General features: G+C 50.1%; 44 protein-coding genes and 1 riboswitch (1 of these 45 only partly in view). Of the genes, 19 read left to right on the top strand and 25 right to left on the bottom strand.

Annotated features, from left to right (window positions below; all coding sequences use genetic code 11):
* The first annotated feature begins 673 nt into the window (after positions 1-673).
* Positions 674-943, top strand: a complete 270-nt coding sequence (locus H6F76_RS30015) for a hypothetical protein (protein ID WP_206754391.1) — start codon at positions 674-676, stop codon at positions 941-943.
* Positions 944-1112: 169 nt separating this feature from the next.
* Here H6F76_RS30015 and petH read toward each other — a convergent pair whose 3' ends face one another.
* A complete protein-coding gene (gene petH, locus H6F76_RS17085; protein ID WP_190449602.1) occupies positions 1113-2351 on the bottom strand; it encodes a ferredoxin--NADP reductase in 1239 nt (412 codons plus the stop codon).
* Positions 2352-2897: 546 nt separating this feature from the next.
* Here petH and H6F76_RS17080 point away from each other — a divergent pair.
* Positions 2898-3908, top strand: coding sequence for a phosphoribulokinase (locus H6F76_RS17080; protein WP_190449600.1), 1011 nt, complete (start codon positions 2898-2900; stop codon positions 3906-3908).
* A 139-nt stretch (positions 3909-4047) separates the two neighbouring features.
* Here the strand turns inward: H6F76_RS17080 and H6F76_RS17075 are convergent, their stop codons facing one another.
* From H6F76_RS17075 to crtA, 3 genes are all read right to left on the bottom strand, one after another.
* Entirely contained in the window at positions 4048-4716 is a 669-nt protein-coding gene (locus H6F76_RS17075; protein ID WP_190510051.1) for an HpsJ family protein, read from the bottom strand.
* 234 nt (positions 4717-4950) lie between these two features.
* On the bottom strand, positions 4951-5616 hold the full coding sequence (locus tag H6F76_RS17070) for a cyanoexosortase A system-associated protein (protein ID WP_190510049.1): 666 nt from the start codon (positions 5614-5616) through the stop codon (positions 4951-4953).
* A complete protein-coding gene (gene crtA / locus H6F76_RS17065) occupies positions 5609-6484 on the bottom strand; it encodes a cyanoexosortase A (protein ID WP_199322159.1) in 876 nt (291 codons plus the stop codon). Before crtA ends, H6F76_RS17070 begins: the two co-directional genes overlap by 8 nt.
* A 637-nt stretch (positions 6485-7121) precedes the next feature.
* On the opposite strand from crtA, the gene H6F76_RS17060 reads away from it, so the two are divergent.
* Complete coding sequence (locus H6F76_RS17060) at positions 7122-9086, top strand: hypothetical protein (protein WP_190510047.1); 1965 nt, start codon at positions 7122-7124, stop codon at positions 9084-9086.
* A gap of 178 nt (positions 9087-9264) precedes the next feature.
* Here the strand turns inward: H6F76_RS17060 and H6F76_RS17055 are convergent, their stop codons facing one another.
* Positions 9265-11427 (bottom strand): flavin-dependent dehydrogenase, encoded by a 2163-nt coding sequence (locus H6F76_RS17055; protein ID WP_190510045.1) that lies wholly within the window; start codon positions 11425-11427, stop codon positions 9265-9267.
* A 156-nt stretch (positions 11428-11583) separates the two neighbouring features.
* Here H6F76_RS17055 and H6F76_RS17050 point away from each other — a divergent pair, with 156 nt between their 5' ends.
* The 7 genes from H6F76_RS17050 (at position 11584) to H6F76_RS17020 (ending at position 17526) form a co-directional block, all read left to right on the top strand.
* Entirely contained in the window at positions 11584-11817 is a 234-nt protein-coding gene (locus H6F76_RS17050) for a hypothetical protein (protein ID WP_190449590.1), read from the top strand.
* A gap of 280 nt (positions 11818-12097) precedes the next feature.
* Entirely contained in the window at positions 12098-12787 is a 690-nt protein-coding gene (locus H6F76_RS17045; protein WP_199322158.1) for a phosphatase PAP2 family protein, read from the top strand.
* An 86-nt stretch (positions 12788-12873) separates the two neighbouring features.
* Positions 12874-13725 (top strand): heme ABC exporter ATP-binding protein CcmA, encoded by an 852-nt coding sequence (gene ccmA / locus H6F76_RS17040; RefSeq protein ID WP_190510041.1) that lies wholly within the window; start codon positions 12874-12876, stop codon positions 13723-13725.
* Between the two features lie 187 nt (positions 13726-13912).
* The gene (gene scpB / locus H6F76_RS17035) at positions 13913-14410 is read left to right on the top strand and encodes an SMC-Scp complex subunit ScpB (RefSeq protein ID WP_190510039.1); all 498 of its coding nucleotides are present in this window, start codon (positions 13913-13915) and stop codon (positions 14408-14410) included.
* Positions 14411-14561: 151 nt separating this feature from the next.
* A complete protein-coding gene (locus tag H6F76_RS17030) occupies positions 14562-14918 on the top strand; it encodes a DUF760 domain-containing protein (RefSeq protein ID WP_190449583.1) in 357 nt (118 codons plus the stop codon).
* Positions 14918-16129, top strand: coding sequence for a tocopherol cyclase family protein (locus tag H6F76_RS17025; protein ID WP_190510037.1), 1212 nt, complete (start codon positions 14918-14920; stop codon positions 16127-16129). Before H6F76_RS17030 ends, H6F76_RS17025 begins: the two co-directional genes overlap by 1 nt.
* A 554-nt stretch (positions 16130-16683) precedes the next feature.
* On the top strand, positions 16684-17526 hold the full coding sequence (locus H6F76_RS17020; RefSeq protein ID WP_190510035.1) for a hypothetical protein: 843 nt from the start codon (positions 16684-16686) through the stop codon (positions 17524-17526).
* A gap of 62 nt (positions 17527-17588) precedes the next feature.
* On the opposite strand, the gene H6F76_RS17015 is transcribed toward H6F76_RS17020, so the two are convergent.
* On the bottom strand, positions 17589-18560 hold the full coding sequence (locus H6F76_RS17015; protein WP_199322156.1) for an RluA family pseudouridine synthase: 972 nt from the start codon (positions 18558-18560) through the stop codon (positions 17589-17591).
* 153 nt (positions 18561-18713) lie between these two features.
* On the opposite strand from H6F76_RS17015, the gene H6F76_RS17010 reads away from it, so the two are divergent.
* Positions 18714-19205: a DUF29 domain-containing protein gene (locus H6F76_RS17010; protein ID WP_242036701.1), complete on the top strand. Its 492-nt coding sequence runs from the start codon at positions 18714-18716 to the stop codon at positions 19203-19205.
* Here the strand turns inward: H6F76_RS17010 and cobA are convergent.
* The 3 genes from cobA to H6F76_RS16995 form a co-directional block, all read right to left on the bottom strand.
* Complete coding sequence (cobA, locus tag H6F76_RS17005) at positions 19190-19975, bottom strand: uroporphyrinogen-III C-methyltransferase (protein WP_190510082.1); 786 nt, start codon at positions 19973-19975, stop codon at positions 19190-19192. The two genes, H6F76_RS17010 and cobA, sit on opposite strands and share 16 nt — an antisense overlap.
* 126 nt (positions 19976-20101) lie before the next feature.
* Positions 20102-20899, bottom strand: coding sequence for a sirohydrochlorin chelatase (locus H6F76_RS17000; protein WP_190510080.1), 798 nt, complete (start codon positions 20897-20899; stop codon positions 20102-20104).
* A 153-nt stretch (positions 20900-21052) separates the two neighbouring features.
* Positions 21053-21304 carry a hypothetical protein gene (locus tag H6F76_RS16995; protein ID WP_190510034.1) on the bottom strand — a complete coding sequence of 84 codons (252 nt, stop codon included), beginning with the start codon at positions 21302-21304 and terminating at the stop codon, positions 21053-21055.
* Positions 21305-21523: 219 nt separating this feature from the next.
* Between H6F76_RS16995 and H6F76_RS16990 the strand changes: the two genes are divergently transcribed.
* Complete coding sequence (locus H6F76_RS16990) at positions 21524-21727, top strand: hypothetical protein (protein WP_190449577.1); 204 nt, start codon at positions 21524-21526, stop codon at positions 21725-21727.
* Here the strand turns inward: H6F76_RS16990 and ald are convergent.
* From ald to H6F76_RS16975, 3 genes are all read right to left on the bottom strand, one after another.
* Entirely contained in the window at positions 21724-22824 is a 1101-nt protein-coding gene (ald, locus tag H6F76_RS16985) for an alanine dehydrogenase (RefSeq protein WP_190510032.1), read from the bottom strand. The genes H6F76_RS16990 and ald overlap by 4 nt on opposite strands.
* 112 nt (positions 22825-22936) lie before the next feature.
* Positions 22937-23149 (bottom strand): sulfur carrier protein ThiS, encoded by a 213-nt coding sequence (gene thiS / locus H6F76_RS16980; protein WP_190510030.1) that lies wholly within the window; start codon positions 23147-23149, stop codon positions 22937-22939.
* Positions 23150-23313: 164 nt separating this feature from the next.
* Positions 23314-23775, bottom strand: a complete 462-nt coding sequence (locus H6F76_RS16975) for a GNAT family N-acetyltransferase (protein WP_190510028.1) — start codon at positions 23773-23775, stop codon at positions 23314-23316.
* Positions 23776-24061: 286 nt separating this feature from the next.
* On the opposite strand from H6F76_RS16975, the gene H6F76_RS16970 reads away from it, so the two are divergent.
* Positions 24062-25324, top strand: a complete 1263-nt coding sequence (locus H6F76_RS16970) for a GNAT family N-acetyltransferase (protein ID WP_190510026.1) — start codon at positions 24062-24064, stop codon at positions 25322-25324.
* A gap of 61 nt (positions 25325-25385) precedes the next feature.
* Here the strand turns inward: H6F76_RS16970 and H6F76_RS16965 are convergent, their stop codons facing one another.
* The gene (locus tag H6F76_RS16965; RefSeq protein ID WP_190510024.1) at positions 25386-25793 is read right to left on the bottom strand and encodes a DUF1257 domain-containing protein; all 408 of its coding nucleotides are present in this window, start codon (positions 25791-25793) and stop codon (positions 25386-25388) included.
* A gap of 107 nt (positions 25794-25900) precedes the next feature.
* Positions 25901-27526, bottom strand: coding sequence for an AAA family ATPase (locus H6F76_RS16960; RefSeq protein WP_199322155.1), 1626 nt, complete (start codon positions 27524-27526; stop codon positions 25901-25903).
* A gap of 203 nt (positions 27527-27729) precedes the next feature.
* A riboswitch (cyclic di-AMP (ydaO/yuaA leader) is annotated at positions 27730-27891 on the top strand.
* Between the two features lie 123 nt (positions 27892-28014).
* Between H6F76_RS16960 and ntrB the strand changes: the two genes are divergently transcribed.
* The 4 genes from ntrB to trpB all read left to right on the top strand — a co-directional run bounded on the left by ntrB (position 28015) and on the right by trpB (position 33066).
* Positions 28015-28854 (top strand): nitrate ABC transporter permease, encoded by an 840-nt coding sequence (gene ntrB, locus H6F76_RS16955; protein WP_190510022.1) that lies wholly within the window; start codon positions 28015-28017, stop codon positions 28852-28854.
* 304 nt (positions 28855-29158) lie between these two features.
* The gene (locus tag H6F76_RS16950) at positions 29159-30580 is read left to right on the top strand and encodes a CmpA/NrtA family ABC transporter substrate-binding protein (protein WP_190449565.1); all 1422 of its coding nucleotides are present in this window, start codon (positions 29159-29161) and stop codon (positions 30578-30580) included.
* A 59-nt stretch (positions 30581-30639) separates the two neighbouring features.
* On the top strand, positions 30640-31479 hold the full coding sequence (locus H6F76_RS16945) for an ABC transporter ATP-binding protein (protein ID WP_190510020.1): 840 nt from the start codon (positions 30640-30642) through the stop codon (positions 31477-31479).
* 333 nt (positions 31480-31812) lie between these two features.
* A complete protein-coding gene (gene trpB, locus H6F76_RS16940; RefSeq protein WP_190510018.1) occupies positions 31813-33066 on the top strand; it encodes a tryptophan synthase subunit beta in 1254 nt (417 codons plus the stop codon).
* Positions 33067-33156: 90 nt separating this feature from the next.
* Here trpB and H6F76_RS30560 read toward each other — a convergent pair whose 3' ends face one another.
* The 3 genes from H6F76_RS30560 to H6F76_RS16925 all read right to left on the bottom strand — a co-directional run bounded on the left by H6F76_RS30560 (position 33157) and on the right by H6F76_RS16925 (position 35704).
* Positions 33157-33465, bottom strand: a complete 309-nt coding sequence (locus H6F76_RS30560) for a hypothetical protein (protein WP_242036700.1) — start codon at positions 33463-33465, stop codon at positions 33157-33159.
* Between the two features lie 139 nt (positions 33466-33604).
* Positions 33605-34228, bottom strand: coding sequence for a 50S ribosomal protein L25/general stress protein Ctc (locus H6F76_RS16930; RefSeq protein WP_190449561.1), 624 nt, complete (start codon positions 34226-34228; stop codon positions 33605-33607).
* Positions 34229-34351: 123 nt separating this feature from the next.
* A complete protein-coding gene (locus tag H6F76_RS16925; RefSeq protein ID WP_190449560.1) occupies positions 34352-35704 on the bottom strand; it encodes an adenylosuccinate synthase in 1353 nt (450 codons plus the stop codon).
* Between the two features lie 280 nt (positions 35705-35984).
* Here H6F76_RS16925 and H6F76_RS16920 point away from each other — a divergent pair, with 280 nt between their 5' ends.
* Positions 35985-37043, top strand: coding sequence for an adenosine deaminase (locus H6F76_RS16920; RefSeq protein ID WP_190510009.1), 1059 nt, complete (start codon positions 35985-35987; stop codon positions 37041-37043).
* A gap of 86 nt (positions 37044-37129) precedes the next feature.
* On the opposite strand, the gene psb27 is transcribed toward H6F76_RS16920, so the two are convergent.
* From psb27 to H6F76_RS16885, 7 genes are all read right to left on the bottom strand, one after another.
* Complete coding sequence (gene psb27 / locus H6F76_RS16915) at positions 37130-37531, bottom strand: photosystem II protein Psb27 (protein WP_190510007.1); 402 nt, start codon at positions 37529-37531, stop codon at positions 37130-37132.
* 130 nt (positions 37532-37661) lie between these two features.
* Positions 37662-38468, bottom strand: coding sequence for a phosphate ABC transporter ATP-binding protein PstB (gene pstB / locus H6F76_RS16910; protein WP_190449556.1), 807 nt, complete (start codon positions 38466-38468; stop codon positions 37662-37664).
* A 121-nt stretch (positions 38469-38589) separates the two neighbouring features.
* Positions 38590-39474, bottom strand: a complete 885-nt coding sequence (pstA, locus tag H6F76_RS16905) for a phosphate ABC transporter permease PstA (RefSeq protein WP_190449555.1) — start codon at positions 39472-39474, stop codon at positions 38590-38592.
* 95 nt (positions 39475-39569) lie between these two features.
* Positions 39570-40526 carry a phosphate ABC transporter permease subunit PstC gene (gene pstC, locus H6F76_RS16900; RefSeq protein ID WP_190510005.1) on the bottom strand — a complete coding sequence of 319 codons (957 nt, stop codon included), beginning with the start codon at positions 40524-40526 and terminating at the stop codon, positions 39570-39572.
* A gap of 164 nt (positions 40527-40690) precedes the next feature.
* Complete coding sequence (gene pstS / locus H6F76_RS16895; RefSeq protein ID WP_190510003.1) at positions 40691-41809, bottom strand: phosphate ABC transporter substrate-binding protein PstS; 1119 nt, start codon at positions 41807-41809, stop codon at positions 40691-40693.
* 181 nt (positions 41810-41990) lie between these two features.
* Positions 41991-42605, bottom strand: a complete 615-nt coding sequence (locus H6F76_RS16890; protein ID WP_190510001.1) for an SRPBCC family protein — start codon at positions 42603-42605, stop codon at positions 41991-41993.
* 290 nt (positions 42606-42895) lie between these two features.
* A complete protein-coding gene (locus tag H6F76_RS16885; protein ID WP_190449551.1) occupies positions 42896-43747 on the bottom strand; it encodes a universal stress protein in 852 nt (283 codons plus the stop codon).
* A 625-nt stretch (positions 43748-44372) separates the two neighbouring features.
* Here H6F76_RS16885 and H6F76_RS16880 point away from each other — a divergent pair.
* Positions 44373-44864: a thioesterase family protein gene (locus H6F76_RS16880; protein ID WP_190449550.1), complete on the top strand. Its 492-nt coding sequence runs from the start codon at positions 44373-44375 to the stop codon at positions 44862-44864.
* Between the two features lie 42 nt (positions 44865-44906).
* Here the strand turns inward: H6F76_RS16880 and dxr are convergent, their stop codons facing one another.
* A protein-coding gene (gene dxr / locus H6F76_RS16875) for a 1-deoxy-D-xylulose-5-phosphate reductoisomerase (RefSeq protein ID WP_190509999.1) crosses the window boundary here: on the bottom strand, positions 44907-45866 show its 3' portion. It continues 228 nt past the right edge of the window; the window shows 960 of its 1188 coding nt (coding positions 229-1188); the start codon falls outside the window, past its right edge; the stop codon is at positions 44907-44909.

The raw sequence follows: 45866 nt of genomic DNA, 5'->3' as shown, positions 1-45866 counted from the left end.
GCAAAAAAGTGCTTCTAGACTAAGCATGAGGGCAAACCAGGCATGAGATTTTGCATTTTCAGCCTATCGGGTTTGCCCCTTTCTTGTCCCAGTTCTTATCCCGAACTCAGGTTAAAGCAGCGTGCATAGCAGGCGCAGTGCCTAGCCACAAAAGTAAGCCGCTAAAACCAAAGCCCCAGGTTTCAAGCGAGGTTAAACTGCGAGGCAGTGAGGCAGGAGCTGATGACTGATTCATTTGTATTTAGAGAAGTAAAGATAAAAATATCGTTTCTATCAATGTTCCCTAACCCCAAAAATGATCCTCATCTGAGACATCTTGCTACAATCACCAGCCTCAGCCCTGCCGCTATTGACTGCTAATGACTCAACGTCACTTGCGATTAATTGCAAGCATTTGGTTTTATCATCCAGTGTCAATAGCTACTTTGCAACAGGTAAAAGATTAACGTGCAAAATCGTGAGCGATTGACTCGAAAGGCTTGTTCAGCAACGTGCAGCAGCATTAGAACTCTGACAATAATTACCCAGCACAGCGGATGTGATGTAGCGATCACTCCAGCAACCTTCTGCGTTGAGGAGAGGTACGATTATGGCTCCGTTGCACTCCATTTAGGCAGCAATGATCACGTTTAAGACATTTCTTAAAACGGCAGCTAAGGTTCTGCTCGTGTTCATGCTCTTAGCAATCTATCTTGTTGCTGGTTTAGCACTACTTGCCGATTTGTTCTCGCCGCTAGGAGTGCTATTTTTAATCACACTCCACGTACTCTATAGCTGGGGCGTCGTTTGGTTCTACGCCTTTTTGAAAGTGCGCGATCGACCCTTGTGGGCATTGTTGCTCATGCCAGTGCTTACCACCATATCAACAATGGGCATTGTCCTCTGGATGATCTTTCAACCAGAAGCAAAAATCAGAAAGCGACTCCAGAAAGCGAAAGCCTGACTAACCGCTTCTCATTTATGAATGCTGCACTGCCTGAGGATCGCTCGTTAGAGATCGGTTATCAGCGTGGAGGGTTAAAGCATGATCACTTCAACAAAAAACCAGACAGCCCTTACGAGTTGTCTGGTTGCTAGAAAGCAATCGTTTCGATCGTGTAAAACGAGGCTGCTTAGTACGTTTCTACGTGCCAACGACCCGCTTTTTTCAGTTCCCGCTGATACTCCTTCCATTCTCTGCCTGCTTTCGTAGCTTCGACTGAGAGAGCAGCGTCAATACCATCTTCCATGCCTTTCAGGCCGCAGATATAGACATGAGTCTTGTCTTCTTGCAGTAGCTTGTAAATTTCTTCAGCGTGTTCTGCCACACGATGCTGGATGTACATTCTGCCGCCTTCAGGGTTTTTCTGCTCGCGGCTGATGGCATAGGTAACACGGAAGTTATCAGGGTATTTTGCCTGAATTTCTTCCAGTTCTTCCCGATACAGCACATTGGGCGTTGTCGCCACACCAAAGACTAACCACGCTAACCCCTTGAACTGGTAATCAGGATTAGCTTCCCGCTCCTTGTCTTTGAACATACGCCACAGGTAAGCACGGAAGGGTGCAATGCCCGTACCAGTCGCCATCATGATGATTTTGGCTTCAGGGTCATCGGGTAACAGCATTTCCTTACCTGTTGGTCCAGTGATTTTGATTTCGTCACCGGGCTTCAGGTTGCAAATATGCGTGGAGCAAACGCCATAAACCATCTCTTTGGTCTCAGGGTTCTGATATTCAAGCTGCCGCACGCAGAGAGACACAGTTTTGTCATCCACGTCGTCACCATGCCGGGTAGACGCGATCGAGTACAGCCGCAGTTTTTCAGGCTTCCCGTTTTTGTCTGTACCAGGAGGAATAATCCCAATACTTTGACCTTCCAGATAACGTAAATCTCCTGCGGAGATATCAAACTTAACGTGCTGGCAAATCCCAATGCCACCTTCTTTAACAAGGGGTTCGTTTGAAACCACCCGTCCGACAAAGGGGCTGTTGGGACGATAGATATTCACGGGAATATCTGTCTTAGCCTTAGCTTGAGTCATAGGCTTCTTGGCTCCTGGTTGGTTACCCTCTCCAGCTTCTACTTTTATCGCAGTTTCTTTCTGTTCTGGGGTAACGTTTCCATTGATTTTAGAATCAGCAGACAAAGGCTGAATACTGACAATCTTGCCACCTAGCCGAGTGATTTGCTGCATCACTTCGTTCATCCGGCTGTAAGGCACATTAATAAATGTGCTGCCGCTTTGACGAATGGAGTAATTGGTGCGATCGGTTTCACTATTCTGCCGCAGCCCTACTACCTCGTATCGATACATACGGCTACCAAAGGCTGTCTTGGCAGTGCCGCCCACCGCGCTCAAATTGTACATTTTGCTTGCTCTCTCAGAACCAAATCTACTTGCCAAATCTAACTTTTTATTGTGCCCCATCTTGGTCGCAGGCGGGGGCGCTTCTGTGAAGTAGCGTTAATCAATGCAACAATCGACGAGGCGATCAGGGCGACCATGTTGCTTCAGTAAACTAGCAGCACTATGATAGCGAACGACCAGCGACCAACCAAGCTTAAGCGAGAGTACTCTGCGATCGTCATCAACGCACCCGCCTTGAGCGAAAAATCAATTCAGACGAAGCCTTGTAGTGATGATCCCGTTTTTGGTAGGATGATAATAGCGGTAGTATTAAATACTTACCCGACTAGCTCAGAGTCTGCTAAGGCTAGATGTAATCTTATTGCTTTTTTGATTACTCTGCATCTGAGTCACGTTGTGTGAGAATTTTATAGTAGGCGATCGACAGCATCCTGCATGAATTATTGCTTTTCAAAAGTAATTTCAAAGGGTGCGATCGTCAGTTTACCGCCAATGCAGCTTAACTCAAGACACAGTTAGTAGAATCTTTTCGCTTAGAGGAAACCTATGACCAGTAAGCCAGACCGCGTGGTTCTGATCGGCGTTGCCGGAGACTCCGGGTGCGGTAAATCCACCTTTCTGCGCCGATTAACCGATCTGTTCGGGGAAGATTTTGTGACAGTAATCTGCCTGGACGACTACCACAGTCTGGACCGGAAGCAGCGCAAAGAAACTGGAATCACCGCACTCGATCCACGAGCCAATAATTTTGACCTGATGTACGAGCAGATCAAAGCGCTCAAGCATGGCGAAACGATTGATAAGCCTATCTACAACCATGAGACAGGCTTGATTGACCCACCCGAAAAGGTGGAACCTAACCACATCATTGTCGTTGAAGGGTTACATCCGCTGTACGACGAGCGCGTACGTGGCTTGCTGGACTTTAGCGTTTACCTTGACATCAGTGACGAAGTTAAGATTGCCTGGAAGATTCAGCGCGATATGTCGGAGCGGGGTCACACCTACGAAGACGTGCTGGCAGCAATCAACTCCCGTCGTCCTGACTTCAAAGCCTATATCGATCCACAAAAAGAGTTTGCGGATGTGGTGATTCAGGTCTTGCCCACTCAACTTATCAAGGACGATACAGAACGCAAGGTATTGCGAGTGCAGATGATCCAGCGCGATGGCGTGGAAGGATTTGAGCCAGCTTATTTGTTCGACGAAGGTTCAACGATCGATTGGGTTCCTTGTGGACGCAAGCTGACCTGCTCCTATCCTGGGATTCGGATGCACTACGGACCAGACGTTTACTACGGGCACAGTGTTTCGGTACTCGAGGTCGATGGGCAGTTCGACAAGCTTGAGGAAGTGGTCTACATTGAGCAACACCTCAGCAAAACCTCTGCCAAGTACGAAGGGGAGCTAACCGAACTGTTGCTGCACCACCGCGAGTATCCTGGCTCTGCCAATGGCACAGGCTTGTTCCAGGTCTTGACAGGTCTTAAAATGCGGGCAACTTATGAGCGTTTGACCGCAACAGAGGCTAAAACCAAGGTTGCAGCGAGAGTCTAGTACTGGCGCGATCATAAAGCGAAAGAAGGGACGTTAAGCCGTCCCTTTTTTGTTGGCTTGATTGGGTGCGATCGTCAAGAGATGGCGATTCAAAGGACAACCCCGTCATTTCCCTTCCCTATCTCATTGCCTGGTCGTCTCACCGTGCCCAATCGGTGCTTCTCCAAAGAATGAAAAAGAGGCAACTGGCGAGTAAGGCACCAAGATTCCATTTGATTGCGTTCTTGAAGAGAGTTTGCTTTTGGGCAGCGCGATTTTCATTGATCTGAGACTGCACTCTAGATCGCGCAGCCGTTAACCGTGACAAGATATCTGCTTTAAGCGCCTGAGGATCTTTAGTTGGATCGATCGGAATGCCTGCTTTGGTGGCTAGTGCTCGAATGTCGCTCGCGCTGCTTTGGCTCAGTTGCCCTTCAACTTTCTTGAACTGGAAGAGTTGCTGTTCTGTTTGTCGGCTCACCTGCTGATCATTCTGAAAGTCCAGACGGGCTGTGCCAAGAACACCCAGCGGGATAACTAGTAGACAGACGATCGCCAGCACTAGACAAAGCCACGACAGCACCTTCAGCAGAATTTTTTCGAGCTGAGTGCGATCATAGTATTCACCAAAAAATACGAGCGTCATGCCCAGCAGCGGTACAATCACGCGCTCAATCAGCGTACCGAGCGTTTGCACCTCCCAAGCAGGATTTGTAAACTTTGGGGGATACAGCACCTGGATGAGATCCATCAGCGCGTAGCCAAGCAGCCCGTAACCAATCCAACGAAAGCGATAGATGGAGCGATTGTCAGTCGTCGATTCAGTCATGAAGCTGCTTTCTCAAATAACACAACGCAGATAGTTTGGCAGTAAATCAGCCTTCGTCATCGTCCTGTAAAAAACACTGAATGTCGATGCTTTGATACTGCCATTAGCGATTGTAGAAACGGCTTTTTAATACATAACGATCTTATTTGGATTGTGAGAAAGGATTCCACTGAAGTCCTCTCTCACAAAGACTTTCAATCTCACAAGTGTTTTAGGACTGCTATATATAGGGTTTTAAAGGGATGGAAAGTTGGGTTGCCACCAACGGTACCAGCCAAACCAGGCATTTTCTAACGTTTTGTAAGCGGTGTCTAACTCAGCAGAGCCAGCGTTTGCAGTTAGCGGTACAGACATCAGCGTCCAGAGACAGCGGCGATCGAGCAGCGGTTGCTGCCCCAAAAGCCAGGGCAAGAGGCGATCGAACGTAAGGTCATGGGTGCGGTGATTTTGCACAAACTGTTGGGCTGTGACTGTACTTTCGCCACGGGGACTAATGCAAGCACTCAGGTAGGCGCGTCCCTGATGCGGTAACACACCATAGAACCCAATACCCGGCTGATATTTCATGACTAGCCGAGCATTATCCTGCCGAATCGGAGTAAAAACGAAGAGAAAACGATTCACATCACCATCGCTCGTCATGTAGCGTAGCGCCATGGTGAGAGACTGTGCATTGCGACGATACGGATACTCACGACTGGCGATCGACCCTGAAATCGGCTCAAGGGGCTTGCTGGGTAACGATTGCCATTGGGTCAACGGAACACTGACAGGCAGGCTGTAAGACGGCTGTGTATTGGTTGCCTTGGGTGTGAGAGCCGCCTTGCCCATGATGTACAAAGCACCGCTGCAAGTTAACACCAGTATTGACAGGCGAAGCGGTTGCCAGAGATTAGCCATTGGAAGAATTGCCTGTATCGGTCACGGATGGCGTTGTACGCAGGAAGGCAAACCAGCAAAAGCTACCAAACAGCCCTACGGCGATCGCCGCGAAAATGAGTGAACCGTCGCCCGTATGCCAGTAATCAAAAGCGTCTTTTTGTGAGAATGCTACCAGCACTGCCATCAAACCCACTCGTGCAGCATTTACTAGAAAACCAATTAAGATCGCCAAGCCGACTGTGAGGCATTGCTGCACACGCGATCGTGGTGCAAAGAGCAAGACAAACAGCACTGAGATATATAGCATCTGCAACATACTCTGAATGCCAGAGCACGCGCCATAGACATCTACCCGACCCGTTGGCAGCAGTAATGATAGCCCCTCGCGACGCACATCAAACCCTGTATACCAGAGCATAAACGTGGCTGCCTGAGCCGTTAACTTGGGCAGATTCAGCAGTTCTAGACCCAGTTCAAGCAGTGGATTGAGCGTTAGCAAGGCAAAAAGGAACAGTTCTTTCCAGTACTGGTAAAGCCCGTGTATGCCAGAGGCAAGTAGCCCTAGCCCCAAGACGGTCATTAGGGGAAACGCTCGCATAAAGGAGCCTGATTCAGGCAAGGTTGAACTGAGCAGCAGCAGCCCTAACAACACGCTACCTCCGATCGCCCCCCCGATCGCGCCACTCTGTAAAACTAGCGCGTGTCGCCGTTCCCATAGCAAAAGACCAACCACCCCCCATAACAGCAGACAGGTCGAAAATAGCTCCTGTGATAAGGCTGGATTACTATTGCGACCCAACAAAGTTAAATGGAGTGCCACCATAGCAGCCCCCGTGCTAACCAGCCAAAAAGCGGTTGTTTGGAGACGATTCAATCGATCCATCATAAGTACCAAACTTGGCTAACTTCTTGGACTAACTTTTTGAGCAAGCAAAAAGAGCTGGACTAACAAACGCTTTAGCCTACAGCAGACTGTAAAGCGGTAAAAGGGTGAATAGGCATAGCTTCAGATGGAACCGAGTGTAAGAAAGAAAGTCTGACGATCGCCGCTCGGTCGACAATTACTGTCAAACAATACCTTCAACGTTAATAAACTGCTCTTAGTGGCTGCTAATTCTAATTAGTGTCTGCTAACGCAGGTATCAAAAGCACTCATTTACAGAAGTTTCATACTCAATCGTCATGTAGTTTTGAAGCATTAGCTGAGTTAAGAATAATCAACGGGACTGAACTAAAGATGCCAGCACAATCTGTTCACTAGCAACTTTAAAGCCTTAATCTCACTTTTTTAGTCTAGTCGTGTCACCAAACACCTAAAAATAAACGGTTCAGAGTTTTATTGTGAGGGAAATTAACGTTGCGAACTTGTTGCCGTCGCGCTTTAAATTCGACCACTAAAATTACCAAAGTAAGCTAAATCCATCGTTCAACTTTAAAGGACTAGCTATATGATAAATAGCGTCGCAACTGTGTCACGTTAGGGATTCCTACCCTTAGGATTAGCCACCTTCAGGATCAGAGCCATGAATGAAGCTGATAGCCCAGATCAACAAATTGAGTCTATGTCAATTGAGCCAACTGAGAGCACTGTGGTAAGCGAGCCGATCCCATCAGTGGTGACACCAGCACCAATTGAAGGATCAGAAGGTTCGACTCAAGACTGGCAAACTGTTGATTTTCCTGGGGCAATGAGCGTCGACGCCCTTCCACATGAAGCAGTAGAAGGATGGCATTTAGAAGGAGAAAGCCCTATAGAACGTCGGGGCAATGCGGTTGCGTCAGGAGTCATCCACTACAGCAGTGCTGAAATTAATCCTGCGGCTACCTACATTGGCACGAGTCCTCTGGAAAGCACTAAAGGTATGGCAACGCTGCCGCTACAGCAGCAAGCCACCCTACGCGATCGACTGACACAAGCAGAGACAGCGTTGGAGCACCTGTCCGACGAAGAACTGGCAGCACGCCATCGATCACAAGCAGTAGGCAACCTCCTAGAGAGCACAGTCAGCAGCAGTCAGGAGCAACCCTTAGACTCAGCACAGGAGAGGCTTCAGCAGCTTTTGCAAGAACTAGAACGATCGCACCAGACCGCTCAGCGGCAGCAAATTTTGGTAGAAACACTCACGGAGCAACTAAGCAGCAGTCAGGAACGGATTGCCCAGCTAGAGCGTGATTGCGCCCTGACTCAGCAGCGCCACAACGAGCAAGTTCAACAAGTGCTGCAAGCGGAGAACACCTGTCGCGACCTACGGCTGCGGCTGCATCGCCAACAGCAACAAACCCTTCAATTTAAAGCGGCGTTAGAAAAAAGCCTTGAAATGCCTGCTGTTTACGGGCATCCAGCCATAACGGACATTGCCCCGGCTGGTCATGCAACTGTACCAGATGCCTCTGCACTATTGCCTAAAAATTCACCAGTCAAGCCCTGGTCACTGGCAAAGACTTTACAGGACACAACAGACGCTGCTGATCGACCCGATCGGCTATTCAAACTCTTGAATACTGACGCTTCGGCACCAGGACAGGATGGTGCAGAGGCAAAACTGACAACACCGTTCAGCGGACAGTCTGAGCATGAGTCAATAGCTGCGTCTTCTGATTTGCGATCGCCGCTAGACTCTGAAGATCCGCAGTTCGTCAACCATTTGATGCAGCTAATCTTTCCCATTGCTAAGACGCAGCCATTAGACCTACCAACTGCTTTGCTTCAGCCAGCACCACATTTTGACCTTGATCCCTTCTCAGAGGCAAGTCTAGAGGCAGCAGAATGTATTGATGCTGACTCGTTGCCCCCGTTGGAAGCCCCTGGTTCAATGCTATTTGGTTTACCCGATCGCCCTTTAGAGCAACAGCAACCTGACGTTAGCTCATTCAGCCTAAGCACGATCGCCAACACCTCACTATCCCCCTTGCCCGATAGCAGTGCCACTGATCCCCTCTGGGATAACCTGGCAACACTTATCGATCTACCACTGCAAACCGATCTACCACTGCGAACCGAAGATTCCGATCCGGTTACTACAAACGTCGATCGTCCGCTCGAATCAGTTGATTCCGCTCAAATGAGCCTTGCTTCGGGTAGCACAAATCTGGTGCCGATAGACAAGCAGCCATCACCAAGCGTACCGACCAGCACAACAGCTATTCCACCCATCTTTGCTACAGATGCATCACCGTTGGAAGATGCAGCCGATACAGCAGCCTCGCAGACGGCTTGGACATGGCGCGATCGACTGGTCAATGCTGGGAAGATAGCGCGATCGAGTGATACCGAAACAGTGGCTCAGGCTGATACCAACGTAACGCTAGATGTTGCTGATCAAGCTGACCAAGTGGTGATGCCACAGCCAGCACAGACTGTTAGCCGTTCCACAGTGGCATCCCCATCGTTTGCAGTACTACCCTCGCCGATCGTGTATCCCCTCCGCCCAGCCAAGAAGCTAGCGTCGCTGGCGGCTGTGGATTTGCCCATGTTTCCTAAACGGTAAAAAGATGACAGGAGTTAGTGAAAAAGCATAATTGGGGAGCGGTCATGGCAGCATCACGCTCCAGTTGAGCCAATAGGTATAGCTGAAGGCTGAAGGATTAAGTAGCACCTTTACTAGAAGCCGAACTGGGAACTCCAACGGCCCTAACTCTGTCTTCAATTGCCATAGCAGATAAACGTCACCCGATCGGCGCATGAGCTTGTTCTTCTGAGGCTTCTGTGGCTCTCGACTGCACCATCTGGGGTCGCCCAACACCATCTGTCCACGTATAGCTTTGAGCTAACAGCCACAGCCACAAGCCTGGAAACTTCGGTTCCAACCAGGGCTGTACTTGGCGTAGAAGTGCTGGAAACCAGCTACGCACCAAACTGCTGATAAAAGCGGTAATGGTGAAGTCGAGGTAGCTGCCTAGCCAGCGACCAAAGTCTAACGCTCCTGCCATGCCCCAGATCCATAGCAACAGCTTCGGATTCTTCCAAGCAGCCGTGAGCGCCATGCGGTTAAATGTGAACCAGTCAACCCGATCTTTAATAAATGCTTCGGCGATCGCAGGGGGCTGCTCTCCCAAAATGCCAAAGAACGTGTTGAGCATGGCGTTTACCCTCTCAGGCGGCAGGTTGCGCCCTGTGGGCACCATCATGCCTCTAGAAAAAAGCCAGGTGACAGCCACATTACTCTGATAGGCACGGATTTGATTAAGGTGTTTGGCATTTAGTAAATCGTGCTTCAGAGCAGTGTCAAGCAAAAGCGTCAACCGGGGTAAGTTTCGCACCAGTGACCCAAAACCGGTAAAGATAAGCGGTGATTGCAAAGATGCCGCATCGCCTAAGGCGATCAGGCGATCGACCGCTACCGCACGATCGCTCCGTCCCGTTGTAAAGTGCCCTGGAATATAGCCAAAGGTAGGTTTCTTCCAAACCAGTTTGTCCACATCGCAGCGGCGATACTCCGGCAAGATTGTGAAAAAGTCTTCGTACATCTCTAGCAGTGAGCCAGGATTATCAGGATGCACCCGATGGTAGTGAAACAGATAAAACGTTAGCTCTTCGCCATCGGCTGGGAACAGTTCCCAGATCAACTGCCGCCCCCGCGAAATGTCACCATGACTGTTGAGCACATCGCCGTAACAAGACTCCCACACACCTGGTTCAAAGCCGCTGGCAATGACTGCTCCAACGGTCGGACAAACGCTATCAAATGCCCGTCCGCCATTTAGTTGCCATGCGATCGGCGATGCCGTACCCATTGCATCTACCAACAGCCGACCACTGACCGATCGCACCTCGCCCGTTGGTAAGTGCTTGGCTTGCACCGTTACCTGAGCGCGATCGACCTCAGCACGGCAAAATTCGGTTTCATCCCAAATCTCGCCGCCATAGCTTCGTAGTTTTTCGCCACAGGTTCGCAGCAGCTTTTCAGCATCTAACCCTACGTTCAGCACCGTTGGCGTATGGAGCACAGGCGCTTTTGCTGCCGATGGGTTGTTGGCATCAAAAAACTTGTGAAAGCCGTCCACATATTCTCTAGCAATGACACTCTCAAACTCACTGGGCGTGAATAAACCTAAGTCGATCAGGCTTTGAAACTCACTGCGCGAAATGTTCCATTCTCGGTTCATCTTGCCAAAAGGCAACCGCTCCAGCAGCAGCACTCGGTAGCCCAACTTTGCCATCACTGCCGCGTGGATTACACCCAGCGCACCACCAATGTAGATCAGGTCGTAAGAGGATGAGGGGTATAGCTTGCTTCCGCCTTGCAGCGGGGTGTGAGGTGAGGGGGCACAGATTAAGCTTTGATCTCCTCTCTCCTCGCCTCTAAACACTACCTGTTTGGGCTGCTGCGGATTTTGCACGCCTTCGCGCCAGCGCTGCTCCCACCAGTAGACGCGAGTCAGGTCATACTCGCCGTTAGGCATCTTTTGAAAATATTTGACAGTAAGAGGATATTGCTCTGCCAACGCAGCGAAAATGGTTTGACAAGACAGGTCGATCGCAGGCGGTTGGGGATACTGATTGGGAAAGCGATCGCGCAACGCTTGCGTCAGTTGCGTTAGCAAAGACTTTTCTTGAGGCGCTGGCTGCTCTGTCCAGCGAAAGACCTTTAGATAAGTCGTTCGTTGTAGTGACCAGACAAAAATTGCTAGTTCAGCCGCTACTGGCTGAGTTACAACCTGTATTTCTGGAGTGCGTGTAACCTGATGTGTAGCCTGAGAGAACAACAGACGCACGCCACTAGGAGTAATGGCTTTGACTCCTGATTTAGGCTCAAAGCTCCGCTGTAGCCAGACTTTAACAGCCTCTACATCTGGGGTAGGGACTTCAATGTAAAGAACTTCCTTCATTTAGGGGAGCCAAGCTTCAATGAACTACTAAAAAAGACAGGTTAAACACTGGTAAAAGTGCGCTAAACTTCAGTTCACATCAATGACTTAAGAAACTTTACAAGTTTCTCATAAATCATTCAGGGTTCCTGCATCAATCGCTTTACTCAACCTGCCATGAACTATCCTATTCCAGCAAACACCCCAGAAGTTGGTACTTTTCGACAGAAGTTTGTTGATGAAGAGTTGATTGCTACTGCGATCGTAGGGGTCGTTGATGTGGCACGTTCTAAGGGGCAGTCGTTAGAAGACCTGATAACAGAGGTTTTAGCAGATGATGCGTTGCTTGATTATCAGCAGCGGCATCGGTTGAGCGAGATTATTGCTGTCGCCTGGGAAAGCCTGGTCTAATGAAGGAGTTACTTGTAAGCAACTGCAAGGAATTGCCATAAAAGACACTCCTTGTGGTTCTTCTAAGTTCAAAAGCTATTAGCAGTCGATGCGTCTGTTTTTTAGCGTCACAATCATTGTTGTGACCGTTTGCCGATAATTCAGACATTTCAGACTTTAGCTCGGTAGACTGAGAGGAGTGTTCGCTACCTGCAAAAATGTTTAGCTGTATCTTGCAACCCTCATGCATGAGCTAAGTCAGAGGATCCTCCGTCTCTGGCGTGAGCATGTTGAAACGCGAATGCTAACGTTGCTAACGACGGTTCGTGTGATCAGTTTACTGATTGCTCTGTTTGCTCTATGGGGCTTTTATGAGATTGCGGCAACGGTCTTTGGGCAGCAAACACAGTCGATCGACATTCGTCTCTTACTGGCGCTCCAGCAATGGCACACGCCCTTTTTAGACCAGGTGATGGGTGTGCTGACCAACATTGGCAGTGTCTCTGTACTGCTAGCGGCAAGTTTGCTTATAGCAACAGTCTTACTTTGCCGTAAGCGACAGACAGAAACAGTAATGCTGGCGATCGCGACGATCGGCGCGTTTGGTCTAAACGCTCTACTCAAACTTCTGTTTGCACATGCTCGTCCAGCCTTTTGGCAGCAAACCATTGAAGTGAACATCTCCAGTTTCCCCAGCGGTCATGCCATGATGTCTCTTGTGGTTTTTGGCATCATTGGCTATTTGCTGGCAGCCCAAGTACCGCGCTGGAGAGCCACGATCGCGACTATTACGGTTTTGCTCGTCGGCGCGGTCGGCTTTAGTCGGCTTTACTTTGGCACGCATTGGCTCACAGATTTAGTGGCTGGCTATGTGGCTGGCACCGTTTGGCTCGTTGCTTGCATCCTCAGCCTCAAAAGCTGGAAACGCCGCTATCGATCGCGTCCTCAAACCAACAAGCGTCCTTTACCCTCCATATCTAGTCGGAAGTAGGAATCAAGCCGGAAGTAGGACGAAGCCAAAAGGCTGAAGGTAGCGCTCAACACTCGTCACTCAAAACTTAAAACTCAAAACTTTCTATGCCTCCTGCTGTTTCACTGCAAAATGTCTACAAAACGTTTGACAAAGCCCCTGTTGTCAACGATCTTTCCTTTGAGCTACAAGCAGGTGAGATGTTTGGCTTGCTTGGACCAAATGGTGCCGGTAAATCGACCACCATTCGGATGCTGACAACGCTGACAAAACCCTCAGAAGGGCAGATTCAAGTGGCAGGCTACGATGTGGTACGCCAACGATCGCAGGTCAAGCAGCAAATTGGCGTTGTCCTCCAGCAGATCAGCGTGGATAGTGATTTGTCTGTTTGGGAGAACATGGAATTTCATGGGCGGCTGCACCATATTCCCAAGCCGCAGCGACAGAAGGACATCGATCGCTGGCTGGAGTATGTAGAATTGAGCGATCGTCGTGATGACCTTGCCAAAACGCTCTCTGGTGGCATGAAGCGCCGTTTGCAAATTGCCCGCGCGCTCCTGCACCAACCCGATATTTTGTTTCTTGATGAACCCACTGTTGGTCTCGATCCTCAAACCCGTCGCCGTCTTTGGGAAATTATCCGCGACTTGAACAAGCAAGGCATGACAATTCTACTCACCACTCACTACATGGATGAGGTGGAATACTTGTGCGATCGCATTGGCATCATGGATGCGGGCAAACTAATTGAACTGGGCACCCTGCAAGACTTCCGACAAAAGCATGGCGAAGGGCTGGTCATGAAGCAAACCAACGATCGCTGGGACTACAAATTCTTTCCCACTGTGGATGAAGCTAATGTCTACCTTGACCAGCAACCCGACAAAACTGGCATGATGGTAAGACCGTCCAATCTGGAAGACATCTTTGTCGAACTGACAGGGCGGAATCTGGATTGAAGGCGCAGCAAGGAGAGCAGAGGAAGCAACGGGTGCAAAACCAGCGTTTTAAGTTGTGTAAGCTTTACTCCTCCTAGAAAAATCTTCTGAACCACGCTTCTATCGCTCTAGTTGCTCCTCGCGTAACCGTCCTCCGCGCCCCCTACCACCTCCGCTTCCCCTGCTCTTTTGCCTTTTACCTTCTGCCATGCCTCGCCTTGCTAGCAAAATCGAAGCCATCTTGTACTTGAAAGCGCAACCATTGACTGTGACAGAAATTGCCGAATTTGCTGCGTGCGATCGCGAGACAGCCGAGGAAGGCTTGATGGAACTCATGGCAGACTATGCCCATCGCGAAGGTGCGCTCGAAGTTGCCGAAACGCCTAACGGATATACTTTACAGCTACGCGAAACGTATCATCACCTTGTCCAGACCTTAGTGCCTGCGGATTTAGGAGTTGGTGCTCTACGAACCCTAGCGGCGATCGCCCTTCGAGGTCCCATTTCGCAAACGGAGTTGGTCGAACTGCGTGGTTCTGGCGCGTATCAGCACGTCCCGGAACTCGTCGAGCTTGGCTTCGTCCGTAAACGCAGGCAATCGGATGGTCGCTCTTATTGGCTACAGGTGACAAACAAGTTTCATCAATACTTTCAAATGCATCAACTGCCACAGGAGTTTGACCAACACGTGAAAGCAAAACCCTGACAAGTGAGCACACGACATCAGGTGCCCACTTATCTCAACCCGTAATTCTTCTGAGGTACGATCGCTGATGTCATCACCTCACCATAAGTGTACGGGTTGCAGTTAAGGCGAGAAGTGTCAAAATAGTTTGAAACGGATACCTACCTAGCACATGGTCTTTAACCCTAACAGCGCGAATTTTCTCGGTGCCGACGTTGAAGAAAACGAGTCAAACGAACTGCTGAATTACCTTCAGCATCAGCCCCCTGAAATACTCGCTCAGGTGGCGAAGCTAGTGACCCTAGACGTAAAGCAAATTATTTCGCATAACGTGCAGGGGCTCGTGGGAATGTTGCCATCCGAAGCGTTTAATGTCAAAATCACGACCGATCGCGACAATTTGGCTGGTCTATTAGCCTCTGCTATGATGACAGGCTACTTCCTCCGCCAGATGGAGCAGCGCATGGAGATGGAAGATTTGCTTGCAGGCTCTTTGTCGATTCCATCAGAAAAGCCCGATTGCCCTTAGTGTCTCATTTATTTTCTGCCGCCCTACCTCAAACTCATTCCAGCCGCTTACAAACCCCTCATAGCGGCTACCACTGGGATGGCAGCGATCGTCGCTTTTTTGAAGGTTGGTACTACCGCGTCACGCTACCTGATAGTGGACAGACGTTTGCGTTTATGTACTCGATCGAAGATGCGATCGGCGGCAAACCCCATAGCGGTGGAGCCGCTCAAATCCTTGGTCCCAACGATGAATACCTCTGCCGCACCTTTCCTAACGTGCACACGTTTTGGGCATGGAAGCACACACTCGGACTGGGACATTGGGGCAAGGTGAGAGGCGCTAGCGGTCAGCAGTCAGCAGTTAGCGGTCAGCAGCTCGATACTCAAAATTTTCCCTTTTCCCCTACGTCCCCATCCCCACCCGTTCCGGGAAGCAAGCTACACCCCCTCACGCCTCACTATCTCCCGCCAGAACAGTTCACTCAACAGATACAGGAAGGCTACCAGGCAACGGCGACCTGGCATCAGGGCAGTTTGCAGGAGCCATCAGGAGCTTCGGCGCAGTGGGAGTATCGCATTCAGCCAGTTTATGGGTGGGGCAATGCAGCCGGTCAGCAGCAATCAACAGCGGGCTGGCTCTCGTCTCTGCAAATCTTTGAACCAGGTTGGCAGATACTTATGGCGCATGGGTTGGCAACAGGCTGGATGGAGTGGAATGGCGATCGCTACGAGTTTGAGAACGCCCCAGCCTACAGCGAAAAAAATTGGGGTGGGGCCTTTCCGCAAAAGTGGTTTTGGCTTAACTGCAACAGCTTTGAAGGGGAGCCTGACTTAGCGTTGACAGCAGGAGGCGGTCGTCGAGGCGTGCTGTGGTGGATGGAATCGGTAGCAATGATTGGGTTGCACTATCGCGGCACGTTTTACGAGTTTGTCCCCTGGAATGCTCAGGTGCATTGGGAGATTCAGCCCTGGGGCAACTGGCGGATGTGGGCAGAAAATAGCCAGTTTACGGTGGAGCTAACGGGTACGACCGATCTTCCTGGTACGCCGTTACGTGCTCCCACAGCCGATGGCTTAGTATTTGCCTGCCGAGACACAATGCTAGGACAGATTACCCTGAAGTTGATTGATCGCCAATGCCATACCACACTACTGGAAGCTTACAGCGATCGTGGCGGACTAGAAACAGGCGGCGCACCCTGGGATGGTGTTTGGAAAAGCGCTGCTTAAGAAACGAAAAATCTCACAATCCAACTGAATCGAGTCACCTTAGTTAGCCATCGTTTAGCTTAGGGAACAATGCTATAGAAAATACTGTAGACCGACAAATTTCTTAAAAGGAGGCATTTCGGAGGGCTACGCAAATTAGTTACATTCATCCTCATCATTGCTACTTCTGTTCTTTAGCTATCGTATCCTGCATATGCAATTCCCAATAGGCATCTCAATGTAAAGCTTGATCTAAATAATGCTTATGTTGTCGTAAATCCCGCTGTTGCTACTCTCCCCAAACAATTTTCAAAGTTCTTTCAGAAGTCTTCTCAGTTTCTAAAAAGTGTTTCTTAAGTACGCCAGATAAGGGGATCAATGAGATCAGTTGTAACTTCCTCAAAAGTAGCGTTGAAGCAGGAACAGTAGTCACTGCATGTTACACAGCAGATGCATTAGCTACCTCCGTTCTTCCACCTGTTGTGACCCTAGCACCAGTTTGCAACTATTTGAATTTTGCTAAAGCTGGTCAAAAAGCAGCCAATGTAATTGTTCATTAAATACTGGGAGCAACTATGACAGACAATTTTCCTCAAACTGTACAGAGTGTAAAAAATACTCTTGATGGCTTCACAAATGAGACAATCAATGTCGCCACTGTTGAAGCAAAAAGCACGCTTAACAAGCTACTGCATGTGATGGGAAATTCGGGGCAAACGCTCAACAATTTAGCAAGCAACTTGAATCAGCCTGTCAGTGGTCTAAACGAAGCCACAACAAAGCTCAACACCTCTATGCTAGAAGCAACGGATGGAGCAGTTAATATAATCACTGAGACAACTCATCAAGCAGCAAGTGCAGTTAAAGAAACGGCTGCTCAGGCAACAGGTACACTGAATGGTGCAACCAACATTGTTGTTCATAAATTAAATAATGCTACAAGTTCTATTACTCAAACGGCAGAAAAGACAAAGCTTGCATTGGATGAAACATTGCAAAAAACAGAGCAACTAAGTGGGGCAATTTCTAACAGCGTTCAAGATGTTGTTGCTACTTCAGTAAAAATGTGGATGGCACAACATCCAATTGTATCCTGGGTTATGGCTCACCCTGTATGGACGATTGCCTTAGTTCTGCTTCTACTTTTCCTTTGCTGGGGTTTGCTTGCAGCAATAGCTCAATTCACTCAACAAGTTTGGTTGTTTATTTTACAAGCACCACTAAAGTTAACTCAGTCATTAGCGAAAGGTACATTTCAATCGCTTAAGCGTTTCGAGATTCTCCAGCCAGCTAAGTCGGAAGGTCAAGGAAATGTTCAGCAGCGGCTACACGAAATACTAAATCACTTAGAGTTATTGCGCCAGGAACAAGAGGTATTAATGAAAGAGATGCATTCGATTTTAAGTTCTAAGAGTTGAAGGCAGACCATCATAGAAGCTTTGAGTGGTTATGCCACAAAGTTTAATGTCATATTTCCCGCTCAGATCCTTGAAGGTGATGAAGAATGGCGGCGGCGCAGTAGTTCGACCAGGGTTGAAAAAGTGGCGGGGATAGGCGCGATCGCGATGACGGGCATCCCTGTTACGGGATGTTCCAACTGCAGCCGCCAGGCATGAAGTGCCTGCCCTGCCAGCTTCACACCGACCGATTTCCCTGCACCATAGACCATATCACCCACGATCGGATAGCCCATTTTGGCACTATGCACTCGAATTTGGTGAGTGCGTCCGGTTTCGAGCGCAAACTGCATCAAGGTGTAGTTTCCCAGCCGTTCCCTGACCTGCCAATGCGTGACGGCACGGCGACCACCTTTTTCTTCGGGGATTATTGCCATCTTTTTACGATCGATTAAATGGCGACCAATCGGCAAATCGATCGTGCCACTCTCGGCAGCAGGCGCACCATGAATCACTGCCAGATAGTCTCGTCGTGCCGTCTTTGCTTTGAGTTGCGCTTGCAAATGTTGATGTGCCTGGTCAGTCTTCGCAACGACGATCGCGCCACTCGTATCTTTATCCAACCGATGCACAATGCCGGGACGCTGCACGCCACCAATGCCCGCCAAATGGTCACAATGTGCTAGCAACGCATTCACCAATGTACCGCCTTCATGCCCTGGAGCCGGATGCACGACCAATCCCACTGGTTTATTGATAATCAGCAAATGATCATCTTCGTAAAGAATGTCCAGAGGAATGTCTTCTGCCTGAAGGTCGAGCGGTTGGGCATCGGGAATGGTGATCTGGAGGCGATCTCCTACCTGCACCGTCAATTTCTTAGAGGTACAAACCTGCCCATTCACCGCTACTTGCCCTTGTTCGATGAGCTTTTGGGCATGCGAGCGCGAGATGTCTGGCAATGCTTCCGAAAGGTAGCGATCGAGGCGCTGAGATGACTTCTCCTCAGGAGCACCGTCTGAAGTTTCAACCTGTAATGCAATGTGTGAGGACAATTTCTAACCCTTGCTCAAGAAACTCAATGATGTCTGACCTGCTAGCAATACAGCAGCCAAATTGCTTCGAAAATTGTTGCTGTCGCTTGTTTACTTAACCCTAGCGCATCAGCTAACAACCCCAAAAACTGTCCGTGTTAGACTTCAAGCAACATGACTCACCGGAGCCAGGTAATTGTGATGACGGCAAAACATCCTGAAACGTCTATTCCTAGCACTCAGCTTTACGATCGCGATTTCTACCTCTGGCTCCAGGAAACCGCACAACTGCTGCGGAACGGTGAGTTTGACAGGCTTGATATAGAAAATCTGGTCGAAGAAATCGAGAGCATGGGCAGGAGCGACAAACATGCCATTGAAAGCAACCTTGAAGTTGTTTTAATGCATCTGCTGAAATACAAATACCAGCCCGAACGGCGCTCTAACAGTTGGCGTTTCACGTTACTAGAACATCGTAATCGTCTTTTCAAAGCATTTAGAGGTAGCCCTAGTCTCAGAGGCTATTACAATCAAGCCTTCACTGAAAGTTATCAGCAAGCGCGAAGATTGGCAGCGGCTGAAACAGGGCTAGTGATCGCCACCTTTCCCATCGACTCACCCTTCACGCCTGAACAGACGCTTGATGAGGATTATTTGCCAGAGTAAGGTTTGGGTGCGATCGATACAGGACGGCAACTAGAAAGAATGTCATGTAAGTTGACGACTGAGCCGATGACCGCGATCGCGGGTGCCTCAAATTTTGCGTCTTCTACCTGCTGCAAGATCGTTCCTAGTGTACCGATAAGTTCTTCTTGTTCCGGTCGTGTCCCCCAACGCACTAGCGCAACAGGTGTAGTGATAGCCAGTCCTGCAAGCTGAAGCTGTTCGGTAATGTATGGCAGATTGTGGATACCCATGTACACGACGATCGTTTCTGAGCCGTGGGCGATCGCCTGCCAATTCACCGCCGGACGATACTTCCCCGCGCCCTCATGACCCGTAACAAAGGTCACTGATGAGCTATACGATCGATGCGTCAGTGGAATACCTGCATAGGCAGTTGCCGCAAGACCTGATGTAATACCTGGCACCACCTCAACCGCAATCCCTGCGTTTATTAAGTCTTCCATTTCCTCACCGCCGCGACCAAACATAAACGGATCCCCACCCTTTAACCGCACGACGATCGCTGCCGTTTGTGCCTTCTCAATCAATAGTGGTGTAATCTCTTCTTGCTTCAGCGAGTGCATTCCCCGCCGCTTGCCCGCATTAATCTGCTCTGCCCGTGGATTAATCATCGCCAATACTGGCGGGCTGACTAACGCATCGTAAACCACGACATCAGCGCACTCTAGCAGTGTCTTACCTTTTAGCGTCATCAACCCCGGATCACCAGGACCCGCGCCGACTAAATAGACTTTGCCTGTGTGTTGCATGGAGGAGAGGGAAGGGGAGTAAGGAGTAAGGGGATAGGGAAGCAGGGGAGGCAAGGGGGCGGGGGAGCAGGGAAGTTTTGAGTTTTGAATTTGATATCTGGCTACTGGCTCCTGACTTTTTGCCTTTTACCTTTTGCCTTCTCCTTCATCCTGAGCCAAATCCACAAGCAAATCTGTTAATTCTGAACTTGCAGCAAGGGGTGGCGCGAGGTGGAGTTTAAGGGTCGGAAATTGCTGGGAGAGCATTGCAACAGCTTGGGCGATCGCGTCGGTAATGCCACCAGCAAAGAGGAAGTACGGCAAAATTCCGATCTGGCGGATGCCAAGCTGGGAAAGTTCTTGCAAACGAGATTCCAGGCTCGGCGGCACAGACCAGTACGCAGTTAAGGTGCCCAAACGTTCCGCAAGATCTTCTACAGGCTGGTTGCTATTGGGGCGACGGCTACCGTGCGCCAGCACGATCCATGCCTCAACGGGCTGCTTTGCCATGCATTCTGTCACCAGACGATGCAAGCCTGGATGAGAACCGATCGCGGGACGGAGATCAAGCTCGATCGCGTCTCCTAAAGCCTGTTGTGCCAACGCCATTTCTTGTGGAATATCGTCCATCACATGGACACCAGGCAGCAAAAAGAGCGGCAGGATTGCAATTTTGCATGGCTTCGCGCTACCGTTGCTTGCCGTGGTAGCTGACTTCACTCTGTCACTAAACTGCTCGATTTGTTGATGCAACGGCAGTGGGTGACACTCTAAAAAAGCGGTGCCGACTAACGGCGGCTCGCATTCAATCGTTGCCGTGGCGTGTAGCGGTGCGGTGGTGAAATCAGATTGATCGTTGGCGATCGCGCCTTCGCTACCAGTGGCTAAAGAATGCAAACCAGCGTAGGGAATTTTCTGGACAAAGCGTTCGGCAAGTGCGTCCATTGCAGCTTGGGGACGTGGATCGCGGCTACCGTGAGAGAGGAGCAGATAAGCAGAGGGATAAGACACGATGCAGAGTGCGCTAGTTTTTCAAATGCTACTCAGATTCTATCGTTAGCGATAGGCGTGCTTTAGCCGCAAAGCTAGAAGGATCGTTCAGGCATCAGCTTGACGATCGTGCAAAGATGCTTTCAGTGTTGCCATACGAGCGTCGAACTCTGCTTCTGAAAGGCGCTGCACATTTTTCCCTGGTTCAAAACAGTAGGCGAGGTATTCCATATCGCGCTCAAGTTTGCCCGTTGTGAGATTGGCAAGCAGCACATCCATCCCACCACTGCGGGTTGCAATGACTTTAACAAGGCGATCGTCGATCGCAAAATACCAGGGGAAATCCGTAGCTTGGCTCATATCGTTTTCTTGCTAGCTTTAATCAGCATGATGAGCAATTGTGCAGCTTTGATCTTACAGAAACAGGGACTGAAAGCTCAAATGATCAATTGCTCGATGACTCCCTGCATGTCAGTCAATTAATGCTATTGGATGTGGTCGAATTTGAACGTTTCAGCCACACTAAGAAAACGATCGTCAGTGGAGCTTGGGTACTCTGTGACAGTAAAAACGTCGAACGTGAAAAACAAGCTGATTTTGTTTGCGACTGGGTTAGTTGTGTTAGCAGCAGGGTCTGCTGTTGGCTACTGGCACCATAGCCAGCGCGAATGGTGTGTACAGTTCACCTCTGGCGGCGGGCAAGAAGTCACCTATAGCCGGGGTTGCCTCAATCGCCAGCGCTACAAGAAGTGGACGCTGACTGCTTCGCGAATAGACATTTAAGACACTAGCTTTGGTGCCAGATCTGGGAAAACGTCTTGCACGGCTGGATGTTTGAGCTGATGCTGGTGGACGTTTAAGCCGTGAGCAAGGGCGGCATTGCGATCGAGCGCCCCAAAGCCATCTTTTGCCAGTTGCAGCACGTATGGCAGCGTGACGTTGTTCAGCGCTTGCGTCGATGTCCAGGGAACCGCTCCAGGCATATTGGGCACCCCGAAATGCACCACGCCTGCCTCAACGTAAGTGGGATGAGAATGAGACGTAGGACGCACCGTTTCGATGCAGCCGCCTTGATCAACCGCTACATCGACAATGACGGAGCCGGGACGCATTTGCTGCACTACCTGTCGCGAAACAAGGATAGGTGCTTTTTGGGCGAGCACCAGCACAGCACCAATCAGCAAGTCAGCAGCAGGTACAACGGCTTCAATCTGGCTGGCACTGCTGTAGAGCAACTCTACTCTGGAACCAAATAGCGTTTCCAGGTAAGCAAGACGATCGACATTAACATCCAAAATCTGCACCTGGGCACCCATGCCAACAGCAATGCGGGCTGCTTCTGTACCCACAACGCCACCGCCCAAAATCACAACTTGACCAGGCTTTACTCCAGGGACACCACTCAGCAGCACGCCACGTCCCCCTTGCTGACGCTCTAGAAACCGTGCGCCAAACTGGATGGCAAGCCGTCCAGCAATAATGCTCATAGGAGCAAGAAGCGGCAGACGCTTATCCGGCAGTTCAACCGTTTCGTAGGCGATTGCCGTTGTTCCAGAATCTAGCAATGCTTGAGTGAGGGCGCGATTGGCTGCCAGATGAAGGTAGGTAAAGAGCATTTGCCCCTCCCGGAGATACGGGTACTCGCCTGGTAAGGGTTCTTTCACCTTCACCACCAGTGCGCGATCCCAGGCATCTTTTGCATCCAGCACGATCTGAGCACCCGCCTGGAGATAGTCAGCATCTGCAAAGCCCGATCCCTCACCAGCACCGCGCTCGACAAAGACCGTATGACCTCGATCGCTCAGGCTTCGGACACTATTGGGACTTAGCCCCACTCGATATTCCTGATCCTTCGTCTCTTTGGGAACACCGATTTCCATCTGTACCTCATTGGCTTGCCTCTGCTTCTAGCTTAAGCCGATAGCCGCACCGTAGGGCAGCGATCGATGTATTAACGCCCTCTGCCCTTTGCCTTCTGCCTTCTGCCTCCCTCTAGCCGCCGCCAACAATAGTGACAATCTCCAGGCGATCGTCCGTTTGCATTTCGGTTTGCTCCCAAAACTGACGGTGCAAAATTTCGCCGTTGTATTCCACTGCAACTAGGCGTGGATTTAAGCCAAGTTGAGCCAAAAAGTTGGGTAAGGAGGTTTTGGAGTCGCAGGTACGCAGTTCACCATTGACCTGTAGCGTAATTTGATCTGCCATGAAGTTGAAAAGTAACAGGGAGCTAAAGCACTCTCAGCTTAGGTGGGTTTTGCGCCTTCTGACTAGACGTGCCAGCGGAAACATTCTGGTTAAGCGGCTGCAAGACCCTTTGTATCTGCGCCAAGCGGAGTCAATACAAGCCAAGCAGGTTATTAGACTGCGCTTTACAACCACTTTTCCATCACGTAATTGATGAAACGTTCACCGCGACAAATGACTTCTTGCTCGTTGACGATCGCAAACCCCATGCGTTGAAAAAAGGGTTTTGCCGTAATGCTTGCTTCAACCGTGAGACGCTTCAGACCCAGGGCGATCGCCTTAGCTTCAATTGCTTGATAAATTTGGCTACCCACACCACAGCGTTGATAATCTTTGTGGCTGTAGAAGCAGTCGATATGACCGTCAGGCTCTAGCTCACCAAAGCCAGCAATAACACCTTCATCATCAGCCACAAAGGTGAATCGGCTTGAGCATCGCGTTTCCCAATCTCTGAAATGAAGATCGTCAGGTGCCCAAGCTTTCACTTGCTTGCTTGAGTAATCGCGGCTGTTGATTTCGCGCACTGTTTCATGAAATAACCGTGCGACTGTTTCAGCATCCCGCTTTTCAAACAACCGTATCTTCACATCGTTTCCCTTCTCAACACGCTTGACGTTGTGACCGTGCCCATCTCCTCGCACTCATTCAACTTGCAACATCCCAACTGCTCTCGCTACCAGGACTTGATCGTATAACAAGCAATCGCTTGCTGAATTATTCAGTTGCTTTCACGCGCTGCACCCTTCTACCCTTTCACTCCTTCACCCCTTCACCCTCCTACACCTTCACTTACCGACAAGCTGTGACTTACCATTAAATTGCTGTCTCTCTGCCTATTCTGTAGAGCGGAGTGACCCACAATGGCTGAAACGCATGACCCAACTACCTGGAATTATCCTTCGCGCTGCTGAGGATAGCGACCTACCGCAGATTGTAAATCTCGATCGCCTGGCGTTTGCGCCGTTAAGTACTAACGCTGACATCGAGCGCGAGTGGTATGGGCAGGGGTTGGCATTGCCTGATCGATCGCTCTTTGTAGCGATACAGGGCATGACTGGGTTGGCGGTTGGTAGCTACGCTCAGTTACGCCTGGGAGTTTGCTTTGAGGGGCAGGTGTTGCCTGCAATGGGCATTGCAGCCGTGGCGGTTGCGCCTCACTTTCGAGGGCAAAAGCTAGCCCAGGTGTTGCTAGAACACTCGCTGGCAGAGGCGCAGGCGCAACAGTTACCTCTGATGATGCTGTATCCCTTTCAGCATGGCTTTTACCGCAAAATGGGCTGGGCATGGGTGGGACGATCGCACCAGTATCGGGTGGCTGCGCGTCATTTGCCAAATTATATGGAGCGATCGTACATCGTCCCTTATGACCCGTTTCAGCATGAGCCGATGCTGCAAGCAATCTATCAGAGAGAAGCTCTGCACCGTAACGGTTGGCTCAAGCGGTGGGATTGGCAGTGGCAGGCTCGCGTGAAACCCATAACCGGACGTGAAGTGTACTGCTATGCGGAAGCAGGGGAGCCGCTAGGCTATGTCATTGTGCAATTTGCCCGACTGGAGCCACCACAGAATGTACTTGCGGCGATCGTGCAGGAATGGGTTGCCCCAACGCCTGCCGCTTACCGAGGCATTCTAGGCTTTCTAGCCTCGCTGCGGGATCAAGTTTCGACGATCGTCTGGAACACGTCTGCTGATGATCTATTTCCCCATCTATTGAGCGAACAACGGCGTGATCCGGCTCTTGCTGCCATCCCTTCCGAGTTTGGCTGGACGCATCATCTGGGCACCATTAATGCTGGCTTTATGTGGCGTTTGGTTGATCTGGAGGCAGCATTTCGTCTTCGCCCAATCACGGCACAGCTGCCCTTCACGCTAACCTTTCAGTTGACCGATCCCATTCTGGGCGATCGCAGCATCACTGCCGACTTTGCGGATGGGAAGATGCACCCAACAGTTCAACCTGCTTCAACGGTCATCAAAACGTCGATCGAGCATTTGACCGAACTGTTTGCTGGCTTTCGTCGCTCGCGCGATTTGCTGTGGACAGGAGAACTGGAAGTGGAGGGCGATCAGGCGTTGCTAACAAACCTCGATAATGCCTGGGCAAGCACACCTCCCTTCTGTTGGGATTTCTTCTAAGGCTTGTGGCTTAAACAACATCGCCATTGCTTCCATAGGGAATGCCTGATGCACGATCGTTTCATGTCCACCTGCCAACGACGACGCGGATCGTGCCATCTGCTAGAACTTCCTCTTCTTCTACCGTAAACCCTTGCGCGGGTGCGGTTGCCATAAGCGCATAATAGCCGTAGCGCTGCGTTACCTGGTTTAGCCACAATTGGGAGTACTTACGACGATCGTACTCCGACACAATCGCCTCAAATGTCCCATCTGCCTGCTGCTGAAAGCCAATATCATTACTAGCATTGCCCACATACTTACGTCGAATAATAATTTCTGCGGTCTGAGCGCGAACGTCGCCCTGAAAGCCATAGAGATGTTGGGCAGTCTCATGCACCTCAACCTGCTTAAAGCCAACATCTGCAAGCGCTTTTACCAGCGCAGCAGCATCTTTGATTTGAGTCTTGATCGCAGTGAAGTGGGACATGGGAAGGGGAAAGGCTAAAGGGCAAAGGCAGAAGGCAGAAGGGGTAGGGAGGCACAAAAGGCAGAGGTCCGTTCCAAACTCAAAACTTATCATTCATACTTCATCCCTCATACTTCATCCCTCATCCCTCGCTGAATGGTGAGACGTTTCAGTTCCTCAACAAGCTGAACGTCTTGTGAAGCGGTGCGTGCGCCTGCTTCGGCTGCCCATTGTTTAAGGCGATCAATCTGGTCACGGGCGATCGCGGCGAGGGGAACGGTTTCTTCGATCGATCGTACGATATCTTCTGTAGTGAAGTCTTGCCGTTGTCCGCTGCTGCCGCGCCCAAAGGCTTGATGCATGGCTTCGATAATCACCTGCTCAATTTCGGCACCGCTGAAGTTCTTTGCCTGCCGTGCCAGCAATCCCACGTCAAACTCTCGTAAGCGAGTGGGGCGCAAGCGTTGTAAGTGCACTTTAAAGATATCCTGCCGTTCTGGTTCGGTGGGAAGGTTCAGGAAGAAAATTTCGTCGAAGCGCCCTTTTCGCAGCAGTTCAGCAGGCAGAATTTGCACATTATTAGCGGTGGCAACGATGAAGACGGGGCTAGTCTTTTCTTGCATCCAGGTAATAAGGCTGCCAAACACGCGACGGCTAGTGCCCGAATCGCCATCTGAGCCGCTGTTAATATTGCCAAAGGCTTTGTCGATTTCGTCAATCCACAGCACACAGGGCGCGATCGCCTCAGAAAGTTGAATCATCTGGCGCACACGGCTTTCACTTTCACCAACAATGCCGCCAAACAACCGTCCTGTATCAAGCCGCAGTAAGGGGAGCCGCCATTCATGGGCGATCGTCTTGGCTGAGAGCGATTTGCCCGTGCCCTGAATGCCCACCAGCAGCACGCCTTTAGGATTGCGAATGCCGTAGCGCCGTGCCTCTTCGGTAAACACATCCTGCCGCATCCGTACCCATTGCTTCAGGTTCTCTAACCCGCCCACGCTTTTGAGCGAATCCCGCACGGTGAGAAATTCCAGAATGCCCGTTTGCCGAATAGCCTGTTGCTTTGCCTCTAGCACGCCCGCAATATCGGCTTCACTGACCTGCTGCCTTGCCGCCAGTGCCTTTGCCAAAACGCGCTGAATCCGTGTTTCACTCAAGCCCTGACACGCTTTCACCAGTTGTTCTCGCGCCAATCCTTTCACTTTCAGCGCTTCTGGTGCCACTAACTGGGCAATCAAATGATCAATCTCCTGCGGATTCGGCAGCGGAAAATCAATGACGGTGACTGCCTCAGCTAGCTCGATCGGCAGTTCCAGCGTATGGCTGATCAATACCAGGGTCTTGCGGGTGCGCTTCAAGTCTTTCGCAAGATTCTTGATTTCGCGCACAATCGGCGCATTTTTGTCGCTGGCTGCGTTTCTCAACAGTGGATGGAGGTCGCAGAGAACAAAGATAGTGTCTTCATCGGCTGGCGCTTTGCTGATGCGATCGAGCGCTGCCATCACACTGCCTTTTGCCGTGCTGTTATCATTCCAACCACGCACAATGTCCCACAGGAGCACGCTACGAATTGGCTGCGCTTGGGCTGCAACTTGCCGTAAGACTGCCTCAACAGGTTCTTCTTCAACCGCCACGATGTAAAGCAACGGATAGTGTGCCCGCAGCATCAAGTCGAGTTCCTTGATCAAGTCGTAATGCGGGATGAAGGGGGTAGCAGTCGGCTTGGCAGTAGACAGGGGACGATCAAGCATGAGGGGAGAGTGTAACAGGCAGACGATCGCCTACTAAAATGCTACTAACTTTAAGAAAAACAATGAGATGTAAAACGTTGAAACATTAACGGACTTCAAAGCATTACCTCAAGGATTTTTTGAAGAGGAGTGTTGAAAACTGAAGCTTTTAATGTTAGTTTCTGTTTAACTGAATAGTCAGCCTAATTTGCACTCTGCAGTTTAAGTCTATAGCGCTTAAGACAGAGTGAAGAGCGGGGGAACCAAGACCCAAGAGTATGGGGCGCATTTTCAAGGGCACTTTATCTGTATGGTAAAGGCTTTGATGAAGGGTATCTCTCAACCCTAGCCCGACAGCTAACCTCGTAGGCATTGAGAGAAGACTGATTGATGATTGCTCCATAGCGATAGGCTTTGAGATGCCTGTTGTCATGCAGTGTCGGTTTCATCAGACTTCTTGACTGGATATTCAGAAACAGCCAACGTTCTGATGAAATGAGGTGCGATCCATGACATTGCTGCTAGATCTGGCGGTGAATGCCAGTTATGCTACCGCTAATCGTTTTCGTAAAGCTTTTTGGCGCGATACGGTGCTGTTGCCGCTCGCTGGTTTTGCTGGTGTAATTGCTCTCTGGTGGCTGCTTGCAACCATTAGAAGCGAGATTATGCCAACGCCCTGGCAAGCGCTGACGGCAAACTGGGACTACATCATCCATCCGTTTTACAGGCGTGGTCCTGGCAATTTAGGTGTCGGCTGGCTTTTGTTAGCGAGCATTCGCCGTGTACTAATTGGGTTTGTGTTGGGGGCGATCGTCGCTGTGCCGATCGGCTTCTTAATTGGGCTGTATCGTCCTGCCTATCTGGCGCTCAATCCGCTGATTCAAGTGCTTAAACCCGTTTCGCCGCTAGCATGGTTGCCTATTGCGTTAGCTATTTTCAACCTAGCTAATCCTTCTGCAATTTTTGTCATTTTCATCACGTCGCTCTGGTCGACGGTAATTAATACTGCGTTGGGCGTTTCTAGCGTGCCTCAGGACTATATTGATGTCTCTAAAGTGTTAGAAATGCCGCGTTGGCGACAGCTTATAAAGATTATTCTGCCAGCGAGCTTGAGCTATATTTTTACCGGACTACGGATCAGCTTGGGGGTTGCGTGGTTGGTCATCGTAGCCGTTGAAATGCTGACGGGCGGAGTTGGTATTGGCTTTTTTGTGTGGGATGAGTGGAGTCGCTTAAATCTTAGTGCTGTCTTTATGGCGGTGGTGTTGATTGGTCTCACAGGTTTGGTGCTCGATTGGCTGCTTTGCAAGCTTCAGGAAGCCGTAACCCATAGACCCGCACAATCATAAGCTACTGCTTTTTTAGCATTACGATTGTGGTAATCGCTGGCTCTGAATCTTTAGCATTAAACACTATTAAACCAACTCTATAAGCTTGCTCTATCCATCAACCTTTCATTGATGGATAGCTAGCGTAGTTATAGGTAGAGGTATTGAGAACAGCTTCGTCAAATATGAAATTGGCTGCTAGCTCAGGTTCTTGTGGTTAGCTTTTCCTTTCTCATTTTCCCTAGCCGTCTTCGTCAATTGTTAGCTTTACGACTTTGCTAATTATTAGTTTTAACGACTGCTGTTCCTCATTGAGCAACACATTATGAGTCATCGTAGACGCTGGTCACGGCGCAGTTTTCTTACTGCAACCGGAGCATCCCTGACAGGTGCCGCACTTTTTTCACTAAATATCGACAGCAATCGTAGCCCGTCAGCGCTTACGCCCGAGGCTTTGGCAGTCGAACGTGTGGTGCAGCCCGAAACGCTAGAAAAGTCTAACCTTGTCATTGGCTATGTGCCTGTTAATGATTGTGCCCCGTTTGCGATCGCCTGGAAGAAAGGTTTTTTTCGCAAGTATGGCTTGAACGTCAAACTCAACCGTGAAGCTAGTTGGGCAACGTCGCGTGATGGCGTTGTTTTTGGTCGTTTGGATGCCGCTCCAGTGGTTTCTGGCGCTGTGACGAATGCCCGTACCGGAGCAGAAGGTGCCAGGAGTGCCCCAATATGTGCAGCGATGACAATTCATCGGCATGGCAATGCTATCACCATGAACCGAGCCATGTGGGATGCAGGCATACGTCCCTGGCAGGACTACAACGGCAACCTGGATGCGTTTAGGCAGGATTTTCATCGCTATTTCAACAGCCTGCCATCGGAAGAACGCATTATGGCAGTGGTCCTGAGTTCCGCGATCTACGAGTATTTTGTGCGCTATATCGTTGCGGCAGTGGGCATCAACCCGCTTGAAGAATTTCGCATCATCATCGTGCCACCGCCACAGATGTTAGTCAATATGCGCATTGGTGCGATGCAAGCGTATATGGTCGCTGAACCCTGGAACACCCGTGCCATTAAGGGCAACGAAGGCATTGGCTTTACCTTTGCTCAAGGGCGAGAAATTTGGCGAGGGCATCCCGATCGCCTCTTAGCGGTGCAGGAGTCCTTTATCAACGAAAACCCGAAAACCTATCGATCGCTGGTGAAAGCCATGATTGAAGCCTGCCAGTATTGCAGCGATCCGAACAATCGGCAAGAGGTAGCAGAATTAATCTCAGAGCGATCGTTTACTGGTGCCAAACCGAAGATGACTCGCCCTGCCATTTTGGGCAATTACGATTATGGTGGTTTTGACGAGCGATCGCGCGTTGTCAACAAACCGGATGAAACCACTGTTTTCTTTGACATTCCGTCTGAGCTAGCAGCGGCAGAAGGCAACATTGCAGGCAATCATTCGACCTTTCTCTGGCAATCGCAAAGCCTCTGGCTCATGACCCAATCGGCTCGGTGGGGGCAAATCCCTGCGATCCCGCCACAGGCAGAAAAGATTGCGCGTGAGGCATGGCGTACCGATTTGTATCGAGACATTGCCGCCGAGATGGGGATTGCGTGCCCTAAAGAGGATTACAAAGTTGAGCCGGGCACGTTATTTATGGACAACAAATCGTTTGACCCCAGCGATCTGGATGGCTATCTAAAAAGCTTTGAAATTCGTGCCAATCGTCCGACCAATATCTCTCTTGCGTAATTCTCCCTTGCGTAAGACAAGGCAAGCAGACTCTAAACCGTATTCTACAGGAGGTTCTTATGCTTAATGTTTCTCCCCAGCCTGCAAATGAAGTGCGTCCGGATGCTGGGTCTACAACCTTTCTAGAAATTGAGAATCTCGTTAAAGCCTACCCTAAGCCTCAGGGCGGACACTCAATCGTGCTGGATCACATCAACTTAACGCTCGGCGAGCAAGAGTTTGTGACGATCGTGGGTCATTCTGGCTGCGGCAAATCAACGCTGTTGCGGCTAGTAGCCGGTTTAGAGCCAATCACGCAGGGTAGTATACGACTGGAAGGTCAGCCCATTCGCAAACCGGGCTCTGACCGTATGATGGTGTTTCAGCAATACTGCCTCTTGCCCTGGCTAACAGTGCGCCAGAACATTCGCCTTGCAGTAGACGAGGTGTTTGAGTCGTTACCTGGGGCTCGCAAAGCTGAGCTAGTTAACGCTCATCTGGAAATGGTGAATCTCGTTGCTGCCGCTGAGAAATACCCCGATCAACTGTCAGGCGGCATGAAGCAACGGGTTGGCATTGCTCGTGCGCTGGCAGTGCGGCCCAAGATTTTGCTCATGGATGAACCGTTTGGAGCATTAGATGCGCTGACTCGCAGCAAGTTGCAGCAGCAGGTTCTGAGAATTTGGGAAAGCCAGCGTCAGGCAGTGATGATGATTACCCACGATATTGATGAAGCGATTTACATGAGCGATCGCATTGTTTTGATGACTAATGGACCAGAGGCGACGATCGGCGAGATTCTGCATGTCCCCTTTCCGCACCCGCGCGATCGCATGGCTATTCGCCATGATCCTGCTTATCAACAGCTTCACGCCGCTGCCTTAGACTTTCTCCTCCATCGGTTCGATCGGGACGACTAAGGATCGTGACTTTAATCAATCCGCAAACTGTACGGGCGGGTTTAGCAGACCAAACGGCAGCCTGCAATCGCTTGGACAGCAAAACCCCCTCCTACCAAGGATCGAACTTATTTAATTCCCATTCCTAAGTTGTCTATGTCCTGCACTAATGCCGATAACCAATAAAGTGCTTTAGAGATAGAACATTAGCGCTGTGCGGAGTGCTCAGGCATGGCTCAATTGATGCCTTTTGTTAGACAAGGTTATAAGACTCCGGACAGAAACTAGTCCCTCGACTGAACGCCTCACAGTCTCAGACGTATAATAAAGGCTATTCTCCACTCCCGTGAACTTGTGACTACAACGCCTCTCCCCTCCCAGCTTCAAACGGCAGCCGCTTTACCGCAAAATCGTCCTGATGCATTGGGGCGGTTTGGCAAATTTGGCGGCAAGTACGTCCCCGAAACGCTCATGCCTGCTTTGTTTGAGCTAGAAGCAGCGTTTCAGCGCTATCGTGCCGAACCCGACTTTCAGCAGGAACTTCAGGGACTCTTGCGAGACTACGTAGGACGACCCAGCCCACTCTATTTTGCTGAGCGGCTTACGGCTCACTATGCTCGACCAGATGGCACGGGTGCACAGATCTACCTGAAGCGCGAAGACCTGAATCATACAGGTGCTCATAAGATCAACAATGCCTTAGCACAAGTACTGTTGGCGAAGCGTATGGGCAAGCAGCGCGTAATTGCCGAAACGGGTGCAGGGCAGCATGGCGTAGCAACGGCGACTGTGTGTGCACGGTTTGGTCTTAAGTGCGTCATTTATATGGGCGTGCAGGATATGGAGCGGCAAGCGCTGAACGTCTTTCGTATGCGGCTGATGGGTGCAGAAGTATCACCCGTAGAAGCAGGCACTGGGACGCTGAAAGATGCGACCTCTGAGGCAATTCGAGATTGGGTCACGAATGTGGAGGACACGCACTACATTCTTGGTTCCGTAGCAGGACCGCACCCCTATCCCATGCTTGTACGGGAGTTCCATGCAGTCATTGGGCAAGAAACCCGTGCTCAATGCCAGGAAAAATGGTGCGGCTTACCAGATATTTTGCTGGCGTGTGTAGGTGGCGGCTCTAATGCGATCGGGCTATTCCACGAATTTATCGACGAGCCAAGCATTCGCCTCATTGGTGTGGAAGCAGCCGGAGAAGGTGTTAATACAGAAAAACACGCAGCAACTCTCACACAAGGGCGCGTGGGTGTACTGCATGGTGCTATGAGCTACCTGTTGCAAGATGAAGATGGTCAGGTAACAGAAGCGCACTCCATCAGCGCAGGGCTAGATTATCCCGGTGTGGGACCGGAACACAGCTACCTAAAAGATCTGGGTCGGGCGGAATATTACAGCGTCACAGATGCTGAAGCGCTTGCTGCCTTTCAGCGGTTGTCGCAATTAGAAGGCATCATCCCTGCGCTGGAGACGGCACATGCGATCGCCCTACTTGAAATGCTCTGCCCGCAGCTTTCTGGCAATCCTCGCATTGTCATTAACTGCTCTGGTCGCGGTGACAAGGATGTCCAAACTGTTGCGAAGGTGTTGGATCTCACCTGATGGTAGACGGTTGCTTAATCTTGATACGTTTGTAAGCAGCTGCTTAAATCGGCTGGTTCAGAGAAGTCTAACAGAGCTTCCCCTAATCCTTTAAAAGAGGGGAGGGTTGTAACTTGCGACTGCACAGCTTTGTCGAGCGTGCCAAAGCGGCATTTCAGCAACTGCAAGATAGGGACCACACCCTTTTCTGGGCGACCATCCTGGAGTATTTCTTAGTAAATGATGGACTCCCGCATCCTGCCCTCCCGAAACATTGGTGACGGAATCCGCCCGAATGGGTTCGATGCTTAACTCAGCAGTTTCAAGTTCGTTTACCGACTTCGGCAGTGCTTCTAAAATGCAAGCGGCAGAACGCTGTGGGTATTCGAAGAGCAACTTGCAAAGATGATCAAATGACATAACTGTGGCTGTATGGCAGATGCCAAAAAGCTTAGAAAAAAGAGGCGTAAGAGTACAGCACCCATTAACAACTAAGGGGCACCCCTAGGGGCGCCCTTTAATCAATCACTACAATGCTGCGCTATTAGAGTAGATACTGTTAGGTTCCCGAAGTTGAAGCGGCAGCGGCAGCAGCTTCTTCTTCAGCAGCCTCAGCTGCTACAGTGCTAGATGGTGCCAACACCGTTACGACCACGCGATCGGGCTCGCCCAATGCTGTCACGCCGTTTGGCAGAGTGAGTTCGTGGACGTGGAGCGAATCGCCAACATCCAATCCGGTCACATCAATTTCAATAGATTCTGGAATCAAATCGGGCGCACAGCGCACCTGTAGTTCTGTCAAACCGTGATCGATCGAGCCACCACCGTTTTTCACACCGGTTGCTTCGCCAACTAGATGAATAGGCACATCCACATCTAAAGACTCTTGAGAGCCAACGGAGAAAAAGCTTAGGTGATAGACATAACCACGCCAGGGATGGGAATGTACTTCTCTCAGCAATGCTTTGCCTTTCCACGGTATTTCAGGCACATTTACCTGAATCAGCGTGTTGTTAACTGATGCATCACGGACGAGCAGTTCAGCCGTCTTAGCTTTAACAGTTAGGGAGACTGATTCCGCACCTTTGTGACCGTACAGGACAGCAGGGATCAAGCCAGCGCGACGGAGAGCATTTGCCTTGCTGCCAGCAGGGCGAGTTTGACATTCAAGCGTAAGTTCCATGGTGAATCAAATGAAGGACGAGGGGTGAAAAAGCAAACAGGGGTAAAACAAAGAGGCAATCAGGCGGAGACAGCTGTGAGGAATAATACTTGACTTGTTCCTTACATCTCGTTCCGCTCAAATTTAGACTTCTAGCTTGTGCGTTTCGGTTGCTGTGGTGCCGTTAGTGTACAAAAGGGCACGCTTAGGACCATGGATTGGGTCTTCAACAATGATGGTTTGGTCACGGCTGGCACCGAGGGAGACGATCGCAATCGGTACTTCCATCAACTCTGCAAGCACCTTGAGGTAGTCTAGAGCGGGCTGTGGCAAATCGTTGAGCGATCGACAGTCGGCAGTAGACTGCTTCCAGCCAGGAACCGTTTTGTAAATCGGCTGACAGCGAGCAAACTTGCGCGAATTACTCGGAAAATCGTGACAAGTTTCGCCATCAACCTCATAAGCCGTACAAATATTGATCTCCTCTAGCTCATCCAGCACATCCAGTTTAGTAATTGCCAAGCAGTCTAGCCCATTAATGCGGACAGCATAGCGACCAATTACCGCATCAAACCAGCCGCAGCGACGTTTCCGTCCTGTGGTTGTGCCAAACTCTGCGCCACGATCGCACAGCAACTCTCCCATTGTGCCATGAAGCTCAGTGGGAAAGGGTCCCTCACCAACACGGGTAGTATATGCCTTGGCGACCCCAATGACTCGATCGATCATCGTTGGACCTACGCCTGTACCGATACAAGCGCCGCCAGCAACTGGGTTAGAGGAGGTAACGTAGGGATAAGTGCCGTGATCTAAATCCAACAAGGTGCCCTGGGCACCTTCAAATAAGATATTGCGCTTGCGTTTAATCGCATCGTAAATCCGCAGCGAGCTATCTACAACGTGTGGACGCAGGCGATCGGCATATTGCACATACTCAGCAATGACGGCATCAGCATCGAGCGGTGGCAAAGCATAGAGCTTTTCTAAAATGGCATTCTTGTACTCCACCGTCCACCGCAGCTTTTTCCGCAACGAGTCGGAGTCCATCAAATCTATGACCCGGATACCCGTACGCTCAGACTTATCAGCGTAGGTAGGACCAATGCCTCGACCAGTCGTGCCAATTTTGTGTTCGCCCCGTCGCTCCTCTGATGCCTGGTCAATCAACCGATGGTAGGGCATCGTGACGTGAGCGGTTTCCGAAATCAGTAAATTGCGGGTCGAAACGTTAAGCAACTCTAGCTGATCTAGCTCACCAATTAAGACTTTGGGATCGATCACGGTGCCAGAGCCAATGATGCATTCCGTATCAGGATAAAGAATGCCGGATGGGATGAGATGGAGCTTAAAGATCTGCTCATCCACCACCACTGTATGACCCGCGTTCACTCCACCCTGGTAGCGAACAACAACATCTGCCGATTTACTCAGCAGATCGGTGATTTTTCCTTTTCCTTCATCGCCCCACTGGGCACCGATGACAACAACGTTAGCCAAGAGTTTTGATCAGCGCTAGAGTTTGCACAAACGTTGATTATCACCAGAAAGAGACACTTGTGTCAACGTGTCAGTAGCAAAACGTCACCGAACAGAATAGGTGGCTAGTATCACTTAGCCGTAGAGCTACTTTCAGCCTAGCAGCACTTGAAGACGATCTTACGCCTTCAGCAGATTCGTTAGGATATCACAAATGATCGACGACTGCGCCTATTGCGGTTCGCAGCTTGAGAGTCCTTTTAGACTAAAAACACCTTATTTTTACCCTGAAGAGGTTCTTGTGGCTTTATACGCTGAGTTACACCGTCACCTTGGAGGATCAGTTGTGCCCCGCGTTCTGTGGCGGTACCTGCAACGGAATGACTCTAAGCTGGCGCAACGCTTTCCGCTCTACCCTGAGTTTGAGGATTTTTACACCCGTCCCCGTAGCACTCTAGACGAATATCTGGAGTTGCATACCCTGGTGGAATCTGTGCAAACGGCAGAGGCGCTCCCTTACTTTATTTATCGCTTGATGCGGGGTGCCTATATTTTTGAGAATTTGGCTTACCTTGAGTTGCGCTATACACCGTACTTACGCACGCCTGATCATCTCACACAAGCACAACGCATTGATTTAATGGCAGAAATTGTGTCGATCGTCGGCAAAGCAAGTCGGCTCAACGAATACCCGATCGTCACCAGCCAAATTTTGTGTATGCACACGCGGCTGCCCTATGAAGTCAATCGAGCGATCGTTGATCTCGCAGCTCAATCACCTGATCACGTCTGCGCGATCGATATAGCGGGTGGTGACAATCACTATGGTGAGCGTCTGGATGAGTTTGTTGAACTGTACGCCTATGCGCGATCGCTGGGACTCAGCACCACGGGGCACCTCTACGAAACGAGAGACGGTTGTTATCCCGAACTACTGCCCTACCTAATGCGGATTGGGCATGGTATTCAGATTCCCTTGCACCATCCGCACTTACTGAAAGAAGTTGCCGAACGCGGACAATGCCTAGAGGTCTGCCCAACAACTTATCTGCAAACCGGAACCTTAGAGGACATTTCGCAATTAAAGCTGGTGTTTGATCGCTGCTTTGATGCTGGTGTTGACATCGCTATCTGTACCGACAACGCCGGTTTACACGACGTTCGCCTACCATTTGAATATGAAAACCTGCTAACCCACGACATTATCGGCTTTGAGCAATTACAAGCGTGCCAGGATGCAGCCTTCCGTCATGCGTTTGCATGGCCCTATAGCCAGCGCCCTGCCTCGCTTTTAAACGGCTTGCTTAAGATTGAGCCTGATCGAGAGGCAGCCAACCCCTACGAGATCGCTCAACGTTAACAAAAAACTGCCTGTGAAAAGGCTGGGTAGAAGCCACTTCACAGGCAGTTTAATGCATCACTTACTACGGCTAAGAGTAACTATGGCTAAGAGCCTCGATTCAGGAAAAGCTCAATTTGCTTAAATTCTTGCTCCAGACGATCGCGCATTTTTTGGGGAACAGGGCGATTTGGGTAGGAACTATAGTGACCCGCTAAAGAGTTTAACGCCGTACGCATCGTCGTATAGGAGGTCAGCTTTGCCACCGAATTATTACGTCTGTAACGAGCAGTAAAGTCATTGATCAACTGACGTGCTTCTGTTTGCGCCGCACTGCGATCAGGCGAGTCATCGGGGATCTGAATCGATTCCCTTAGAGTGGTAACAACAGCTGATGTATCCTGCCGATAGTCTCCCGTCAGGGCAGTCGCTGCACTTGCAGTTTGGGTAAACCCAATCAGGCTGATAAAAATAACCAAAATAACGGAAAGAAAGCGCTTCATAAGCATTCGCAAAAAGGGTTAAACAACGGTTCAGCCTTCTGTGACGTACCAGATAGCATCCATCCTACCGCGATCCGGAACGGGGATCATGCACCCTATAGGAGAGGTTAATCAGCCTTAGGAAACAAACCTTACCTTAACCGAAGCGACCACTGACATACTCTTGAGTGGCTTGATGCTTAGGTGACTGAAAAATCGCTTCGGTGCGTTCATACTCTACGATGTAGCCCGTTCGCTGACCCTTATCATTTGCTTCGACGTTATAAAACGCTGTGAAATCAGAGGCTCGCGATGCCTGCTGCATATTGTGAGTCACGATAACGATCGTATAACGCTCTTTCAGCTCTTGCAGCAAGTCTTCAACTTTAAGCGTTGAGATTGGATCAAGCGCTGAACAAGGTTCATCCATCAAAATGACGTCAGGTTGCACGGCTATTGCCCGTGCGATACATAGACGCTGCTGTTGTCCACCAGAGAGGTCGGTGCCCATCGCTTTGAGCTTGTCTTTGACGTCATCCCACAAAGCGGCTTGCTTGAGGGAACGCTCCACTAGTTCGTCCATGTCACCTTTGTAGCCAACCAGCCGAGGACCAAACGCAATGTTCTCGTAAATTGACTTTGGAAAAGGATTTGGTTTTTGGAACACCATGCCAATCTGACGACGCACTTCTACGGGGTCAATATCGGCAGCGTAAAGATCCTGCTCCTTATAAAAGATCTTGCCATCAAGGTGAAACGACTTAATCAAATCATTAAGACGGTTAAAGCAACGAATCACCGTACTTTTGCCACAGCCTGATGGACCGATAAACGCAGTAATTTTATTTTTTGGGATCTCGATCGAGACGTTTTTTACAGCTAGAAAATCACCGTAGTAGATGTTTAAATCTTGAGTCCGAAAAACGGTTTCAGTCTGGCGGGCTGCTTGGAGGTTAGTGCTCATAAGTTAGGGTTGAGTAAGTTGTTACCGTTTATGCAGAAAAATGAATACGAATGGCAGGAAGAGCGAGAGGCTGCCATCGTTCCATCAGCAAAGCCTTCAATGACCTGACTCATTCCAGCTACTATTTACGTTTTTTAGTGACCCATCGTGCCAAGATACTCGTTAGCAAAACCATCGCCACAAGGACGAGCGAACCTGCCCAAGCAAGCTCCTGCTGGTTTTTATACGGAACAATAGCGAAGTTAAAGACTAATACAGCCAACGATGCCGTTGGTTCCCAAACGCCTCTAGCCCAATATTGGTTGAACAGGGCAGTAAAAATAAGTGGTGCCGTTTCACCAGCCGCACGAGCGATCGCCAGCATCACCCCCGTTACAATCGCTGGAATCGCTGCCGGAAGCACAATCCTGACCACCGTTTGAAACTGAGTTGCACCCAGCCCTACTGATGCCTGCCGATAGTCTCTCGGTACGGCTTCTAATGCTTCTGCTGCGGTACGAACGATCGTCGGCAGCATCAGTACTGACAGTGCAACCCCCCCTGCAAAAGCTGAAAACGTGCCTGTCTTTAGAACAACAATCGCATAAGCAAACACACCAATGACAATGGAGGGGACACCACTCAAGACGTTGGTGAAGAAATCAACCGCATTGGCTAACTTAGTATCTCTAGCAAATTCTGATAGAAAAATGGCAGCAGCAACACCAAACGGAATGCTGAGAGCTGACGCAATACCGACCATTAACAAGGTGCCAACAATAGCATTACCAAAACCACCTCCCTTAACAAGGGGCGGCGGCGGAAGCTGCGTAAACAAATCTAAACTCAGACGGCTAGCGCCCTGGATAAATACATAAATCAAGATGGCAAAGAGCGGGATCAGGGCCATCAATGTAAAAACGATCGACACACCTGTCATCACCGAGGAAAACAATGTTCGCGGTGACATTGAAGAACGCTTCATGCTCCTTTCCGCCAACGGAGCAGCGATTTCCTGACTAGCCATCTTAATGCCTTCCTAACTTTATACTAACTGATTCACCACAGCCTTGTAGACGGTCAAACAAACGATGAAATGGTTCAACTACACCGTTTCCAGCCTTAAAGATTCAATCTAAAGTGGCGAACAATGACCTCAGCCAGCACATTTACGAGCAGCGTCAAGCCGAACAAAATCAAGGCTGCATACATTAGAGAAGAAATCTGCAAACCGCCTGCCTCCGCAAACTGATTTGCTAACAGCGACGAGACGGTTGAACCCGAATCTAAGATAGAGCCAGTGACCCGATTGCTATTGCCAATCACCATCGTCACTGCCATTGTTTCACCCATTGCTCGCCCAAGCGCCAGCATGATGCCGCCAATAATTCCAGAAATCGCTGCTGGTAGCACCACTTGAAAGATTGTTTCCCAACGAGTAGCACCCAGACCATAGGCAGCTTGACGCAATTCGGGAGGTACAGAAATGAGAGCGTCTCGCGAAATAGCGGCAATAATGGGCAGAATCATGATTGCCAGGATAATGCCAGCCACATAAAGCCCTGGACCCGCTGGTGGCGTTTTAAAGAGAGGGATAAAACCGAAGTTCTTGTTCAACCAGAGCCCGATCGGATTCAGGATTGGAATCAGCACAAAAATGCCCCACAGCCCGTAAACAACGCTAGGAATGGCGGCGAGCAGCTCAACCAAAAACACGATCGGCTGCTGAATACGTGGGGGCAAAAAGTCTTCACTCAGAAACAGTGCTACTCCAATGCCGATCGGCACAGCTAGAAGCAACGCAATGATTGAAGTAACAAGGGTTCCGTAGACTTGAGGCCATGCTCCATAAATATTTGCCACTGGGTCCCAGCGAGAACCTGTGATAAAGCCAGCGCCAAATTGCTGAATGGCTGGGAGCGCATCATGCCCAACCTGAATGGCGATCGTAAAGAGAATGACAGCAATGCCAACCGCAAAAGCGCCTGTCACCCAAAAGAAGCCTGTGTCGAGCGAGCGCGAGGCTGCTGAACGCTTCCAGTTCATGGGTGATGAGGGTTCGATCGGGGAAGAAGACATAGTGATCGATAGGTAGGGCGTGGGAACAAGAAAGCAAAACTCTAAAAAAGCAGCCTTAACTGGTAAAGCAGTGACAGCCATCAGCGTTGATGCTTTACACATCACTGTTGTGGCTGCCACCGCCGCAAGCATGACGATAGCTACGTGCCAATCAGGTCACGATGCTACTTGGCCGCAACCTTAACATTATCAAGAGCAGCAGTCGCCTTGCCGGAAATGTCTTGCGGAATTGGTAGATAACCCAGCTCGGTCGCATACTTAGAGCCTTCGGCACTGTATGCCCACTTGATGAAGTTCTTGAGCGCATCAGCCTTTGCAGGGTCACTGTATTGACCATAAACTAACAGCCAGGTCAACCCGACGATCGGATAAGCGTCCTTAGCTGCTGGATTAGGCACTGCCAGCGAGAAGTCTGCTGGCAGAGTCGCGCCTTCTAGTGATTTGGCAGCCGCTTCAGGCGTAGCCGCAATAAACCCGCCCGCTTTATTCTGCAATTCGGCAAACTTCAGGTTGTTCTCTTTAGCGTACGCATACTCAACGTAGCCAACCGCATTCTTTGTCTGCTGGATTTGAGCCGTTACACCCTCGTTCCCCTTAGCGCCTGTGCCAACGGGCCACTCAACCGACTTAGCAGCACCCGCTTGCCAGCCTGGGCAGGCAGCTTTCAGGTGACTGGTGAAGAGATAGGTTGTACCGCTACCATCTGAGCGATGGGTAAACGCAATATCAGCATCTGGAAGCTTGGCATTAGGATTGTCTTTCACAATTTTGGGGTCATTCCATTTTTTGATAGTGCCCCCAGTGATACCGCAGTAGACTTCACGCGACAGCCTTAAGTTGTCAACGCCATCCAAATTATAGGCAAAAACAACTGCGCCCCCCGTCATAGGAACTTGCAGCGGTTGACCAAGATCCTTCGGATACTGCGCCCTTTCTTTATCGTTCAAGGGAGCATCAGTCGCACCAAAGTCCACAGTTTTAGCGATGAACTGCTTAACTCCGGCACCGCTGCCTACAGACTGATAGCTGATTTGAACGTTTGGGTTTGTTTTATTGTACTCAGCGAACCAGCGCTGATAGAGAGGCGCTGGAAACGTTGCGCCTGCACCACTAAGGGAAATCGTACCGCCGCCAGCACCTGAACTTGCTGCTGGAGCCGCGCTGCCACCTGGAGCAGGACCACCAGCTGGAGGTGTGCTTGGTCCGCAGGCTGTAAGCCCGACTGTAAGGGCGATCGCCGAAGCCGAGAATGCCCAACGGGCTGCTTTTAGAGAGGAGATCATAAATTCTGCAACTTAACACATCTGCCCTAACGCTAGCGTGCGTCAGTAAAGAGAAGGTTAAGTAACCGAAATTACATTTACTTCCAGACAGAGCTCTTTAAAGCAGTAATCAAACCGTTAAGACAAAGGAGTTCTAACCCTCTATCTTTGAGACTCTACTTCCTCTAGTGATGCCTAGCTGCTAGCGGCAGAGAACTTGGCGCATTCTTCGCATATTGGCTGGCAGATCCATCTGAATTGCCTGCTGAATAAAGATAGAAGGCACTGGAATGGTAGGCGTTGCCTGCACAGAATAGGTTAACAAGGTGCCATTACTATAGTCTTGCAGAGTCAAATCAGCCGCAAAGTCATGAAAACTGCCCGACTCTAGCCGAAACTGAATCTGCTGGTGTGCTGTTTCGATCACCTTTAAATAGATATCTACTTGTGCGGTCAGAAACAAAAATGCTTTACCCGCTACCTGGTACAAACGCTTACAACCATCTTTTGCACTTTGCTTACCAAGCCTGAAATCGTTATGGCTGATAATTTCGCTACGGGTCAGTGCGGGGAAGTATTGCACCCAGCGGGGATAGTCTGTTAATTGTCGCCATGCATTCGCCCGCTCTAGAGGCAAGTACATCTGAGCGGTCACTGCACCACCCCAGGCAGAATGACTACGGGTTTCCAGCACAATCTCACCACTAAGGAGTTGCTTGGAGCACACATCCGCTTGCCGCTTGATCGCAACGTCAGTGAAAGCAGTATCAGTGAAGGCAGTAGAAGTACGGGTAAGTAGGGGTGCAGTAGAAGTCATTATGCCAGTCCAAAAACGCCTGTATCATACGGGTTGTACGGAACTAGCATCGCTTCAGCGCGATCAAAAGTCATTCAAGGTAGGAGGTGTTCCGTACTATCCGCAAGCATAGCGCCATAACTGCAAAGAAAGATTACGTAAGGCATGAAGATTCAACGAAGCTTGCAACAGGCTATGAAAAGACCGTCTGTGGCAGGCACAGACGCAAACGGGGCATTGAATGTTGTTCACCCTCAATACCCCGTCGATCGAAATGCTCCGTCGCCAGATTGTAAGTTGAAGAAGCGGCGCTAGGTTGCCGTACGCGCCAACAGAACGGGGCAGTTGGCGTAAACCCGCACGTAGTCTGAAAGGGAGTTGCCCAGCAAGCGATCGAGGTCAGGCAAACCTTTGGCGATCGAGGGACGACGCTCTGGCGAACCTAACAGCAGCAAATCCACATTTAGCTCGTCAGCTAAACGGCAGAGTTCTTTAGCCGGTTTGCCAACGCAGGAGAGGCAGCGGTAGCTAATACCAAGCCGTTTCGCATCAGCAATAGCAGTTGCAAATACAGGGTCATGCTCAGATACAGCACCAGTAGAACAACCAGATTTGCCTGTCAGGTCAGGATCAATGTGCGTCAGAATAAGTTCGCCACCTTTGAGGTCACGGAGCAAGAACAGCGCCAGTTTCAGGCTTTGCTTCGCTGACTCCGACCGATCGAGCGCTACCATAACGCGCTTGACCTTTTTGACATAAATGTCATCTCTCACCAACAGCATGGGACGAGACGAGAGTTGAAAGACATACTGGCTAACGGAGTTTTCCAAAATTGAGACCAGGCGCTGAAGCCCCCTGGAACCCATGATGATTAAATCAGCATCAATCTCATCAGCCACTTTACAGACGACATCTTTAGGATCGCCTTCACGTAAAAGACCAGAGACGCGATCGGGATCAAGGTTCAGTGATTGGATTGCGCTAGCAAGAATTTCGCCGCCTTTTTCGCGCTGCTCTTCCATTCCAGTAGACGTAATCTGGGGCGGTACAACGTGCAAAACTGTTACCGATGCCGTCCGCATCGAAGGAATATCTGCCAGCGCTTTGAGCATTTCTTCAGAATGCCCAGTACCAGAATCAGCAAGAAGAATTTTTTCGATCATGGGTTTACCTCACGCTTTTCATAAAAACAAATTAGAGTTTCTAACCCCTGGTGCGGCAGCAATGGCAAGCCAATTCAGGTTGTCAGCCGTAGCCCATATTAGTCCGCTGCGGTAAGACTTCAATCAATACGTACGAGACATAACTGACTGAGTATTGCTATGGCAGAGGACAACACTGCGATCGCCGCTAGTACAATCTGACAGCTATCACTGGCAGTTATTACTAAGAGGCTAAAGGTTAGGCAAGGAGCACGCAGAACAGTAGTTGAGCCACTGCTTTCTAATCTAGGATTTTACCGTTAACCTCTAGCAAACTAGGAGGACTGTTACGCATTGTTGCACCACCGAGCATGAAGAGATGTCAAGAAAGATTAGTCGATCGCTCAGCTTTTTAGCCCTGCTTTGAAAGAAGGTTTCAGGGTTTTCCCCTAATATATTCGTTGCCTAGAAAGCGTTGCAGCTAATTGCTACAGAGTGAACATGTTGCCTTTCTGGGCTGCGCGTTATCACTTCATTAATAACTTTTAAGAGTAAAGAAAGTGATTGAGTTAATTAACGTAAACAAATGCCGGATAGATTGATATAAAATAATACAAAAGCCTCGATCACTAGAACGCTTGACTCTATGACAAATGATCAGCCGGATCAACGCCAACTCCCACCAACAGGAGTGCTCCAAAATTCATTGCAGGTAGCTTCAGAGCATTGGTTTGAGTATTTAGTCAGGGCGCATCCGCACCATACAGACTACGCTGGCATCGTCTGGCATGGTGCCTATGTGACATGGATGGAAGAAGCAAGGGTAGAGTGCTTGCGCTCCATTGGCATTGAGTTTGCTGATTTAGTTGCGCTAGGCTGTGATTTGCCGGTCGTTGAGCTGTCGATTCGCTATCACCAATCGGTGCAGATGGGTATGGCAGTGGTAGTGCGAACCCGCATGGTAAATATGGAGGGAGCCCGTGTTAACTGGGATTACCAGATTCAGTCTACGGATGGGCAAGACCTGTTTGCAACGGCTCGTGTAGCGTTGGTGGCAGTCGATCGCGAGAAAGGCAAAATTATGCGCCAATTACCGCCTGCTGTGAAAGAAGCACTGGTCAAGCTTACTGCGCCTTAACGTACAACCTTTCTATAGAAAGGCATCACTAGCAGCTTGCAATTATCGACTTGAAAGCAGCGGGAGTGGTGTTTGGCTGGCAGTCAGGATTGCTTGTCTCGCCCAGTGATCAGCATCAATAATCTCATCAAGGCTTGGGTCGGGTCGGTTGAGTGCCTGATAGTGATCGCACACACGCTCAATCAGGCGCGGAATGTCTAGAAATTGAATTTTTTCATCCAAAAAGAGAGCCACCGCCTGCTCATTAGCGGCATTCAACACGGCGGGCATACAGCCACCCGCACGACCGGCTGCATACGCTAATTGCATACAGGGATATTTTTGGTGATCGGGTTCTCGGAAGGTTAGCGTACCTGCTTTAACCAGATCAAGCGGTTCCCAATTAGTGGCGATGCGTTCTGGATAAGACAGCGCGTAGAGTAACGGTAGGCGCATATCTGCCCAGCCTAGTTGCGCCAGCACAGAGGTATCCTGAAGCTCAATCAGTGAATGAATGATGCTTTGAGGATGGATGACGATCGCAATCTGATCGTAGGCTACGCCAAACAAATAGTGCGCTTCGATGACTTCTAACCCTTTATTCATTAAGGTGGCGGAGTCGATCGTAATCTTCCGCCCCATTGACCAGTTGGGATGTTTCAACGCATCGGCAACAGTGACGTTTGCTAGCTGTTCAACTGGCAGATCTCGGAACGCTCCACCTGAAGCAGTGAGCAGAATCCGGCGCAGCCCCCCCTCTGGCACACCCTGGAGACACTGAAAAATCGCTGAATGCTCGGAGTCCGCAGGCAGTAGCTTTACGCCATGTTTTTGCACTAGCGGCAGCACAACAGGCGCACCAGCGATTAGCGTTTCTTTGTTCGCTAAGGCAATATCTTTACCGGCTTCGATCGCTGCAATGGTTGGCAATAGTCCGGCACAGCCCACAATGCCTGTGACGACCACATCGGCTGTACTCCAGCGGGCAACCTCAATCACTCCAGCTTCACCCGCTAGAAGCGT

Origin of the sequence: Leptolyngbya sp. FACHB-321 (assembly GCF_014695975.1) — a bacterium.
Classification (GTDB): domain Bacteria; phylum Cyanobacteriota; class Cyanobacteriia; order Leptolyngbyales; family Leptolyngbyaceae; genus Stenomitos.
Note: the sequence above shows the minus strand (reverse complement) of the source record. Positions and strands in the feature narration are given on the sequence as shown.

Coding starts and splice junctions, on each gene's coding strand:
- ntrB (WP_190510022.1), top strand. CDS start 28,015: ATGACATTGCTGCTAGATCTGGCGGTGAATGCCAGTTATGCTACCGCT.
- H6F76_RS17000 (WP_190510080.1), bottom strand. CDS start 20,899: ATGGACGCACTTGCCGAACGCTTTGTCCAGAAAATTCCCTACGCTGGT.
- crtA (WP_199322159.1), bottom strand. CDS start 6,484: ATGATGGATCGATTGAATCGTCTCCAAACAACCGCTTTTTGGCTGGTT.
- H6F76_RS16930 (WP_190449561.1), bottom strand. CDS start 34,228: ATGGAACTTACGCTTGAATGTCAAACTCGCCCTGCTGGCAGCAAGGCA.
- H6F76_RS16885 (WP_190449551.1), bottom strand. CDS start 43,747: ATGATCGAAAAAATTCTTCTTGCTGATTCTGGTACTGGGCATTCTGAA.
- psb27 (WP_190510007.1), bottom strand. CDS start 37,531: ATGCTTATGAAGCGCTTTCTTTCCGTTATTTTGGTTATTTTTATCAGC.
- H6F76_RS16970 (WP_190510026.1), top strand. CDS start 24,062: ATGACCCAACTACCTGGAATTATCCTTCGCGCTGCTGAGGATAGCGAC.
- H6F76_RS17060 (WP_190510047.1), top strand. CDS start 7,122: ATGAATGAAGCTGATAGCCCAGATCAACAAATTGAGTCTATGTCAATT.
- H6F76_RS17055 (WP_190510045.1), bottom strand. CDS start 11,427: ATGAAGGAAGTTCTTTACATTGAAGTCCCTACCCCAGATGTAGAGGCT.
- H6F76_RS16950 (WP_190449565.1), top strand. CDS start 29,159: ATGAGTCATCGTAGACGCTGGTCACGGCGCAGTTTTCTTACTGCAACC.
- pstS (WP_190510003.1), bottom strand. CDS start 41,809: ATGATCTCCTCTCTAAAAGCAGCCCGTTGGGCATTCTCGGCTTCGGCG.
- H6F76_RS17080 (WP_190449600.1), top strand. CDS start 2,898: ATGACCAGTAAGCCAGACCGCGTGGTTCTGATCGGCGTTGCCGGAGAC.
- H6F76_RS30015 (WP_206754391.1), top strand. CDS start 674: ATGCTCTTAGCAATCTATCTTGTTGCTGGTTTAGCACTACTTGCCGAT.
- H6F76_RS30560 (WP_242036700.1), bottom strand. CDS start 33,465: ATGTCATTTGATCATCTTTGCAAGTTGCTCTTCGAATACCCACAGCGT.
- thiS (WP_190510030.1), bottom strand. CDS start 23,149: ATGGCAGATCAAATTACGCTACAGGTCAATGGTGAACTGCGTACCTGC.
- ald (WP_190510032.1), bottom strand. CDS start 22,824: ATGGAAATCGGTGTTCCCAAAGAGACGAAGGATCAGGAATATCGAGTG.
- H6F76_RS17045 (WP_199322158.1), top strand. CDS start 12,098: ATGCTAACGTTGCTAACGACGGTTCGTGTGATCAGTTTACTGATTGCT.
- petH (WP_190449602.1), bottom strand. CDS start 2,351: ATGTACAATTTGAGCGCGGTGGGCGGCACTGCCAAGACAGCCTTTGGT.
- cobA (WP_190510082.1), bottom strand. CDS start 19,975: ATGCAACACACAGGCAAAGTCTATTTAGTCGGCGCGGGTCCTGGTGAT.
- H6F76_RS16995 (WP_190510034.1), bottom strand. CDS start 21,304: ATGAGCCAAGCTACGGATTTCCCCTGGTATTTTGCGATCGACGATCGC.
- H6F76_RS16965 (WP_190510024.1), bottom strand. CDS start 25,793: ATGTCCCACTTCACTGCGATCAAGACTCAAATCAAAGATGCTGCTGCG.
- pstA (WP_190449555.1), bottom strand. CDS start 39,474: ATGGCTAGTCAGGAAATCGCTGCTCCGTTGGCGGAAAGGAGCATGAAG.
- H6F76_RS16880 (WP_190449550.1), top strand. CDS start 44,373: ATGACAAATGATCAGCCGGATCAACGCCAACTCCCACCAACAGGAGTG.
- scpB (WP_190510039.1), top strand. CDS start 13,913: ATGCCTCGCCTTGCTAGCAAAATCGAAGCCATCTTGTACTTGAAAGCG.
- H6F76_RS16945 (WP_190510020.1), top strand. CDS start 30,640: ATGCTTAATGTTTCTCCCCAGCCTGCAAATGAAGTGCGTCCGGATGCT.
- H6F76_RS17020 (WP_190510035.1), top strand. CDS start 16,684: ATGACAGACAATTTTCCTCAAACTGTACAGAGTGTAAAAAATACTCTT.
- H6F76_RS16890 (WP_190510001.1), bottom strand. CDS start 42,605: ATGACTTCTACTGCACCCCTACTTACCCGTACTTCTACTGCCTTCACT.
- pstC (WP_190510005.1), bottom strand. CDS start 40,526: ATGTCTTCTTCCCCGATCGAACCCTCATCACCCATGAACTGGAAGCGT.
- H6F76_RS17010 (WP_242036701.1), top strand. CDS start 18,714: ATGACTCACCGGAGCCAGGTAATTGTGATGACGGCAAAACATCCTGAA.
- H6F76_RS16960 (WP_199322155.1), bottom strand. CDS start 27,526: ATGCTTGATCGTCCCCTGTCTACTGCCAAGCCGACTGCTACCCCCTTC.
- ccmA (WP_190510041.1), top strand. CDS start 12,874: ATGCCTCCTGCTGTTTCACTGCAAAATGTCTACAAAACGTTTGACAAA.
- H6F76_RS17030 (WP_190449583.1), top strand. CDS start 14,562: ATGGTCTTTAACCCTAACAGCGCGAATTTTCTCGGTGCCGACGTTGAA.
- H6F76_RS17070 (WP_190510049.1), bottom strand. CDS start 5,616: ATGGCTAATCTCTGGCAACCGCTTCGCCTGTCAATACTGGTGTTAACT.
- H6F76_RS17075 (WP_190510051.1), bottom strand. CDS start 4,716: ATGACTGAATCGACGACTGACAATCGCTCCATCTATCGCTTTCGTTGG.
- pstB (WP_190449556.1), bottom strand. CDS start 38,468: ATGAGCACTAACCTCCAAGCAGCCCGCCAGACTGAAACCGTTTTTCGG.
- H6F76_RS17050 (WP_190449590.1), top strand. CDS start 11,584: ATGAACTATCCTATTCCAGCAAACACCCCAGAAGTTGGTACTTTTCGA.